Annotated in this window: 47 protein-coding genes (2 of these 47 only partly in view); 22 read left to right on the forward strand and 25 right to left on the reverse strand. The window is 43.1% G+C overall.

The features are described 5' to 3' along the window. A protein-coding gene (gene hemC, locus ACL6C3_RS31110) for a hydroxymethylbilane synthase (RefSeq protein WP_413164065.1) crosses the window boundary here: on the reverse strand, positions 1–193 show its start. 773 nt of this gene lie to the left of the window's left edge; only the first 193 of its 966 coding nucleotides appear in the window; its start codon is at positions 191–193; its stop codon lies off the left edge, out of view. Positions 194–713: 520 nt separating this feature from the next. On the opposite strand from hemC, the gene ACL6C3_RS31115 reads away from it, so the two are divergent. Then, complete coding sequence (locus ACL6C3_RS31115) at positions 714–992, forward strand: hypothetical protein (protein WP_413164067.1); 279 nt, start codon at positions 714–716, stop codon at positions 990–992. Positions 993–1,119: 127 nt separating this feature from the next. On the opposite strand, the gene ACL6C3_RS31120 is transcribed toward ACL6C3_RS31115, so the two are convergent. The 4 genes from ACL6C3_RS31120 to ACL6C3_RS31135 form a co-directional block, all read right to left on the reverse strand. Further along, positions 1,120–5,181 carry a choice-of-anchor D domain-containing protein gene (locus ACL6C3_RS31120; protein WP_413164069.1) on the reverse strand — a complete coding sequence of 1,354 codons (4,062 nt, stop codon included), beginning with the start codon at positions 5,179–5,181 and terminating at the stop codon, positions 1,120–1,122. Positions 5,182–5,354: 173 nt separating this feature from the next. Next, positions 5,355–11,138 (reverse strand): choice-of-anchor D domain-containing protein, encoded by a 5,784-nt coding sequence (locus ACL6C3_RS31125; RefSeq protein WP_413164070.1) that lies wholly within the window; start codon positions 11,136–11,138, stop codon positions 5,355–5,357. A gap of 575 nt (positions 11,139–11,713) precedes the next feature. Continuing rightward, complete coding sequence (locus ACL6C3_RS31130; RefSeq protein WP_413164072.1) at positions 11,714–13,108, reverse strand: ankyrin repeat domain-containing protein; 1,395 nt, start codon at positions 13,106–13,108, stop codon at positions 11,714–11,716. 1 nt (position 13,109) lies between these two features. Next, positions 13,110–13,709, reverse strand: a complete 600-nt coding sequence (locus ACL6C3_RS31135) for an RRXRR domain-containing protein (RefSeq protein ID WP_413164073.1) — start codon at positions 13,707–13,709, stop codon at positions 13,110–13,112. Between the two features lie 449 nt (positions 13,710–14,158). Here ACL6C3_RS31135 and ACL6C3_RS31140 point away from each other — a divergent pair, with 449 nt between their 5' ends. Then, positions 14,159–14,629, forward strand: coding sequence for a DUF4079 domain-containing protein (locus tag ACL6C3_RS31140; RefSeq protein ID WP_413164074.1), 471 nt, complete (start codon positions 14,159–14,161; stop codon positions 14,627–14,629). 125 nt (positions 14,630–14,754) lie between these two features. On the opposite strand, the gene ACL6C3_RS31145 is transcribed toward ACL6C3_RS31140, so the two are convergent. Then, positions 14,755–15,495, reverse strand: coding sequence for a DUF1997 domain-containing protein (locus tag ACL6C3_RS31145; protein WP_413164076.1), 741 nt, complete (start codon positions 15,493–15,495; stop codon positions 14,755–14,757). Between the two features lie 136 nt (positions 15,496–15,631). Here ACL6C3_RS31145 and ACL6C3_RS31150 point away from each other — a divergent pair, with 136 nt between their 5' ends. Both ACL6C3_RS31150 and ACL6C3_RS31155 read left to right on the forward strand, forming a co-directional pair. After that, the gene (locus ACL6C3_RS31150) at positions 15,632–16,291 is read left to right on the forward strand and encodes an SDR family oxidoreductase (protein ID WP_413168452.1); all 660 of its coding nucleotides are present in this window, start codon (positions 15,632–15,634) and stop codon (positions 16,289–16,291) included. 6 nt (positions 16,292–16,297) lie between these two features. Beyond that, on the forward strand, positions 16,298–17,164 hold the full coding sequence (locus ACL6C3_RS31155; protein WP_413164077.1) for a glycoside hydrolase: 867 nt from the start codon (positions 16,298–16,300) through the stop codon (positions 17,162–17,164). A 10-nt stretch (positions 17,165–17,174) separates the two neighbouring features. Here ACL6C3_RS31155 and nfi read toward each other — a convergent pair whose 3' ends face one another. Continuing rightward, complete coding sequence (nfi, locus tag ACL6C3_RS31160; RefSeq protein WP_413164079.1) at positions 17,175–17,855, reverse strand: deoxyribonuclease V; 681 nt, start codon at positions 17,853–17,855, stop codon at positions 17,175–17,177. Positions 17,856–18,299: 444 nt separating this feature from the next. On the opposite strand from nfi, the gene ACL6C3_RS31165 reads away from it, so the two are divergent. The 4 genes from ACL6C3_RS31165 (at position 18,300) to mtnB (ending at position 21,687) form a co-directional block, all read left to right on the forward strand. Beyond that, positions 18,300–19,208, forward strand: a complete 909-nt coding sequence (locus tag ACL6C3_RS31165) for a FecR domain-containing protein (protein ID WP_413164081.1) — start codon at positions 18,300–18,302, stop codon at positions 19,206–19,208. A 44-nt stretch (positions 19,209–19,252) separates the two neighbouring features. Next, positions 19,253–19,819 carry a 1,2-dihydroxy-3-keto-5-methylthiopentene dioxygenase gene (locus tag ACL6C3_RS31170; RefSeq protein ID WP_413164083.1) on the forward strand — a complete coding sequence of 189 codons (567 nt, stop codon included), beginning with the start codon at positions 19,253–19,255 and terminating at the stop codon, positions 19,817–19,819. Between the two features lie 64 nt (positions 19,820–19,883). Further along, positions 19,884–21,050, forward strand: coding sequence for a 2,3-diketo-5-methylthiopentyl-1-phosphate enolase (locus ACL6C3_RS31175; protein WP_413164085.1), 1,167 nt, complete (start codon positions 19,884–19,886; stop codon positions 21,048–21,050). Positions 21,051–21,063: 13 nt separating this feature from the next. After that, positions 21,064–21,687, forward strand: a complete 624-nt coding sequence (gene mtnB / locus ACL6C3_RS31180; RefSeq protein WP_413164087.1) for a methylthioribulose 1-phosphate dehydratase — start codon at positions 21,064–21,066, stop codon at positions 21,685–21,687. A 339-nt stretch (positions 21,688–22,026) separates the two neighbouring features. Here mtnB and ACL6C3_RS31185 read toward each other — a convergent pair whose 3' ends face one another. Both ACL6C3_RS31185 and ppsA read right to left on the reverse strand, forming a co-directional pair. Further along, positions 22,027–22,590: a transposase gene (locus ACL6C3_RS31185; protein ID WP_413164089.1), complete on the reverse strand. Its 564-nt coding sequence runs from the start codon at positions 22,588–22,590 to the stop codon at positions 22,027–22,029. 90 nt (positions 22,591–22,680) lie between these two features. Beyond that, on the reverse strand, positions 22,681–25,230 hold the full coding sequence (gene ppsA / locus ACL6C3_RS31190; protein WP_413164091.1) for a phosphoenolpyruvate synthase: 2,550 nt from the start codon (positions 25,228–25,230) through the stop codon (positions 22,681–22,683). A gap of 394 nt (positions 25,231–25,624) precedes the next feature. Here ppsA and ACL6C3_RS31195 point away from each other — a divergent pair, with 394 nt between their 5' ends. Further along, positions 25,625–26,038, forward strand: a complete 414-nt coding sequence (locus ACL6C3_RS31195; RefSeq protein ID WP_413164093.1) for a winged helix-turn-helix transcriptional regulator — start codon at positions 25,625–25,627, stop codon at positions 26,036–26,038. 48 nt (positions 26,039–26,086) lie between these two features. Here ACL6C3_RS31195 and ACL6C3_RS31200 read toward each other — a convergent pair whose 3' ends face one another. The 4 genes from ACL6C3_RS31200 to ACL6C3_RS31215 form a co-directional block, all read right to left on the reverse strand. Continuing rightward, positions 26,087–26,833 carry a glutathione S-transferase family protein gene (locus tag ACL6C3_RS31200; RefSeq protein WP_413164095.1) on the reverse strand — a complete coding sequence of 249 codons (747 nt, stop codon included), beginning with the start codon at positions 26,831–26,833 and terminating at the stop codon, positions 26,087–26,089. Positions 26,834–27,018: 185 nt separating this feature from the next. Continuing rightward, on the reverse strand, positions 27,019–28,014 hold the full coding sequence (locus ACL6C3_RS31205; RefSeq protein WP_413164097.1) for an endonuclease/exonuclease/phosphatase family protein: 996 nt from the start codon (positions 28,012–28,014) through the stop codon (positions 27,019–27,021). Positions 28,015–28,042: 28 nt separating this feature from the next. Further along, on the reverse strand, positions 28,043–28,948 hold the full coding sequence (locus tag ACL6C3_RS31210; RefSeq protein ID WP_413164099.1) for a carbohydrate ABC transporter permease: 906 nt from the start codon (positions 28,946–28,948) through the stop codon (positions 28,043–28,045). 218 nt (positions 28,949–29,166) lie between these two features. Beyond that, complete coding sequence (locus ACL6C3_RS31215; RefSeq protein WP_413164101.1) at positions 29,167–30,645, reverse strand: CIA30 family protein; 1,479 nt, start codon at positions 30,643–30,645, stop codon at positions 29,167–29,169. A 419-nt stretch (positions 30,646–31,064) separates the two neighbouring features. Here ACL6C3_RS31215 and ACL6C3_RS31220 point away from each other — a divergent pair, with 419 nt between their 5' ends. Beyond that, positions 31,065–31,460: a hypothetical protein gene (locus ACL6C3_RS31220; protein ID WP_413164103.1), complete on the forward strand. Its 396-nt coding sequence runs from the start codon at positions 31,065–31,067 to the stop codon at positions 31,458–31,460. Between the two features lie 72 nt (positions 31,461–31,532). Here ACL6C3_RS31220 and ACL6C3_RS31225 read toward each other — a convergent pair whose 3' ends face one another. Continuing rightward, on the reverse strand, positions 31,533–31,889 hold the full coding sequence (locus ACL6C3_RS31225; RefSeq protein WP_413164105.1) for a DMT family protein: 357 nt from the start codon (positions 31,887–31,889) through the stop codon (positions 31,533–31,535). 276 nt (positions 31,890–32,165) lie between these two features. On the opposite strand from ACL6C3_RS31225, the gene ACL6C3_RS31230 reads away from it, so the two are divergent. Continuing rightward, a complete protein-coding gene (locus tag ACL6C3_RS31230; protein WP_413164107.1) occupies positions 32,166–32,951 on the forward strand; it encodes a 2-phosphosulfolactate phosphatase family protein in 786 nt (261 codons plus the stop codon). Positions 32,952–33,038: 87 nt separating this feature from the next. Continuing rightward, a complete protein-coding gene (locus ACL6C3_RS31235; protein WP_413164109.1) occupies positions 33,039–33,968 on the forward strand; it encodes a RusA family crossover junction endodeoxyribonuclease in 930 nt (309 codons plus the stop codon). 12 nt (positions 33,969–33,980) lie between these two features. On the opposite strand, the gene ACL6C3_RS31240 is transcribed toward ACL6C3_RS31235, so the two are convergent. Beyond that, positions 33,981–34,706 (reverse strand): alpha/beta fold hydrolase, encoded by a 726-nt coding sequence (locus tag ACL6C3_RS31240; protein ID WP_413164111.1) that lies wholly within the window; start codon positions 34,704–34,706, stop codon positions 33,981–33,983. A gap of 228 nt (positions 34,707–34,934) precedes the next feature. Between ACL6C3_RS31240 and ACL6C3_RS31245 the strand changes: the two genes are divergently transcribed. Further along, positions 34,935–35,852, forward strand: a complete 918-nt coding sequence (locus ACL6C3_RS31245) for a calcium-binding protein (protein WP_413164113.1) — start codon at positions 34,935–34,937, stop codon at positions 35,850–35,852. Positions 35,853–36,113: 261 nt separating this feature from the next. Continuing rightward, positions 36,114–37,028 (forward strand): DMT family transporter, encoded by a 915-nt coding sequence (locus ACL6C3_RS31250; protein WP_413164114.1) that lies wholly within the window; start codon positions 36,114–36,116, stop codon positions 37,026–37,028. Positions 37,029–37,030: 2 nt separating this feature from the next. On the opposite strand, the gene ACL6C3_RS31255 is transcribed toward ACL6C3_RS31250, so the two are convergent. Together ACL6C3_RS31255 and ACL6C3_RS31260 are read right to left on the reverse strand one after the other, a co-directional pair. Next, a complete protein-coding gene (locus ACL6C3_RS31255; RefSeq protein WP_413164116.1) occupies positions 37,031–37,549 on the reverse strand; it encodes a hypothetical protein in 519 nt (172 codons plus the stop codon). Positions 37,550–38,203: 654 nt separating this feature from the next. Continuing rightward, positions 38,204–39,655, reverse strand: coding sequence for a calcium-binding protein (locus ACL6C3_RS31260; RefSeq protein WP_413164118.1), 1,452 nt, complete (start codon positions 39,653–39,655; stop codon positions 38,204–38,206). Between the two features lie 520 nt (positions 39,656–40,175). On the opposite strand from ACL6C3_RS31260, the gene ACL6C3_RS31265 reads away from it, so the two are divergent. Then, positions 40,176–40,643, forward strand: a complete 468-nt coding sequence (locus ACL6C3_RS31265) for a hypothetical protein (RefSeq protein ID WP_413164120.1) — start codon at positions 40,176–40,178, stop codon at positions 40,641–40,643. Here the strand turns inward: ACL6C3_RS31265 and ACL6C3_RS31270 are convergent. Continuing rightward, positions 40,640–41,368, reverse strand: coding sequence for a DUF4340 domain-containing protein (locus ACL6C3_RS31270; protein WP_413164122.1), 729 nt, complete (start codon positions 41,366–41,368; stop codon positions 40,640–40,642). The genes ACL6C3_RS31265 and ACL6C3_RS31270 overlap by 4 nt on opposite strands. A 414-nt stretch (positions 41,369–41,782) precedes the next feature. Between ACL6C3_RS31270 and ACL6C3_RS31275 the strand changes: the two genes are divergently transcribed. Continuing rightward, entirely contained in the window at positions 41,783–43,084 is a 1,302-nt protein-coding gene (locus ACL6C3_RS31275) for a diguanylate cyclase domain-containing protein (RefSeq protein WP_413164124.1), read from the forward strand. A 205-nt stretch (positions 43,085–43,289) separates the two neighbouring features. On the opposite strand, the gene ACL6C3_RS31280 is transcribed toward ACL6C3_RS31275, so the two are convergent. The 4 genes from ACL6C3_RS31280 to ACL6C3_RS31295 form a co-directional block, all read right to left on the reverse strand. After that, a complete protein-coding gene (locus ACL6C3_RS31280) occupies positions 43,290–45,092 on the reverse strand; it encodes a GldG family protein (protein WP_413164126.1) in 1,803 nt (600 codons plus the stop codon). Between the two features lie 2 nt (positions 45,093–45,094). Continuing rightward, on the reverse strand, positions 45,095–45,895 hold the full coding sequence (locus ACL6C3_RS31285) for an ABC transporter permease (protein ID WP_413164127.1): 801 nt from the start codon (positions 45,893–45,895) through the stop codon (positions 45,095–45,097). A 9-nt stretch (positions 45,896–45,904) separates the two neighbouring features. After that, positions 45,905–46,999, reverse strand: a complete 1,095-nt coding sequence (locus ACL6C3_RS31290; protein ID WP_413164129.1) for an ABC transporter ATP-binding protein — start codon at positions 46,997–46,999, stop codon at positions 45,905–45,907. Positions 47,000–47,398: 399 nt separating this feature from the next. Continuing rightward, positions 47,399–48,451: an S-layer homology domain-containing protein gene (locus ACL6C3_RS31295; RefSeq protein WP_413164131.1), complete on the reverse strand. Its 1,053-nt coding sequence runs from the start codon at positions 48,449–48,451 to the stop codon at positions 47,399–47,401. A 296-nt stretch (positions 48,452–48,747) separates the two neighbouring features. On the opposite strand from ACL6C3_RS31295, the gene ACL6C3_RS31300 reads away from it, so the two are divergent. The 6 genes from ACL6C3_RS31300 (at position 48,748) to ACL6C3_RS31325 (ending at position 55,415) form a co-directional block, all read left to right on the forward strand. Then, positions 48,748–49,920 (forward strand): hypothetical protein, encoded by a 1,173-nt coding sequence (locus tag ACL6C3_RS31300; protein WP_413164133.1) that lies wholly within the window; start codon positions 48,748–48,750, stop codon positions 49,918–49,920. 34 nt (positions 49,921–49,954) lie between these two features. Beyond that, positions 49,955–50,965, forward strand: coding sequence for a hypothetical protein (locus tag ACL6C3_RS31305; RefSeq protein ID WP_413164135.1), 1,011 nt, complete (start codon positions 49,955–49,957; stop codon positions 50,963–50,965). A gap of 399 nt (positions 50,966–51,364) precedes the next feature. Beyond that, on the forward strand, positions 51,365–53,728 hold the full coding sequence (locus tag ACL6C3_RS31310; RefSeq protein ID WP_413164137.1) for a DUF1565 domain-containing protein: 2,364 nt from the start codon (positions 51,365–51,367) through the stop codon (positions 53,726–53,728). Positions 53,729–54,195: 467 nt separating this feature from the next. Continuing rightward, positions 54,196–54,531: a photosystem II reaction center protein Psb28 gene (gene psb28, locus ACL6C3_RS31315; protein WP_413164139.1), complete on the forward strand. Its 336-nt coding sequence runs from the start codon at positions 54,196–54,198 to the stop codon at positions 54,529–54,531. A 108-nt stretch (positions 54,532–54,639) separates the two neighbouring features. Further along, positions 54,640–55,146 carry a MogA/MoaB family molybdenum cofactor biosynthesis protein gene (locus tag ACL6C3_RS31320; protein WP_413164141.1) on the forward strand — a complete coding sequence of 169 codons (507 nt, stop codon included), beginning with the start codon at positions 54,640–54,642 and terminating at the stop codon, positions 55,144–55,146. A gap of 29 nt (positions 55,147–55,175) precedes the next feature. Then, positions 55,176–55,415 (forward strand): DUF6737 family protein, encoded by a 240-nt coding sequence (locus ACL6C3_RS31325; RefSeq protein ID WP_413164143.1) that lies wholly within the window; start codon positions 55,176–55,178, stop codon positions 55,413–55,415. Here ACL6C3_RS31325 and clpS read toward each other — a convergent pair. The 3 genes from clpS to ACL6C3_RS31340 all read right to left on the reverse strand — a co-directional run. Further along, positions 55,412–55,705 (reverse strand): ATP-dependent Clp protease adapter ClpS, encoded by a 294-nt coding sequence (gene clpS, locus ACL6C3_RS31330; RefSeq protein WP_413164145.1) that lies wholly within the window; start codon positions 55,703–55,705, stop codon positions 55,412–55,414. The genes ACL6C3_RS31325 and clpS overlap by 4 nt on opposite strands. Before the next feature lie 574 nt (positions 55,706–56,279). Continuing rightward, the gene (locus ACL6C3_RS31335) at positions 56,280–57,347 is read right to left on the reverse strand and encodes a tocopherol cyclase family protein (protein ID WP_413164147.1); all 1,068 of its coding nucleotides are present in this window, start codon (positions 57,345–57,347) and stop codon (positions 56,280–56,282) included. 68 nt (positions 57,348–57,415) lie between these two features. Further along, positions 57,416–57,671, reverse strand: the 3' portion of a protein-coding gene (locus ACL6C3_RS31340) for a type II toxin-antitoxin system RelE/ParE family toxin (protein ID WP_413164149.1). Its footprint extends 41 nt past the window's final position; 256 of the gene's 297 nt are visible here — the last part of the coding sequence; the start codon falls outside the window, past its right edge — the gene reads right to left on this strand; it ends in the stop codon at positions 57,416–57,418.

Raw genomic sequence — 57,671 nt, forward strand, 5'->3', positions numbered from 1 at the left:
CTTTATCCCCAATTTTAGCAAGAGCCACATCCAGGATTTTATCACCCTGGGTTGACATGGTATGCACTTCAAATTCGATATCCGGGAAGTGCTTTTTGAGTTCGGCTTGCACCCAATAGGTTTGGACGAGTGCGAGTTGACTTTTGCGTGAACCGATCCGAACGGTTCGACTGGGGGCAGATACGGTTGTCATGCTGTGTGCGATCGCTTGTTATCGTTGGTTTTTTGTCCATTCTTTAGCGTACCGCAACGGGGGACATCGGTTGGTGTTTGCCAAAAATTTAGTAACTATCCTTAACACTCCCAGGCGTTGACGGGGAATTTTTGAAAAATGATCATGGCTTTAACGTTTGAGCCAGTATACCATAGTCGATTTTTTGGTTAACTAGCCCTTGAAAATTTTAGCTCTGAGCTTATCTAAGCAGCGTAAATGTCAAAAATGACTCGACTTAAAATAGATTTGATTAATGTTACAAAAATCTAAAACGCCATAATTACAAGGGTTTGAAACAAATAAAAACCTATGAGTAATTGAAACTAAAAATTTTATTGAAACTTCAAGTTTTTACAAAAAAAGAGTTGACATCTATTCTAATCTTTATGTTATGATTCAAAAAAATAAGACCTCTACATCCCACTTAAATGGTATTAGCAGTACCACAAGAGGGAGTTGGAAGAGGTCGTCTTACAAATATTTATTTTTTTCTAATGCTATGAGCATATCAAATTTTGCTGGAAATGTCGAGCATTCGGAGTTGTTTGCTTTGGTTCCGTTGGTGTTAATTCCAATGAGCGTTGATGAACTGAAGCAGTTTTTGTGTAAATTTGGTCAACTTGTTCTCATTTCTAGTGAGGAATTTAAAGAATTGAAAGAACAGATTCAACATTTGGAAATGCTGAACCGAACTAAAGATGAGAGGATTCAAGAATTAGAATGTTTACAAAATCCTTATTCAAACGATGGGGATGCAAATTGTAACTTTGACTTCTAAAAAACAGAACTAATTTATTTTTAGGTTGGTGTCGAGTTTAGTTAACCCAACATTTTGAGAGAATTGTTCGGTTTCTCTTCGTTCAAGCCAACCTACTGTTTGAAGTTATTGAACCGAGTTTAATCGATTACAAAGTTACAAAATCATCTGCACTGATAACAGCAGCATCAACCCCGTTTAACGTGGCAATTAATTCGTTGGTGTCGGCGATACGAATAACAGTTGAATTTGTATCTTGAGCGATCGCCAACTGTTCAAAAGTTAATTCTTGGGCTAATAATAGTTTATCAGTTCCGTTCTCAAAGTCAAGTAAAAGATCGCTTCCAGAACCAATGACAAAAGTATCGCTTCCGCTTTCACCAACGAGGGTATCATTTCCCAAATCACCACTAATAAAATCGTTACCCTCTCCACCGACTAACGTATCATTAGCCTGACCTCCATAGATTGTATCATCACCCGCATCTCCTAAAATCAAATCCTCACCCAAATTTCCTAAAAGTAAATCTTCACCCTCTCCTCCGCAAAGACTATCATTATTTTGTCCGCCAAAAATGGTATCATTTCCCGAGTTTCCAAATAATTCATCATTTCCTTGATTTCCAAATATATTATCATTGTCATCACCCCCGCTAACGACATCATTTCCGATATCACCAAACAGCCAATCTTCTCCCAAGTTTCCCCAAAGATAATCATTTTCTTGACCGCCATAAATACTATCATTTCCCGAACTTCCGATGAGAGAATCTGAATCTAAATTCCCCCAAATCATATCATTTCCTTCTTGACCCCAAACCGCATCGTTATTTTTCCCGCCATAAATACTATCATTTCCCAAACCTGTATCGATGTGGTCATTTCCTTCATTTCCAAAAGTTAAATCATCGCTATCTTGACCATAAATATTGTCATCTCCCCCCAGTCCAAACAGGGTGTTATTGTTGGAATTTCCAAGAATTTCGTCATTTTCAACTGTTCCTAAAGTTGGTTCAGTCTCAGAAGTATTGATAGTTTGAATAACGGAGTTTGGGTTAGGTGTAATTTCTGGAATGGTTCGACATTCCCAGTCAATAAAAATGTCGTCAGGTGTTGGTTGAGGTTCGGGTGTTGGTTGAGGTTCGGGTGTTGGTTGAGGTTCGGGTGTCGGTTGAGGTTCGGGTGTGGGTGTGGGAGTCGGTTGAGGTGTTGGTTGAGGTTCGGGTTCAGGTGTCGGTTGAGGTTCGGGTGTTGGTTGAGGTGTGGGAACCGGTTCAGAGTTAACTACACCAGAAATTGAGAAGTTAAACGGGTTTTCATCCGTGTCGTTAGTTATAAAAGAAAGTTCTCCGTTAAAAGTATTCGCGACAGTTGTATCGAGTTGAACTTCAAAAGTTCCTTGAGAACCCGCAGCGATAACGGTTGGGAAAGTTCCCGCTAAAGTTAACCCGGTTGGAAGTGTTAAGTCGGAAACGGTTAAGTCAGCAGTTCCGTTATTTTCGATAGTAAATATTTTGCTAACATCGGTTCCAACGGTAGAAGTTCCGAAGTCAAAAGTTCCGGTATTGTCAGCAATATTAGTCGTATTTTGAATAACGGATATTTCGGGAACCGGGTTGGTTGTCACTTCACCCGAAACCGCAAAGTTAAACGGGTTTTCATCCGTGTCGTTCGTTATAAAAGAAAGTTCTCCGGTTAAAGTATTCGCGACAGTTGTATCGAGTTTAACTTCAAAGGTTCCTTGAGAACCCGCAGCAATAACGGTTGGGAAAGTTCCCGCTAAAGTTAACCCCGTTGGAAGTGTTAAGTCGGAAACGGTTAAGTCAGCAGTTCCGGTATTTTCGATAGTGAAAATTTTGCTAACAGAAGTTCCAACCGTTGTAGTTCCGAAGTCAAAAGTTCCGGTATTGTCAGCAATATTAGTCGTATTTTGAATAACACTAATTTCGGGAACCGGGACGGGAGAAACTACCGCAGAAATTGAGAAGTTAAACGGGTTTTCATCGCTATCGTTAGTTATAAAAGAGAGTTCTCCCGTTAAAGTATTCGCGACAGTTGTATCGAGTTGAACTTCAAAGGTTCCTTGAGAACCCGCAGTGATAACGGTTGGGAAAGTTCCCCCTAAAGTTAACCCCGTCGGAAGTGTTAAGTCGGAAACGGTTAAGTCAGCAGTTCCGTTATTTTCGATAGTAAATATTTTGCTAACATCGGTTCCAACCGTAGAAGTTCCGAAGTCAAAAGTTCCGGTATTGTCAGCAATATTAGTCGCATTTTGAATAACTTCTATTTCGGGAACCGGTTCGGTTGTCACTTCACCCGAAACCGCAAAGTTAAACGGGTTTTCATCGCTATCGTTACTTACAAAAGAAAGTTCTCCTGTGAAATTATTAGCAGTAGTTGTATCGAGTTTAACTTCAAAGGTTCCTTGAGAACCCGCAGCAATAACGGTTGGGAAAGTTCCCCCTAAAGTTAACCCCGTCGGAAGTGTTAAGTCGGAAACGGTTAAGTCAGCAGTTCCGTTATTTTCGATAGTGAAACTTTCGATAACTTCGGTTCCAACGGTAGAAGTTCCGAAGTCAAAAGTTCCGGTATTGTCAGCAATATTAGTCGTATTTTGAATAACTTCTATTTCGGGTAATGTTACAGCAGCAAGTTGATATTCATAGGAACCACTATCTACTTTAGCAACGCCATTTTCATCCCCGTCTATTGGACGAGTTTTACCCACTTGGTCAGCAATTAGAGTCACAGAGACTCCAGCATCTATCGCCGGACTTCCAACCTTTAAAGGGTGAACTAAAACGCCATTAATATTCTGCAAGCTTCCCAATAAGGGGTCAGTTAAAGTCACATTCGGGGTAATTTTAATATCATTCGGGTTTAGTTCATTGGATTGAAAATTACCGCCATCATCGCTAAATTGAAAGCCAGTATGATGATTAATATTCCAATTGTTTCCGCCATTGTTAGCAACATTGTAAGCAACAATCGTATTTTTTAGCCTCGTTTGAGAACCGCCACCCCAAAATCCTCCGCCTTGAAAACCCGCGTAATTATTAGCAATGGTTGTGTTAATAATATTGGTCTGGTTTGTACCATTACTTAAAGCAATTGCACCCCCTAAACCGCTATTTCCATCTTCCGATTCGGCTCGATTTCCCGAAAATGTGCTATTTGTAATTGTAGTTGGAGATTGTTCGCCAATCCATAAACCTCCCCCTTGACTTAAAGCGCGATTTCCGGTAAAAGTAGTATTAGAAAGAGTAAGTTCGCCGTTACCATGTCTTAAGCCACCCCCCAAACCTTCTCCTTTCAAATTTTCGAGAATTGTGTTGTTTTGAATGGTACTATTTTCAACAATAACTTTATCCGGTGGATAAACAAATAAAAATAGTCCTCCCCCTTGTCCAGCACCTTGATTTCCGTCAAATAAACTGTTATTAATTTGAATGATTCCGCCTTGAGAACCGGGTGAAAAATTAGGCCCTGAAGCATTCGCACCATCGGTATAAATTGCACCACCTGCACCATAATAACCACCCAAACCATCAGAAACCGTTCCACCTGGGATTGAGGAATTATTAATAAATCGGGAATTTTCAACGGTAAGGTTTCCTAACAGGTGATTAATTGCACCGCCATTAATTCCTTTATTATTGGTAAATTCGCTATCGAGTACGGTGAGAGAACCTGCGCTTTGAGTCGCAATAGCACCGCCACCCCGTTCGCTTTTTCCGAGCGTACCATCATTGTTATCAAACTTACTATTAATAATAGTTGTGCTACTCTTAAACCCAGTTAAAATTCCTCCCGCAAATTGAGCAACATTATTTCGGAGTTCGCTATTTTCTAAGGTTAATGTGGTTTCACTCGCCATGCGAATTCCTCCACCCGCACCATCTTGTCCTGTTCCTTGTGCTTTTCCGTCCGCAATAATTAGGTTTTTTAAGCTAACCTTCGGCGCCTGAAAGTTGGCGTCAATTTGAATATCAAAAACGCGATTAGTTTGATTTCCACTAATGATTAAATCCGGTGCATTTTGACCATCAATAGTGAGATTTTTATCGATTTCAAGTTGACCGCTAGTTAGGGTAATTGTTTGACCTGCAAGACTTGCATCAAATTGAATAATATCTCCGGGTTGTGCAGTTTCTATTGCATTTCTGAGAGAACCCAAGCCATTATCATTGGTATTGGTAACAGTAATCATTTTCCGACCTCTCTCTAGCTTCTATTTTATTTTTCTAGTGATTTCAAGTATTTTCCGGAGATGAAATTCATCAATTTTTATTGATTAAATTCCTATAAATTCGTTTTTCAAAAGTTTTAAGTAGATACACCGTTGGATGAAATATTTTGATGAATTCTAGAAGACTTTCAGAATTATAAGCCAAATTGAACAAAATCACTGGAACTGATTTGAGTGGGTAAAATTCCGGTTAATGTTGCTAACTCCTCTCCGGTACTTTCAAGAGTAATAACAGTGGAGTTTTCTATGAAATTTAGACTCAGTTGGTCGAAGGTTAAATCACCTGCGAGTGCAATTTTATCTTGACCGACAACAAAATCAGCAATGGTATCCTTTCCGGTAGTTGAACTTATTAAAAATGTATCTTCTCCTTCACCCCCAATTAACAAATCGTTCCCCAAATCACCACTAATTAAATCTCGACCATTTCCCCCAATTAACGTATCATTTTCTTGACCTCCATATAAACTATCATTTCCATCAGAACCCCGAATTAAATCCGCACCCAAATTTCCAAAAATTAAATCTTGATCGTTGCCTCCACAGATGCTATCATTATCTTTACCAGCAAAAATGGTATCATTTCCCGAGTTTCCAAATAATTCATCATTTCCTTGATTTCCAAACAAATTATCATTTCCATCACCCCCGCTAACGACATCATTTCCGATATCACCAAACAGCCAATCTTCTCCTTTTCCTCCCCAAAGATAATCGTTTTCTTGACCGCCATAAATACTATCATTTCCCGAACTTCCGATGAGAGAATCTGAATCTAAATTCCCCCAAATCATATCATTTCCTTCTTGACCCCAAACCGCATCGTTATTTTTCCCGCCATAAATACTATCATTTCCCAAACCTGTATCGATGTGGTCGTTTCCTTCATTTCCAAAAGTTAAATCATCGCTATCTTGACCATAAATATTGTCATCTCCCCCCAGTCCAAACAGGGTGTTATTGTTGGAATTTCCAAGAATTTCGTCATTTTCAACTGTTCCTAAAGTTGGTTCAGTCTCAGAAGTATTGATAGTTTGAATAACGGAGTTTGGGTTAGGTGTAATTTCTGGAATGGTTCGACATTCCCAGTCAATAAAAATGTCGTCAGGTGTTGGTTGAGGTTCGGGTGTCGGTTGAGGTTCGGGTGTGGGTGTGGGTGTGGGAGTCGGTTGAGGTTCGGGTGTGGGTGTGGGAGTCGGTTGAGGTTCGGGTGTGGGTGTGGGTGTGGGAGTCGGTTGAGGTGTTGGTTGAGGTTCGGGTGTTGGTTGAGGTTCGGGTGTTGGTTGAGGTTCGGGTGTTGGTTCGGGTGTTGGTTCGGGTGTCGGTTCAGGTGTGGGTTCGGGTGTTGGTTGAGGTTCGGGTGTTGGTTGAGGTTCGGGTGTTGGTTGAGGTTCGGGTGTTGGTTGAGGTGTGGGAGTCGGTTCGGGTTCTGAGTTAACTACACCAGAAATTGAGAAATTAAACGGGTTTTCATCGCTATCGTTAGTTATAAAAGAAAGTTCTCCGTTGAAAGTATTCGCGACAGTTGTATCGAGTTGAACTTCAAAAGTTCCTTGAGAACCCGCAGTGATAACGGTTGGGAAAGTTCCCACTAAAGTTAACCCCGTCGGAAGTGTTAAGTCGGAAACGGTTAAGTCAGCAGTTCCGCTATTTTCAATAGTAAATATTTTGCTAACAGAAGTTCCAACGGTAGAAGTTCCGAAGTCAAAAGAACTGTTGTCTATTATATTAGTCGTGTTATCGAAAACACTAATTTCGGGAACCGGGACGGGAGAAACTACCGCAGAAATTGAGAAGTTAAACGGGTTTTCATCCGTGTCGTTGGTTACAAAAGAAAGTTCTCCGTTGAAACTATTTGCGATAGTTGTATTGAGTTGAACTTCAAAGGTTCCTTGAGAACCCGCAGCGATAACGGTTGGGAAAGTTCCCGCTAAAGTTAACCCCGTTGGAAGTTGTAAGTTAGAAAGCGTTAAGTCAGCAGTTCCGGTATTTTCGATAGTGAAACTTTCGATAACTTCGGTTCCAACGGTAGAAGTTCCGAAGTCAAAAGTTCCGGTATTGTCAGCAATATTAGTCGTATTTTGAATAACTTCTATTTCGGGAACCGGGTTGGTTGTCACTTCACCCGAAACCGCAAAGTTAAACGGGTTTTCATCCGTGTCGTTCGTTATAAAAGAAAGTTCTCCGGTTAAAGTATTCGCGACAGTTGTATCGAGTTTAACTTCAAAGGTTCCTTGAGAACCCGCAGTGATAACGGTTGGGAAAGTTCCCACTAAAGTTAACCCCGTTGGAAGTGTTAAGTCGGAAACGGTTAAGTCAGCAGTTCCGCTATTTTCAATAGTAAATATTTTGCTAACATCGGTTCCAACCGTAGAAGTTCCGAAGTCAAACGAGGTGTTATCTATTATATTAGTCGCATTTTGAACAACGGATATTTCGGGAACCGGTTCGGTTGTCACTTCACCCGAAACCGCAAAGTTAAACGGGTTTTCATCGCTATCGTTACTTACAAAATAAAGTTCTCCCGTTAAAGTCTTCGCAGCAGTTGTATCGAGTTGAACTTCAAAAGTTCCTTGAGAACCCGCAGCGATAACGGTTGGGAAAGTTCCCCCTAAAGTTAACCCCGTTGGAAGTTGTAAGTTAGAAAGAGTTAAGTCAGCAGTTCCGGTATTTTCGATAGTGAAACTTTCGATAACTTCGGTTCCAACCGTAGAAGTTCCGAAGTCAAAAGTTCCGGTATTGTCAGCAATATTAGTCGCATTTTGAATAACTTCTATTTCGGGAACCGGGACGGGAGAAACTACCGCATAAATTGAGAAGTTAAACGGGTTTTCATCCGTGTCGTTCGTTACAAAAGAAAGTTCTCCTGTGAAATTATTAGCAGTAGTTGTATTGAGTTGAACTTCAAAGGTTCCTTGAGAACCCGCAGTGATAACGGTTGGGAAAGTTCCCACTAAAGTTAACCCCGTTGGAAGTGTTAAGTCGGAAACGGTTAAGTCAGCAGTTCCGCTATTTTCAATAGTAAATATTTTGCTAACATCGGTTCCAACCGTTGTAGTTCCGAAGTCAAAAGTTCCGGTATTGTCAGCAATATTAGTCGTATTTTGAATAACACTAATTTCGGGAACCGGGACGGGAGAAACTACCGCAGAAATTGAGAAGTTAAACGGGTTTTCATCGGTGTCGTTGGTTACAAAAGAAAGTTCTCCGTTAAAAGTATTCGCGACAGTTGTATTGAGTTGAACTTCAAAGGTTCCTTGAGAACCCGCAGCGATAACGGTTGGGAAAGTTCCCCCTAAAGTTAACCCGGTTGTAAGTGTTAAGTCGGAAACGGTTAAGTCAGCAGTTCCGGTATTTTCGATAGTAAATATTTTGCTAACATCGGTTCCAACCGTTGTAGTTCCGAAGTCAAAAGTTCCGGTATTGTCAGCAATATTAGTCGTATTTTGAATAACACTAATTTCGGGAACCGGGACGGGAGAAACTACCGCAGAAATTGAGAAGTTAAACGGGTTTTCATCGGTGTCGTTGGTTACAAAAGAAAGTTCTCCGTTAAAAGTATTCGCGACAGTTGTATTGAGTTGAACTTCAAAGGTTCCTTGAGAACCCGCAGCGATAACGGTTGGGAAAGTTCCCCCTAAAGTTAACCCCGTTGGAAGTTGTAAGTCGGAAACGTTTAAGTCAGCAGTTCCGTTATTTTCGATAGTAAATATTTTGCTAACAGAAGTTCCAACCGTTGTAGTTCCGAAGTCAAAAGAACTGTTGTCTATTATATTAGTCGTATTTTGAATAACGGATATTTCGGGAGTGGGAAATAGATATTCATAAGACCCAATATCAACAGTTGCTATACCGTTATTATCCCCATCTAACGGACGAGTTTGTCCGAGTTGGTCTGTTGTCGATGCAGTTGTATTTGTTCCTGCATCTATCGCCGGACTTCCTGTTAACAAAGGATGAACCCACATTCCATTAATTTCTTGCAATGCACCTAATTTTGGGTCGGCAACTAGAATGTTTGGTGTAACAAATTCCGATTTTGGATGGGTCGTTAAACCCGGAAATTGTAAGTTATTTCCCCCGTCAATTAATTGACGGTTGCTATGATGAGTAAAATCATTTCCGTTAGCAAAATTATCGACAAAAATAGTATTACTAACGGTGATTGGAATCAAATTATCCGGGTCCCAACTAAAAATTCCCCCGCCTATTGTTTGAGAGGTATTGTTCGCAATGGTCGTATTGGTAATATTAGTAGGCGACTGAATAGTTATTGCACCCCCATAAGCGTCTCCCGCGAGATTTTCCGCTTTGTTTCCAGAAAACGTGCTATTAATAATGTTAGATTGAGTTGATTTAGCATCTACCCAAACACCACCTCCGCTAAAACCTAAGTTATTATCAAATGTGGTATTTTTAATCGTAGCTAAAGCAACATTACCCGTTCTCAGTCCACCCCCATTAGCGACTCCTTGACTATCTGCGATAACTGTATTTTGAGAAAAACGGCTATTTTCAATCAAAATTTCGTCATTATCATAACCAAATAAAAATGCACCGCCACCGTTACCCGCCGCAATATTTCCCCGAAAATAACTATTTTGAATTAAAGCCGTACCACCTGTTTGAGTTCCGTCGGGATAGGTGACTTTTAAACCATCAGTATAGATACCCCCGCCATAACCCATTGTGTGAGGACCAATAGGGCCTCCCGCTGTAGTATCATTATTAATAAATTGAGAATTTTTGACGGTTAACCAACTGGCTAAACTGTTAATTCCAGCACCATTTATTCCTTTATTGTTCTCAAAAATACTGTCTTCTACGGTAAATTCTACATCTCGAACATGAATACCTCCCCCTCCCTGTTCACTCTTAGTTAGAGTTCCATCGTTATTGGTAAAACGACTATTTATAACAACGGCTTTGCTAAAGTGATAAACGGTTAACGCGCCCCCTTCTCCGGCTTTATTATTGTCAAAATCAACGTTTTCAATGATAAGATTGGTGCGGATATCCGCAAAAACTCCGCCGCCTTTATCGCCAAAGGTTTCATTGGAATTATTTGCATAACCGTCAACAATTGTTAGGTTTTTTAGGGTAAATGTGGTATCTCGAAGCTGATAAAAAACCCGAGAGGTATTGTTTCCACTTACCGTTAAACCGGGAGCGTTCCCCCCATCGATGATTAGGTTTTTATTGATGACCAATTCACCGCCAGTTAACGTAATTTTTTGATTGGCTAAACTCGGGTCAAATTGAATAATATCTCCGGGTTGAGCGAGAGAAATTGCTTCCCTTAATGAACCCGTTCCGCTATCATTAATATTGCTAACGGTGAGAACTGTTGCTAAAATTCCCTGATAAGCGGTTAGAATATCAGAGTTAATCGGTAAAAGTGCATGAATTTCTCCGGTTTGATAGTTTAAATTCCAGTTTCCGCCTTGCTTGGAATTTCCAACAATATCTGTTGAAGCCGCAATATTAACCCCAATAATTTGACTGAGGTGTTGTACAAAAACTGAACCAATACCCGCCGCAACTTGACAGCCGTAGAGTAAAATATTGGCATCTTTAGACAGATAAACTTTCCAATCTTTTAACTGATTTTGATAGAGAGTTACGGTTTCGAGTTTCAGTTCGATATTACCGAGTAACAAACAACCGGGATGACCGTGAGATAAAATATGTACGGCATCAATTTCGGTTTTATACTGGCGTTTATAGGTTTTTAAGGCTTCTGTAATTTGTTCAATACCATCTTTTTCAGAGTCAATAACAATAACAGTTGTATTGGGATTGACTCCGTTAACTAAATCGTGATAAGATTCTAAAGTTGCATCGATAAAAACCAGCGTTCCCGGGTGAAAATTGTCGCTAAAATCGGCAACTTTATCAACACAAAATGTAGAGAACATTGTTGATACTCCAAGAGGGTTTGTATTGGTAGATACGTCCCCGGAGTTATCAGTTCAGGCTAATTTTTTAGCCAATTTTTATAGTAATCTTATTCGAGAAAAAACCGTATAAACACGGCAAACTATAAGGCGATCAAAATCTTTTTGATACCTGCGAGTTTGTAGCCAAACGCGAATATTTATTGGGATTTGAAATCAACAAATCTAGAAAAAATTGCCATCATTGAAAAGTCTCCAAGAGTCAAATTGAAGGTAGATACACCCTTGGAAACTACTCATTTTAAGATTTCACCCTTAATCACTCTCGGCAGTCATCAATAAATAAATAGGTTGACACTTTCACCCAGCCACCATCGGAAAGTGCCAATCCTATACGACTCAATGATCTACCACAGGAGTGCTTCATAAACACCTAAAAAGGGTTTAGGTTGCCTTTTTGAGTCCTAATCTATTAATAACCTAGCTCCCGGTGAAATGCCCTCGGGAGATTTACGGATTTCCTCTGTTTATTTGACACCTCAACTTCTGTAAAAATCCGCATACTATACCAAAATTCATCCTTAAACCCACAAAACTTAGTCTTTAGCCAAGGCATTTCTAAGCTGTTTGGCGATTGCTTTATACCCCTGAAATTCTGCTAACATCAAAGCCGTACATCCGCCTTGATTTTTCAAATTCACCTCGGCGCCCGCCTCAATTAAAGCCCCTACCGCCTTCAAATGCCCCCGGTGAGCCGCCCACATCAACGCCGTCGCCCCCACCTCATCAAGCTGATTAACCAGCGCTCCCGAGGCGACTAACTCCCGCAAAACCTCAGTATATCCCCGTTCTGCGGCTTTCATCAGCGCCGTTTTTCCCCCATCAACCGCAACATTAACATCCGCTCCCCCCTTTAATAACATCTTCACCGTATCAAGATCGTTGTGCAGCGTCGCCAGGGTTAAAGCCGTTTCCCCGAAAATTTCAGCCGTCAGCAGAGAGGAGAGGTTTTCGGGGGAAAGCCGTTGTAAAAGAGAAGCACAAATAGAGCGATAACCCTGCAATAAAGCCACCATCACCGGCGTATCCCCCAAGTTGTTGGCAACATTAACATCGGCCCCCCGACTGAGGAGAAGTTCAACCATCGCCTGATGTCCTTCCACAACCGCCAGGTGTAAAGCGGTTTCGCCATCGTTATCGGTAGCCGCGATGTCGGCCCCCCCATCAAGAAGACCGGAGGCGATCGCCAAATTTCCACAAGCCGCAGCCGCCATCAAAGCGGTGAAACCCTCATCTGTGGTGGCGTTGACATCGGCGCCGAGTTGAATTAAAGTATTGATAATCTCGGGATAATTTAAGTCTACCGCTTGCATTAAAGGCGTTTCACCTTCAGCATTCGGAAAGTTGAGATCCATCCTCGCTTCGGCGATCGCTTGAATCAGTTTAAGATTGCGCTGTTGGATGGCTTCGGTTAACAAACCCGAAACAAATTCTTGAGTCCCGACTCCGTTTTCGAGGAGAATTTTAATACTCTCCCAATGGCTACCCGACAACGCCAGAGAAAAAGCGGTTTGTTGTTCGTGGTCCGGCTGATGAACATCAGCCCCCGCACCTAACAGCAACCGGATGACGTCCGCATTTCCCTTTAAACAAGCCACCATCAGCGCTGTAGTCCCGTTGGGGTTGGTCGCATTGACATTCGCCCCATGTGCTAACAATAACTCGATTGTCTCCAGTTGACCGTGAGCAACCGCCAACATTAACGCCGTTAAACCGTAGCGTTTGCTGGTGTAATTAACAGATGCTCCTTTTTCTAATAAAATTTGTACGATGTCGGTGTAACCCTGACGAGCCGCCAGCATCAGAACCGTAACCCCATCTTGATCTTTAACATTGGCGTTAACCCCTTTGGCGAGTAGGGCGCGAGTATGAATCAGGTTTCCCGTCTTAACGGCTCGAATTAATGTACTGTCTTGTGTTGTAGAACCCATCTTAAACCTCCGAGGTACTGCGACCATAGCCTATGGCTTGGTCGTATGGGGGATAGGAGGGTAGTTGAGCGGGGGTCAATCCCCCCGAAACGACCAAGCCCGTGTTGCGTTTGATGATTCGGCATTTAGAATTAGCAAATCGACCCAATCTAGACCAATTAGCATCACTTAAAGACAGTTTTTTACCTGTATAACCTGAACAGTAACCTGTCACTTTTTTTTCCTTCCCGTTCGATTTTGTTGTGTACTCAATCAAATCTCCTTTTCGGGCTTTAAATGGTGTAGTCGAACCCCCGTAACGCTCCCGAACTCCCCCCTTTGCTGGTATGGCATCATGCAATCGGCGGCGGGTAATCCTCGGTTTAGAAATCACCTTGAAAATTGCCGGGGTTATTTGAACACTTCCCTTCCAGATGTATCCTCGGGTTTTAGCCGTACCCGAATATCGTTTACCCAAATCGCAACCAACCACTACATCTTGAGTTTGAAAATCTGAAGGTTCAATCAATAATTGAACGCCCCAAATTCCCAAATCATTCCAGAAGGGCTTGGCTTTTCCGTCTCTCACCCACCGTCTGGCCCGCGATGGAATTGTTGGCATCAACGGTATGCCTGACGGTGAAATTACTGGGACTCTTTGATTTTCTTTTTGCATTGGTATAACCCTTGAAAATCCAAGTAATGGTCACTTCCCTGATTCGGTATCGCGTGTCTTTGCTTTAACCAACCCTCTGAGATTCCAGAGGCTACAGATAATCCGAGCTTGTGAAGCACTCGGAAGTGTTAAACGCTACCGAACTCGTGAGGTATTGAAGCGTTACCTTCTCGGGCTATCTCCCAGAATCTAAGACCTTAGCTTGCGCTTGTCTTAGAGCTTCAAGAATGTCTCTCATCCTACTCGGTAAAGACCGACTGCACAAATACCCTCCCCAAAAGGAGGGTGACGCAATTTAATATACAGTTATCAGTCAACAGTGACCAGTTATCAGTAAACTGTAAAAGCTGTTATGCTAAGTTTTATGAAGTTTCTGAACCGAACCGGAGAACACTATGGAGTTGCCGATACCCGAGTCTGTTAAACCTTGGCTCAACTTTTTCCATCCCGTTTTAATGTTTATTTTGCTGGCTCTTACCGTTTATGCGCTGTATCTCGGGATTCAAATTCGCCGGACTCGCAGCGCCGAAGGAGAGGTCAAAAAAGAATTAATCAAAGGTAAATTTAATCTCAAACACCATCAAGTCGGGTCTGCGCTACTGGCATTTATGGTGTTGGGGACGATCGGAGGAATGGCCGTTACCTATATCAACAACAATAAATTATTTGTCGGCCCGCACCTGCTGGCGGGGCTGGGAATGACGGGTATGATTGCCGTTTCCGCCTCTTTAACGCCCTGGATGCAAAAAGGATTTGATTGGGCCAGATACACTCACATTGCTCTCAATGTCACCTTGCTGGCTTTATTTACCTGGCAAGCCCTAACCGGGGTTGAAATTCTCCAGCGGATTATCAGCAAAATGTAAATTTTATCCGGAAACTGCGGATCATCTTGAGCAAAAGGCAAAGGGAGAAGGAAAAATTAAAGAACAATTTGCGATCGCTAGAACCTTCTACCTTTGGCCTGCTTGCGTGAGACGCCCGCCGAGTCTCAACTCATGTCTTTTTTGCGCTTTCGGTGAGTCAGAAAAGGAAGATTCTCCGTTGTATGAAAATCCATTTGAGTTTTGTAACTTAACCGTCGGGAAACCTGCTTAACGATTTGGGCCAGAAGGCGATCGCCCGTTTTTTGAATCAAAGACTCAGACATCGCGAGAATAAACTTGGGAAACTTCACCCCAACATACAAGTCTAACGTCCATTGCGCCCCGGTAATGTAAGCCGGACGTTGCTGGGGTTTGATCCCGTGTTCTCGACAAAATTGATCAATCGGTAATTCAACTAATTTCATCGTGGCTTGAAAATCAATTTCATATCCCGGAGGAGTGTAGCCCGGAACCGGAACGCTGCGAATGCGATAAACTCCCTGTTCGTCAGGCGGAAGTAGTTCTAACCCAATTCGAGCCTCAACCTGATAGCCAAAGGAGCCAAAACGACCAATTAACAAGTCATAAGCATTCTCTCCAATGGGCTGAGTTTGCATGGGTTCTGCACAGCGACAAAACCAGCCGCTATGGTTGCTGAGATATTCGGCAACCCGGTCTAGATCCGCATACATTTCCATACAGTCCTCAAAACGGGTGTAGAACCAAGTCGGTTCAACCTGCTCTAATCCCGCTCTATCCGTTGATTCGGCTTGAGGAAAATTCAAAGCGTCATTCAAAAAGTCCTCAGAAATTGTTGCCGATTGTAGGTTAACCGAATTTTGGTGCATCATGGGATCTCCTGCCATGTGATCTGCCTAACTCCAGAATGCCTCTTATTAACGTCTGATGGCTACAATGAAAATACTGATCTTTTGAAATTGACCGTGATACAGTTTAACTTCTATACTCAGCATATTCATCTACCGAACAGGATAACGAATGATGAAAGCATTTGTAGCGGGTGCAACCGGCCAAACGGGTCGCCGAATTGTTAAACAACTGATCGAACACAATATTCCCGTGCGAGCCTTAGTTCGCGATCAACAAAAGGGACGACAGACTCTTCCAAGCGAGGCCGAATTGGTTACTGGAGACGTTCTCGACCCCCAAAGTTTAAAAACCGCGATCGCCGACAGTACGGTGTTATTATGCGCCACTGGAGCCAGTCCCAGCTTCGATCCGACCGGGCCGTATAAAATAGACTACGAAGGTACGAAAAATCTCGTAGATGTGGCAAAACAGCAGGGTATAGAACATTTTGTTTTGGTTTCTTCGCTGTGCGTTTCCCAGTTTTTTCATCCCCTCAATCTGTTCTGGTTGATTCTGGTTTGGAAAAAGCAAGCAGAAGACTACATCCGTCAAAGTGGTTTAACTTACACCATTGTTCGTCCGGGAGGTCTCAAAAACGAAGACAATCAAGATGCGATTGTGATGAAGTCGGCCGATACCCTGTTTGATGGCAGTATTCCCCGCACCAAAGTGGCTGAAGTTTGCGTCGAAGCATTGTCTATTCCGAGCGCCCGTAATAAAATTGTCGAGGTCATTGCCAAGCCGGAAGGAACCCAACCTTCTTTTGAGCAGTTGTTCGCCAGTGTGGTTTGAAGCTTGATGCGTCGAACAAGAAGAACGAAAAACCGAGTTCAACCGCTGAATTTACAGTCGGGAACTCCTATCTACCCTCAAGATTTGTCTTCCTCATCCCAAAAGATGGCCGCCCTCCCTTTCAGAGAGCGCCGTCAACGACGGACCGGAGGCCGAGGCCGTTTTCTCCAACGCCTGATTTTGATCGGTTTGGTGTTAACCGGAATTGTCGCCTACTGGCCGGAAATGAAGTCGGATGAAAATACCGAGAATCAGCTTGATATTGTTCTCGAAGAAATTAATCGAGATATCGATCGCCGTTGGCCGCCTCTGATCATGGAAGGGGGCGATCCCTACGTGCGGGCTTTGATGCGAACCATCTCCGCCAGCGAGTCGAATTCTTCTAAGCCCTATCATGTCCTCTATGGCGGGCGTCATATTACCGATTTGAGCCATCATCCCGATCGCTGTGTGACGATTGTTGTTGGCCCGAATAAGGGGCGCTGTACGACGGCCGCAGGTCGCTATCAACTCCTCACCGAAACTTGGGAACGAATTGCTTATCGCTATCATCCCGAAGAACCCGATCAATCTTGGTTTCGTCAATCTTACAATTTTGACGCTCAATATCAAGATATTGTCGTTTACCGTTGGTTAATTGATGTGGAATTTTGGGAGATGGATATCGCTCAAACTTTACGAGACGGTCAACTCAGTGAGGTTTTACGTTCGCTTTCCGATACTTGGACGAGTTTGGGTTATGGGATTGAAGATAATGTGATGACTCCTTATTTACCTAAAATTTATGAGGAGATTTTACAGCGAGAATTGGATGCGGTTAATGCTCCCCCTGAGTCAAATCCCTATTCTTCTTCGTCTTCAAAATTAGATTAATTTTTCGGGGTTAAGTTGATGGGTTATCGTTGGATTTTGAAGCTAAATAATCCGCCCAACGGGTGGTTTCGGGTAAACGGTATTTGGGCGTACACTGCAATACATAATTAATAGCAGTTTCTAAGCTAATTCGATGACCCGGAGACACGTATAATGGTTTGACATTGGTTCGCGATCGCAATACCGCCCCGATGACTTCTCCCCGATCTATTAGAGGTTTCCAGCTTCCCTTTTCTGCGGGTAATTCTTGATGGGTTCCGATCAATCTTGATTTCGCCGCCCCAATGGTGGGAAGATTAATTAATACTCCCAAGTGACAGGCTAAACCAAAGCGTTTCGGATGGGCAATTCCTTGACCATCGCAGATGATTAAATTCGGGGTTATGGTTAGTTTTTCTAAGGCATCTAAAATCACCGGAACTTCCCGAAACGATAAAAAACCGGGAATATAAGGAAAGGTGGTTGGACGCTGAGTAATGGCTTGTTCTTGCAGTTGTAAATCGGGAAAACTCAACACCGCCACCGCCGCCTGAGAAATGGTATAATTGTCTAAAAATCCGACATCAACTCCGGCGACATATTGAATCGATTCGAGTTTATCGGTGGTTACAACTAGAGATTTTAATTGTTCTTGAATGGGGATAGCTGCTTCTGCGGTTTCCGGCCAAAAATCGGGGTTTTGAATCTTCATTTTTTCATTCTCAAGTGTTTTTTAAACTCAGATCAATTTTGACAAGGTAGGGGGCGGGTTCCGAATCAATTTATGTCTTCCGACAGATAACTTATATAAACCCGCCCCGCTAATTTAGAGGCGGGTTCAGCCCAGATAATATCTGTTTTCCCACAAAGGATTAAAAACCAGGTTTTTCAGAGAAACCTGGTTTTTGCTGTGAGAACAAACAATCTAACAAAACCCGCCCCAACTTATGTTAACATCAGACAGCAATCTAACAAGCTAGACGGTTGCACGATTATTTCGATTTTACTACTACTTTTTACGATGCTATATTGAGGAGACCAGCTATATTTAGGCAGCAAGCAATAGCGCCCCTACAGGGGCAAAAATTTAGTTGATGCAACAGGACTCATTTAAGATTGCTATACTATTTAAAAAGCATGGTGTTGAGGATTAAGGATGAATAAATTATCTCACAAAAAACTGAGAATGTTAACTGGTGGAATGTTGGCGTTGTGTATTCCTTTGTTTGGGTTAGATAACGCTTTTGCCAATCCGATCATAGAAACCGTTCAGCGCTTAGAAACTCGCGGATTAACGATAGAAGAAATTAACGGAGAATCGGTTACTGTCAACGGAGAAGCCGCCCAAGTCGGAGATATTTTAAGAGTTGGCGACCAAATTAGCACGGGTAAAGATACCATTGTTAATTTGCGAATTGATAGTTATATTGGTTTGGTTGAAGTTGCCGAAAATACAACCGTTGAAGTCAAAAACCTTGCGGGTGAAGCGGGAATTAATCCCAATCAAATCAGCGTTTTATCGGTGACAGCAGGACAAGTGAGATTATCAATTTCTCGGTTTGTCAGTGCGCCCTTTAGGAGCGAAACAATTCCGCAAAATCAACGCCTAAATTCCGTCACAAATTCTCCGTTTAGAATCGAAACACCGGCGACAATTATCGGAGTCAGGGGAACCACATTTGGGGTCAATGTTTCCCCGGATGGAAAAACAGCAATTCACACTATTCAAGGAACAGTCGGAGTGGTGAACGCAGGCGAAGAAGTCAGCCTAGAAAAAGGTCAAGTTGCTATCGTTAACCCCGCCGAAAAACCAACACCCGTCGCCAATATTCGGCCCCTATCTCAACTGCAAGTTAGAAGTTTAACCAGATTGGGTTTAGAAACGGTACAGTTGCGGGGAACGGTCGATCCGATGGATTTGGTGTATATTAATGATCAACCGATAGAGACCGATGCTGAGGGCAATTTTGACTTTATCGGACGTTTACCCGTGAGTCGGCGTTTGCAGGTGACAGTTAGGGGACCATCGGTAAGAGAACGATTTTATGTCATTGCCGTTCCTTAGTGCTAAATTATTATTTATGTGTTTTGTAAGGGAAGATAGAAACGATGGCAATTTTACAATTAGAAGACGGAACAACTTACACCGAACTTGAGGAGATTTCTCGCCGCTTAGAACCGTTGAATGTGCGGTTAAATTATTGGCCGGTTAGACAACACCCGGAATTCCAAGCCCTGTTAAATAAACCCGCTTTAAATGATGGGGAAAAAGAACAGGTGCTTCTGGAATTAGAGCATTATTTTGAACAGTTAAAAGAAACCGATGGTTATCAATCTCGGGATTTAATTGTGTTACATCCTGATATTCCCAATCTCGATTCATTAATGGCAAAATTTGAAACTTGTCACACCCACGCCGATGATGAAGTCCGCTACATTATTGACGGCGAAGGGGTGTTTGGGTTTGTTTGTCCCGACGGTTCTCAGATGGAATTAACCATTCAATCCGAAGAATATATTAATGTTCCAGCCGGAAGCGAACATTGGTTTCATTTAACCGATAAAAAACGCATTAAAGCCGTGCGTTACTTTATCACCACAGAGGGTTGGGTTCCCGAATATACGGAAACAAAAATTCGCATAAAATCTCAAACTAATTCGTTAGTTATGGGTTAAAATAAAATCCCCCAATCTGTTAGAGAACGGGGGGAAATCAGTTCATTTGGTGCTAAAATAAAGAATGACCATAGAAGTAGATTATCGTTTTCCGCCTGGTGTTGATGCCGAACGTCAAGGGAAGGTTATTGCTATCGGACAAACGGCCGGAACTTGGGATGCAAGGTTCAGTCACCGAGAGGAAATTATGCGATCGCATTTGGGGGAAGTGATCGAGATTAAAACCGAGGAAAAGGGGGAGAGTATTGCAACGGTTCGCTTTCCTGAAATTAACGTTGAAAATGATATTTCCAGCCTGCTAACGATGATTTTTGGCAAGTATTCAATGGCGGGGGTTGGTAAGGTTGTTGGCTTGCGTTTGGATGAAAATTATGGCAAGTTTCCCCGGTTTGGAATCGGGGGAATTAGAAAACTTTTAAAGGTGTATAACCGCCCTTTAATTATGGCAATTTATAAGCCGGCTTTGGGGTTGTCTGCAACCGATCATGCTAATATTTTAGAACAGGTTGCTTTGGCGGGGTTGGATATTATTAAAGATGATGAAATTATGGCTGATTTGGAGGTCGCCCCGACGTTAAAACGGTTAGAAGCTTGTTATCCGATTTTGGAACGGGTTAAACAAGAAACCGGGCGAACGGTTTTGTATGCGGTGAATGTCACGGGTTCGGCCACAGAATTAATAAAAAAAGCTAAAATTTTAGTTGAAAATGGCGCAAATGCTCTATTATTAAATGTGCTAACTTATGGGTTTTCGGTGTTGGAAGCGTTGGCAGCAGATTCGGATATTAATGTGCCGATTTTTGCACATCCGGCGTTTGCGGGGGCGATGTGTGCTTCACCGGATACGGGGTTGGCTTATTCGGTGGTTTTAGGAACATTAATGGCGCATGGCGGGGCGGATGCGGTGCTTTATCCGGCACACTATGGAAGTTTACCGTTTGATGCGGTAGAAGAAGGTAAAATTAGGGATATTTTGCGATCGCGAAATGTGTTTCCGGTGCCGTCTGCGGGGATTCATCCGGGTATTGTTCCCCAGGCTTTAAAAGATTATGGAAATGATGTTATTTTAAATGCGGGAACCGGAATTATGGATCATCCAGAGAATCCGGGGGCGGGTGTAAAAGCGTTTTTTGAAGCGTTAGAACGGTGTGAAAATCAAGAATCTTTTGAATTAGAAAAAGTGCCGGCCGGCGCGTTGCGTCAAGCCTTGGAAAAATGGGGAACTAAATAAGGGAAAAACAGAGATGAATAGCGATCCACGTCAAGATTTAATCACCGCTTCTCGCCAATTTTATCAACTGGGTTGGATGGCGGGAACTGCCGGAAATTTGTCTGCTAGAGTCGATGATGGCAGTTTTTGGATTACCGCAAGTGGCAAACAAAAAGGCAAGTTAACCGGATCTGATTTTGTGCGCGTTTCTCTGCAAGGAGAAGTGATAGAAAACCCCAATTTAGGCAACCGTCCATCGGCGGAAACGAGTATTCATCAAGCCGTTTATTCGCTGTTTCCCGATGCAAAAGCTTGTTATCACGTTCACTCTGTAGAAGCGAAACTGGTGACGAATTTTACCGAAGGCGATCACTTGAATTTACCGCCCATTGAAATGTTAAAAGGGTTGGGAGTTTGGGAGGAACATCCGAAAGTGGTGATGCCCGTATTTAAGAATCATTTAGATGTGTCTAAAATAGCAAAAGAAATTAGCGATCGCTTTCAACAATCAAAACCCGATGTTCCGGCGTTATTGATTAAAAATCATGGGGTTACGGTTTGGGCAAATTCGGCCTTTGATGCGGAAAATTATATTGAATTAACAGAATATATTTTCCGTTATATTGTGGCGGCGCGTCAAGTCGGAGTTCACCATTAATCTCAATTGAATCCTTCTCAACACAACTTGATAAACCCGGTTTCTCAAGGGAAAATATAGGTTTTTAGGTCTGGGAAGTTAGCATAAACCGGGTTTTTAACTGCGGTGCAAGATCTGAGTTTCAGCCTAAAATAAACTGCTTTAGCCCTGAAACCTGACTAAAGCAGCGCAACTATCTCAATGGAATTCAATGCTACTCAGCCACTTGTCAAAGATTGAACAATTGAGCGTGAGCAGTCTACATAGTAGCATTAAGTTTCAAATCTGGCTATTTCTTTAGACAAATTTTCTAAAAACCCGGTTTCTCCAAAAACCCGGTTTCTCAAAGAAACCGGGTTTTTATTCTAAAGTTAAGTGTTGAATCAAAGATTGTTCAATTTCTGATTCAACAAAAAGACGGTAGGAATTCGGAGTCGTAAATTGTGAGAGAATGATTTGAGGATGAGGTAAAGAACCGTCTCTTAAGCCAATAGATTCAAGATAACTAGAAAACTCCCAAGCTTCTGGCTTGTTGACTAATTTAGCTGCTACAGGGTTTAAATGAATGTATCTAGATAAATGCAATAAATACTCGTTTTTATCTACATGAACAGCTTGAAAACGTCCTTGAAATAGTGAACCCAATCGATTATAGCGTTTGTTAATAGCTTTCGTATAAGATAAAGAGAACTTTTGCATGATCTCTGAGAGATTATTGGTTTTGAGATACACTAATAAATGATAATGGTTAGGCATTAAACAATAGGCAACTATTTCTATGAAGTCTGGATTCAAAAAATTACGAATTTGCCGCAAGAAGAATAAGTAGTTTTCTCGTTCAAAAAAGATTAACTGTCTGTTATTACCTCGATTATAAAGATGATAATAGTTACCTTGATAAAATTGAACAGAACGGGATGGCATTAGATTGAGTTCAAAAATTTTATTTTATTATATCTTAAAACTCTTGCAAAAACCCGGTTTCTCAAAGAAACCGGGTTTTTCATCTAATTTCTATCTCGCTTTAGACACCTCCATAATATCGTCTAAAATTGTTCCCGATTCTTCCATTTTTCCGATATCGAGAATCGTCTTAATTACCGAGTCGGGATTCAAACTCATCGAATCAATTCCCAACTCAACCAAGAAACGGGCAAATTCGGGATAATCACTCGGCGCCTGACCACAAATTCCAATCTTGCGGTCATATTTTTTCGCCGCTTTAATCGCAATTGTTACCATCCGACGCACCGCTTCATTTCGTTCGTCAAAAATATGGGCAACTAACGCCGAATCTCGGTCTAATCCTAACGTTAATTGGGTTAAATCATTAGAACCAATCGAGAACCCATCAAACACTTGGGCGAATTCATCGGCAAAAATAACGTTACTGGGTAACTCGCACATCACATAAACTTGCAAGCCATTTTCACCCCGTTTTAAGCCGTTTTTCTCCATCTCCGCCAACACTTTTCGACCCTCATCGGGAGTCCGACAGAAAGGAATCATCGGCACCACATTTGTCAATCCCATTTCATCTCGAACCCGCTTCAAAGCCTGACATTCGAGTGCGTAAGCGTCGCGATATTTCGTATCATAATATCGGGACGCACCCCGCCAACCAATCATCGGGTTTTCTTCCTTCGGTTCAAACTGACGACCGCCCAACAAATTGGCGTATTCGTTACTCTTGAAGTCCGACATCCGCACAATCACGGGATTGGGATAAAATGCAGCCGCAATCATGCCGATACCGTGTGCCAATTTATCAACAAAGAAATCGGGTTTGTGGTCGTAAATCTTCGTGAGTTCGGCAATGTCTCGTTTGGTTAATTCATCTTCCAATTCATCGTAATGAATCAACGCTAACGGGTGGGCTTTAATGTGGTTAGCGATAATAAATTCTAACCGGGCTAAACCAACACCATCGCAAGGAATAGATGCCAACCCAAAGGCTTCTTCCGGGTTGCCAACATTCATTAAAATCTTGGTTTTTGTTTTCGGTAAATTGTCGAGAACCGTTTCTTCAATTTCAAACGGAACTAATCCTTGATAAACCCGACCTTCTTCGCCTTCGGCCGAACAAACGGTAATATTTTCGCCGGTTTTTACCACTTCTGTTGCATCGCCACAGCCCACAATTGCGGGGATTCCCATTTCTCGCGCAATAATTGCAGCGTGACAAGTTCGCCCGCCTTGGTTAGTTACAATTGCGCTCGCTTTTTTCATAATCGGTTCCCAGTCGGGGTCGGTTTTATTCGTAACTAAAACTTCGCCGGCTTGGAATTCATCGATGCGATGAACGTCTAAAATTACCCGCGCTTTTCCTTGTCCAATCATTTCGCCAACGGCGCGACCCCGAGAGAGAATTTCGCTTGTTCCTTTGAGTTTATAACTCTTTAAAACGCTGGCTGATTTTTGAGATTGTACCGTTTCTGGACGGGCTTGAACGATGAATAATTCCCCCGTTAAACCGTCTTTTGCCCATTCAATATCCATCGGGGTATAACTTCCCCGCACTTGAGAATAGTGATTTTCAATGGTGCAAGCCCAGTCCGCTAGTTTGAGAATTTCATCGTCATTTAAGCAGTATTTTTCCCGTTCGGAAATTGGAACGGAGACGTTTTTGGTGAGTTTTGAACCGCCAATATCGTACACCATTTTCATTTCTTTGGTGCCGAGTCGTTTTTCTAAAATTGGGCGGAATCCCTGCTTTAATGTGGGTTTAAAAACGAAGTATTCATCGGGGTTAACTGCCCCTTGAACCACGTTTTCACCCAACCCGTAAGCAGCCGTTACTAGGGCGGCATTTTTAAAGCCGGTTTCCGTATCAATGGAGAACATTACCCCGGAAGTTGCTAAGTCGGAACGCACCATTTTTTGAACGCCAACGGACAGGGCAACGGTAAAATGATCGAAGTTTTTGATGGTACGATAAGAGATAGCTCGGTCGGTAAAAATTGAGGCGAAACATTTGTGGCAGGATTCTAAAACCGCTTCTTCTCCATAAACGTTTAGGTAGGTTTCTTGTTGGCCGGCAAAGCTGGCGTCGGGTAAATCTTCTGCGGTTGCACTCGAACGCACAGCAACGTCTACATCGGTACTATAACGTTTACATTCTTCTTTGTATTCGCCGCTAAATTCGTCGCAAAATTCACTAGAATCGGTTAAATTGTTGTAACGTTCGCAGAGTTTTCGATAGGCTTTAATGATAGCGTCTTCGAGTTCGGGAGGGAAGGGTGTATCGAGTATTAATGAGCGGGCTTGTTTGCCTCGTTTGCGTAAGTTTTTAACATCTTCTACGTCTAAATCTGCAAATAATTCGCGTAGTTTTGTTTCCAGTCCGGCGGATTCTACAAAGTAGCGGTAAGCATAGGCGGTTGTGGCGAAACCGGTGGGAACGTTCACACCTTTGGGGGTGAGTTGTTGAATCATTTCTCCCAAGGATGCGTTTTTACCGCCAACTAAGGGAATATCTGAAATTCCAACTTCTTCAAACCACAAAACAAATGCTTTTTCTTTGGCGGTGTCGGTAGATGGGGTTAATGCTGTTGTCGCAACCATATTAAAGTCCTCCAAACTTTAGAAATAGTCTGGTGTGAGTTAAATTTATTTGTCGAATTTGAGCGGTTTGCCGTTGAGAATGCCAAGGCTATTAATGACATTCTGATTGACCGAGATGGCTTCATATATCTACATATTTTCTCTATCCCGAGCCAGCTTCACTCAATTTAATTCTCTTGATTCTACTGTTTGCCTTCTCTTTCCTTTAATTTAGAGGTTTGATTCTCCTCTATTCATAGAGTATTACTTTTGATGCCGTTTTCAACATAGAGACCTATTTTTCCCTTAGTTACCAAAAGTAAAGAAATAGCGTTAATTCGACGGTTGGAGGTATTATTAAAAAAGGTTAATCCTGAGAATTGACCCCTTTAATAAACGTTACTAATTTTTGCAAATGAATATTAACAAATCTTGCAGCAATAACCCCAACTACCGCCAACAACAATTCGAGCAGAACTGTCCGATTGAGTATACAATGGCACTGATCGGGAGTAAGTGGTCGATCGCTATTTTGCGAGAACTTTTGAAGGGCGATCGGCGTACCCACGAACTGGCTGAGGCGTTACCGGGGATCAGTTCAAAAACCTTAACTTTGCGCTTGAGAACCCTCGAAAAACATGGTATAATTCGACGCAAGGTCTATCCTGAGATTCCGCCTCACGTCGAATATTCGCTCACGGAAAAAGGGCGGGAACTGCAACCGGCGATCGCCATTCTCAAACAAGTTGGACAGCGTTTGCTTTCCCAAGAAGAAGCGTTTCGCCCGTTGAAAGTCAATTCAGAAGTTACACAGCGAAAAGAAGCCTAAAACCTTAAAAGATAGTTAAGGAAATCCAAGCGATCGCCAATTTAAGATTCAATTAGCAATACCCACTTTTTTAAAATAATCTGAGCCTAAAAAGCGGGAATAAACTTCTTTAATTTTCTCGGGTTCCATTTGGGTTTCCTGATAGCTATCGAGGCTTGACATCGCATCCAGCCAACGGTTGAGATGGTTTAAATTCAAACTTTTGATATTGAACCCTTTCCAAGTTTCCAGTACCACCAACATCCGTTCAAAAAAGGGAATAAAAGCAATATCAACTAAACTGACAGTTTCGCCTAAAAAATAGGTTCCCTGCGACTCCGCCAAGGTGTCATCCAGAAAGCGTAATTCCGTTTCTAGAGCGTTGCGTAATTCTTCATCTTTGGCGGTACTTTCTTGGCTGTCTGTCGGTTTGTGCGACAAATAGGTATAAGCAAGTTTGACAAATTTGGCATCACAACGGCTAATTAAAATTCTGGCTTTTGCTTTTAATACCGGATTTTCAGGTAACAGCTTGTTTTGAGCATTTCCAAACACTTCGGATAGATATTCATTAATCACCAAAGATTCATAAATAATGATATCATTCTGTTTGATAACGGGAACTGCACCGTTTGGGTTCATGGCGATAAACCAGTCGGTTTTGTTGTCTTTTCCGAGTTCAATATGTTCGTAGGAAAAGGGAATATTTAGCTGTCGTAAAGTTATCCAACTGCGTTGGGCGTAGGGACAATAAGGGTTAGCGTAGAATTGAATGGGTTGAGAAGATTGGGAATTGGTTAAGTTTTCTGCTGACATGATTTTAAGTTTTTTCGACTTTTTACAATTTTAACATTTTACTTACACCCAAAAACCGGGAAACCCGTAGGGGCGGGTTTTGAATACATTTATATTTCCCAATTTCAACCTATATAAACCCGTCCCTCTTACCTACCAAAAACCCGGTTTCTTTGAGAAACCGGGTTTTTTATTAGGGTTTTTATTTAACAGATTCTAAATTGCATCATTACGGGTAAATGATCCGAAGATTGAACATCTGTAATCACTTGACAATTTATCCCTTTAATTCGATTTGAATTGTAGAAAATATAATCAATAGTTTGACGGGGTTTATCGGAAGGATAAGTCGCATTTTCGGGATAATTTAGCGTTTCTAAAGGAAAAGCAGACTTAATTCCGGGCGTATTGAGAAATAGATTAATAGTCGGTTCTAAATTAGTTTTTGAGGGCGGTTCGCTGTTAAAATCACCCAGTAAAATCACCGGATAGTTTTGAGAAAAACTGAGAAAGAGTTCCAAGACAAATTGAGATTGTTTTAAACGAGTTTTTTGATTGATATCTTCCAAATGAACGTTAATTAAAATCAGTATTTGGTTGGCGATTTTAACGCGAGTAACTTGGGCGAGTCTATCCAAATAAAACGGCTTTTCATAAAAAGGTTTACTCGCCACTTTTTCTAATACAATCCGTTCGTTGAGTTCAATCGGATATCGACTCAAAACCGCCTGTCCTGACAACAGTTTACCAAAATGTGTAGAAACGGGAAAAAGAGGAAAAGGAACATAATTCTTATCCCAATTAATCGCCGTTGCTTGTACGGGAAACTGTAACGCATTTGCTAACGCTTGAACTTGATTAACATCATAAGACCGTTTAGAAGCAAAATCAATTTCTTGCAACGCAATAAAATCAGCATTCTGGGGTTTTAAAGCGGAAATTGCCAGTTCTAAATTTTTATCAAATAACGCTTTTCCTCGTTCCACCGCTTGGTTATTGGTCAAACCCGAAAGATAACCAATATTATAAGTAATGACTGTATAAGTCTCTTGGAAATGCCGTTGATGGGGCCAATCAGAAGTTAAAATTTCCGCATATTTAGTTTGGGGATAACTCGGTGAACTTGCCCACAAGTAGAACGAAAAAAAACTGATAGAAAAACCCGAAAATATTAACAGCAACAGCGTCATTAAATCGACCATTGTTGTGAAGGGTAATTCATGGAAATGGTTATAAAGTTGGAGTATCACTAGAGGTAAATTGAGTAAAAACTAATCGTAAAATAGATAATCCGAGAACAATTAAAAACAAAATCAACCCAATCGTACAGGCGTAACCAATTTCTAAATTTTGAAACGCTTGTTCGTAAAGATAATAAACAATAGTTTTGGAACTGTTAAGCGGACCTCCCTGAGTCATAATATAAACTTCTTCAAACACTTTCGTGGCTGAAATTGCCGAAATAACCGCCACCAAAACAATATAAGGACGCATCAACGGGAGTGTAATATCCCAATGTTTTCGCCAACCATCAGACCCCTCTAAACTTGCTGCTTCATATAATTCTGCGGGAATAGATTGTAATCCTGCCAAGTAAATAACCATATAATAACCCAACCCTTTCCAAATTGTTACCCCCATCACACTAAATAAGGCTAAATTGGGACTCGTTAACCAGGGAATTGTCGGTAATTTTGAATCCGGGAGAACAAAAGATAAACTATATTGTAGAAGTTGATTGAGTAAACCGGTTTCTGAATACAACCATTTCCAAGCCAATCCCGCCACAACCATTGAAATAACAACCGGAACATAATAAGCGGTTCTAAACCAATGAATTCCCCGGATTTTTTGATTGACTAAAATCGCCAAACCCAACGGTAAAATTGCTAAAATCGGGACGACAACAAGAATATAAAGTAAGGTGTTTTGTAGCGTTTTCCAAAATACCTCGTCCGCCCACAACCGTTGAAAGTTTTTTAACCCTATCCATTGCGGGGGTTGCAGTAAATCGTAACTGAAGAAACTTAGATAAAAGGCTTGTATTGCCGGCCAAAATACGGTTAAGCCCAAAATTATGAGGGCGGGAAGTAAAAATAAATAGGGCGTGAATTTGGGGTTGATTTGCAGTTTCATCAATCTTTTTTAAAAGGACAATATTCATTTTATCTTGTAAAGGCGGGTTCAAACAGTCACCAGTCACCAGTGATGTAGGTTTCTAACAAATAACGTTAATAAACCCCCCCATCCCCCACTCAAAAACCCGGTTTCTTTGAGAAACCGGGTTTTTGGCTTGTACCTCACACGAACGCACACGGTTATAATAAATCGGGTTGAACCCGCCCCTACGGGATTTAATTTTGATTGTCGGGTTTTATACTAGAAAATAAACCCATCCAATCCCCCGGTTTCTGACCATTTTGTTCGGCTTTCACCTCAAACGTAACATTACAAACTTGCGATGAATTTAACGCTTGAATACAAAGTTCGGCGATATCATCTCGACTCACTTGACCTTTAATTGTATCCCCTTGATCGAATTTTAACGCCTTACCTCCCGCTTCTTCTGTTAACGCACAAGGGCGAATAATCATGTAAGGAATTCCGCTGGAACGAATCACATCTTCCCCTTTCAATTTCCAGGTTAAAATTCCCCCCAACTGTTCATTCATACGCACGGCTGGCGGTTCTTCTTCTAGGTTTAATCCCGGTTTTCCGGGGCGAGTCACTCCGGCCGAACTAATCTGAATAAACCGAGGATATTTTTTGCCGCCATAGGCTTTAACCGTTTCGATTTGAAGTTGGAAACTTCCGGGGGAAAATTTGGGATTGAGTTCTTTATCGTATTCAAATTTACTCAACATCAGTTGAATCGAACAAACCGAACTGGGGTCAAATTTTTCGCCATCTTTAACGGTTTTTGCCCGAAAGACCGGAATTAATTGATCGAAGGGAATCCGAATGGTTGTTGGGATATTATAAACCGTATCAAACGAGTAACAGTAAGCAATACTATCCCATTTTGGATCGTTCCGCAAAATGAATTTATAGCGCTTTCCATCCCCTTTTACTCGCAACTCAATTCCTTCATAACCCGATAAATTCATAGGCGGATCAAAATTGCGGGTTCGGACTGAAGCAAACCCCCCAGAATTCTCCGTTGAAACATTTCCGGTAAATAAAGCTGAATCCCCAATTAAACGAATGGAACTTTCACTCACACCCCCCATAACCACATCATCTAAAGCGCCCCAAGTTTCTTTTAAATCTTCCGTTGGTTTGCTAAAATCAAAGAGGAGTTTTTCTCCGCTATTTTTCAGATAGGGAAGTGCCGCATTGATTAAATTTTGCATTCCTTCATACTCAACTTTTTCGGGAACATCTACCACTTCCGGCATATAAAATTTCACCCCTTGGTAGTATTTTTCTCGGGTTGGCGTATCTCCTTCTACGGGTTGAACTTTTGTTCCCGTACAACAAATAATTGCTTTCACATCTTGCATGACTTGGGGTGTTAATGTCTCGGGAATGGTAATATCAGCTTCGATCATTTCTACCCCATTTCCCAGGATTTTTTTACCCCGTTTTGCATCTCTGACCAACGCACGAACTTTCATTCCCCGTTGCTGTAACCGCTTCACCACCCGTTTTCCGACGCCTCCGGTTGCACCCGCAACTAACACGACTTCAGTCTTCGGTTGCGGTTTGTTTTTCTTGTTACCGAATAGTTCTTGAATCCAGCTTATATTACCCACAAAGGGAACGACACCAAAGTAACCCAAGGTTTTTAAAAACCGTCCAGCATCCCAGTTTGCTTTCTTTTGTTCGGACATTCGCATTTCCTACCTATTTTGTCAAGTCTACCTGCTTCTATATTAAGATACGTTACGATCGCACGGCATCGACAGACCGGGTAGACTGGGTAAAAATGCTCTGTCTGCGAACCTTCGCCCCTATCTATCCTAAAGCTGAATAAAATCGGTAAACCCCACAGATTCTAAGTATTTGTGCTACGGTAAATCGGTGTAGCTCTAACAGGAGTCCTATGGAAACAATAGATTGGGAAAATGTAATTATTGGCGGCTTGGCGATTGTAATTTTTATTGGGGGAATGTTTATGATGTTCACCAATATTTGGACGAGCGGTTTGAACAAAGATAAATAAACCCTGGTGTTCACTTCATTTAGTCGGAACTCAATCTCAAACATCTGTAAATTACATCTGTAAACTCTTTCAGCGAGATCCACAAATATGCTAGATTTGAATACAATTGCAGAGTTTTCCCGTGCGAATTGTGGGACAATTTGTGCGTTTTTGGTTCCGGCTAACGTGCTGGCAACATTGCAAACCCTCGTTTTTACGGGAATGAAATCTTCCCCCGTGAAATTGCGTTTAATGGTGGGGTTTGCTTGCTTTTATTCTATCTTGATGCTGCTCCACGTTTACAGTTGGTTTAGTATCGGAATTGTGATGATGCCCACCTATATTTTACTCGGTTTGGGCGGCCTGTGTTTGGCAACAAATCTTTGGGCGATATTCCATCGAAACAGTTTGTTAAATCTGATTGAACTTGTCACCGCTACGGCGATCAATTTGGGCAAACGTTGGACTCAAAAAACCTTTGCCGCCAAATCTTTTAACGGTTAAAAAAACCAAGTCAACAACCCAGACCGAGAGTAAATTGCTGCTGAAAAAGTGGCATTATTTTTTTGAACAAAATTAGTGAGGATTTCCCGAAGAAGAATGATCGCTAAAAATCAAATAAGCCGCAGCAGCCAACAGCATCCCCGCCAAAATATAATTTCGCGTCACCGGAACTTTCATATACCAAACACTAAATCCCGCAAACACTACCATCGCAATAATTTCTTGCATGACCTTCAACTGAGGTAAACTAAAATATAGGGAACCCAAACGATTACCCGGCACCTGAAAACAATATTCAAAAAAAGCAATCGACCAACTACCAACAATCACCATCCAAAGGGGAGCCGCTTGCAGATTTTTCAGGTGTCCGTACCAGGCAAAGGTCATAAAAACATTAGAAATTAACAGCAAAATTACGGGTTTATACATGGAAAAAACCAAGAAAAAGTTCAAACCGAAAAAAAATTGGCTGTTTGAATTATAATCTAAATAGGACTGAGATTTTAACCGCCCTCACGGTTTGGACTAGAACCCCTGATAACCGCCTTGATTTTTCCAGAGCCAATCTTTTCTTTTCAAGGCAATTGAGATTGTAACCGCAATTTTCAGAAATTCGGGCAAACAGTCCCCCAAAAAGTTTTATGATTTCAGTCGATAATTCGTGTAAAATAGAGAGTCGCCAAGCTACTTACAACCGTCTTAACTGTGAAGCTGTTTGTATATCACACTCCCGAACTTACCCCCACGCAAATGCCAGACTGTGCGATAGTCGTGGATGTTTTGCGGGCAACAACCACTATCGCCACTGCACTCAACGCCGGGGCCGAGGCGGTGCAAGTTTTTAGCGACATTCAAGAATTAATGCAAGTTAGCGAAAAATGGCCGGCTGACAAGCGGGTACGGGTTGGGGAACGAGGAGGGAATAAAGTTGAAGGCTGCGACTTGGGAAACTCTCCCCTCAACTGCACCTCCGATGTGGTCGGGGGGAAACGCTTATTTATGACCACAACCAACGGAACACGGGCTTTACAGCGGGTTCAAAGCGCCCCTGTGGTGATTACTTCGGCTTTGGTAAACCGACAGGCTGTCGTCGAATATTTAATCACTAAAAAACCGGAAACCGTTTGGATTATTGGTTCGGGTTGGGAAGGAAGTTACTCTCTAGAAGATACCGTTTGTGCGGGTGCAATTGCCGAGAGTTTTGTCACAGAAATGGGTTATCCTCTCGATGATGTCGCCGGAAATGATGAAGTTTATGGGGCAATTTCATTGTATTTGCAGTGGCAATCCCAACTCTATCAATTGATGAATTCTGCCAGTCACGGCAAGCGTTTAGTTGGATTGAAATGTTATGATGACTTGAAATATTGCGCTCAAACCGATATCCTAGACATCCTGCCCATTCAAACTGAACCGGGTGTTTTGGTCAAGTCGAATATCGAAACTCAAAGCTTGCAATACTGGATGGAAGATTCAACCGCAAAAAATTAATTATAATAACCAAAACTTGTTGAAAAATATCCCCTGTATTTTTAGACGGGGGATAACTCCATTCCTTTGTTCTCTTTCAAATCTTGTGTGAACAGCCCACTAAACGTGATCTCGGATTCTATTTTTACACTTTCCAAAGGCGAAGATCAACTCGATCAATTCGCCAGTCGCATTTACCAAGAACATCAACGCTGTGTTCAATCTCCCAAAACTTCACTCATTCACGCCTGTAATGCCGGAGTTTGGTTGCTGAAAGCTCAACCGTTGATTTCAACTCAAACCTGGGAAAATTGGTTAAAAACCCGGTGCAACCTCACCTTACAAACCGCTCAAATGTATATGCGGATGGCGGGAAAATATCCTCAAATTCAAGAGAATATTGAACCCAATATAGAACGTTCAATATTACCCGAAAACTCAGAAAATACCCCTCATTCTCCCCGTCTGCTTGCCGAATCTAAAGCCGAATATAAAGTCATTCCCGAGACAACTCCATCCCCCGCTAAATCTACCCCTTCCCCCCAACAAAATAAACCCCAACCCGCCCCCGTTTCTCCTTCAGAAGAATCGGTTTTAGACTCAATTATTGATGTCGATTTTACACCCATTTCCGCCCATTCTCAACCCAATTATACATCTGATTTTCTGCGATTTTGTATTCCCGGTTCTGTCGTTCCCAAAGCACGACCTCGGGTAACTGCCAACGGAACTTATATGCCCAATCGTTATCGAGAATGGCGAAATCGAGCCGAAATCGAACTTTACCGTCAAATGTCTCAGTTTCGTTCAACCCATAAATTTCCCCTGCAAAAAGCCGCCGTTTCCCTGCGTTTTTTTGGGAATCACCGCACGAATTCTGATTTAGATAATATGGCGGGCGCCTGTTTGGATGCGTTAACTTTAAACGGGGCGGGGGTGTTAATTGATGACCGTTTGAGTTGTCTTCCCCGCTTAACCGTTGAATATGTTTCCGGAACAGAAGAAACGGGGGTTTGGATAGAAATTCAGCCCCTTTAGTTTCTATCGATTTTAACCCTTAGAAATTGCCTTTTTCGGGTGAACCAAACCTTCCAACCATTTGGAGACTTGCTCCGCTTTACTTAAAATGATGAAATGTCCCCCCGGTTCGCTCCAAAAGTCACACTTGAGAAAACGAACCGGAAAAATGCGATCGTTCAGCCCGTGAATATGATATAATTTATCTGGAATTATCTCATTTTTCCAGGTGACAACTTTATCAATTGCCCACTTGATAAAACCCGCATCCGTATCTCGCAAAATTGCCCGCAGTAACCGACGTTCATCGATTGTTTCTAAACTAAATAACCAAAACAATATCCAATACACCGCCCAAAGCAAGCTTTTAAACGGAAAAATTCGATGAATGGGAAACCCCCTAAAAAATTTAAAATAAGGCGGAATTTCCGATTGATTGGTTGTGCTAGAAATGAGAATTACTTTTTCAACTTCAATCTGTTTGGCAATTTCAACCGCCACAATTCCCCCAAAGGAAAGACCCACTAAAATCGGATGTTCGGATTTAATTTGAGCCGTTAAACGTTTGGCATAACTTTCGAGAGACTCTCCCTTTTCCGGTTCCAACCAATCAATATAAACGGGCTGATATCCTTCAAGTTGCAATTGTTTGAAGACCCGTTTGTCCGCACCCAAACCGCTAATAAAATAGATATCTTTTAAGGTTTTTTGAAATTGTTCGACTTGTTCTTTTTGCTGTAATTCGGTCGATTTTACCATCCTTATTGTAATTTAAAACAACAGTATATTTACATCTTGGCACAGTTGTTGTCAAAATCATCTATCGAAAGTTTAGACATAAAAAAATCTCATAAATCTCAGTTGATCGCATCCTCCCCCAGTGTTATACTGATAGCCGTCAAGGGAAATTTTAACATTTGTTGACGCTGCAATCACCATTTGTTCGAGATTCCCGTCCATACCAATATTTACCCAAAGGATGTGTATATGTCCATCGCAGAAGTTCCCCGTCCGACTGGTGATTTGATTTTACCCGACGGAAGTGTTATCAACTTTGATGGTTTTGAGGAGTTTGAAACGATCTTAGAAGTTCGAGGGTCTGAGGATGCTTTGGGAACGGACGCCTCTGACTTTTTATTAAGTGTTGATGATTTACCAAAAACTATTTTTGGTTTGGGGGGAGATGACTTTATTCTCGTCACGACAGGGGGTTCAGATCTTCTCTATGGAAATCAAGGAAATGATAACCTCAATGCAGGAATTGGTAACGATTCTTTGTTTGGGGGTGAGGGAGAAGATGGCTTAGACGGGAATCTAGGAGATGATATTTTATTTGGAAATCTTGATAATGATGGTCTTTCTGGGGGCGAAGGAAGTGATACACTTTATGGCGGTCGCGGAGATGATAATTTAACTGGAGATCAAACGAGTATTTTTGGAAATGATTTCCTCTCCGGTGATTTGGGAAGTGATAATCTTAGTGGAAATCAGGGAAATGATACTCTAATTGGTGGAGAGGGTTACGATCTTCTCGATACGGGAAGCGATCAAGATTTAATTGTTTTGAGTACCAATACAACCGATTTTGATAAGATTATCTCTTTTCAAGATGGTGCCGATATTATTGGTTTGAGTGACGGTTTAACGTTTAGTGATTTATCCATTACTCTTGCGGGTAATCGGGCGACTCAGTTGGCGACAGAATTCGTTGCGGGAGGAGGTTCAAGTCAAATTCAAGGTACAGTAGATGGACAAGTTGATATAACCGTTGTTCCCACCGATATCTTGATTTCTGTTGCGAGTACGGGTGAAATATTAGCTGTTGTTGGTAGTTTGGCTGCCGGTACTCTCACGCCGGTTTTAGATATTTCTCAAATTACCAGCGACGATTTTGTGACCCTGTAATATTATCTCCGATTCATCGATAATTATCATGTAGGGGCGGGTTCTATACTCTCTCTGAAATCCACAACTAAAGTTCAATAAACCCGCCCCATCTCCAGAACAGCTTTGAGTTTAGCAAGTCAAAAAGGTAAGCCTCAAAAACCCGGTAACTCTTGCGAAATCGGGTTTTTATAGATTGATGAATCCGCCAAAAAATTATAACAAATTTGCTCGAAAGCTGTTATCATGCGTTGATTGTGTTTAGAGCGATGAGCATTTGAAATGATGCAGCTTTCTATTTTAACAAACTTTCGGGGTGAATTTGCAGCATTACTCGCCGCCTTTTTTTGGTCGCTGTCTTCGGTGGTTTACAGTCAAGCCGGAGAGAAAATACCCGCCATTGGATTAAACTTAATAAAAGGCATCCTGGCGATCGCGATGTTGGTCTTAACGCTGGTATTGCGGGGCAGTTTATTTCCCGATATTGAATTGACAATTATCGGATTATTGCTGCTCAGTGGTATCATTGGAATAGCGATCGGAGACAGCGCCTATTTTACCACGTTGAAATGTTTGGGGCCGAGACGAGCCTTATTAATGGAAACCTTAGCCCCGCCCCTGACCGCAATTTTAGCCTTTATTTTCCTACAAGAACGGCTTCCCCTTTCCGCTTGGTGTGGGATTATTTTAACCGTTTTAGGCGTGGCTTGGGTGGTCACAGAACGGGTCGGAGATGGCGTCGTCGGTTCAACCCATTTGCGACGGGGATTATTATTTGGGTTGCTCGCAGAAATCTGTCAAGCCGTGGGAATTATCTTATCTCACCTCGCCCTCACCCAAACCGAAATTAGCCCGTTATGGAGTACATTATTGCGGTTATCCGGTGGAACTGTTATCTTAATCTTGTGGCTGTTTGTGCAACGTCAAAATGTAAAATTGTTGTTGACACCTTTACAGTCTAGACGCACATTTTTAGTCATCGGACTGGCAACCTTTTTAGGCACATACTTGGGAATTTGGTTGCAACAAACCGCCTTAAAATTTACCGCAGCCGGTATTGCTCAAGCCCTCAGTTCCACCAGTCCCCTGTTTGTATTACCCATTGCGGCGAGTCTCGGAGATCGGGTCAGTCTGAGAGCCATTTTAGGCGCGATCGTGGCGATCGCAGGTGTGGTATTATTGTTTCAAGGAACCTGAAACTAGGAGTCACAAACCTCAAACTGAGCCAACTCTCGCGGTAAACGAGACGCATAAGGAACAGCCGCACCTTTGGGGGCTAAAATACCCAAACCGTAGACACATCCATCCTCGGTGGTACAGTCTGCCATTCGCAAGCTTAACTCATAGTCATCCGTGTAGGGCGGTTCAAAGGTTAGCACCGATAAAGTATCTTCTTCGGCGCCGAGTTCCTCCCCCGACAAGTTGGCGATCCGCAGTTGAACATCACTGCAATTTTCATCGCAGTAACCGACAAACAGATACTCCACCGATGGATCGAGTTTAACCGTTAGAGGCGCACTAATTCTAGGAGGCCCTTTGCGAACAACCGGCCAGAAGATCAACTCATAACCGTCTCTCCCCGCTTCGTTTACCACCTCATTGAGTCTGCAAACGACGGTTCTTTCTTGTTCAGAGAGTTCTCGGGCGAAAGCTGTTCCGAACAACATCGTACCGAGTAACAACGTCATTCCCTGCCAAATCAAATGTTTGCGTTTCATCTTCGATCCTCTGGAAAAGGAGAGTTGTTAGCAATTTTACAATCTGAATTGGAGGATACCATATTCAGTCACCACCTCACCAGTCACCACCTCACCAGTTTTTACAGTTTTCAGTTTTCAGGTGTCGGGTTTGAGGAGACCGTTTTTTTTGTGATATGACATCCGACTAATCAATCATCATTCTGTAGGGGCGGGTTCTACAATATCTTTGATAACCACGCACAAATTTAGATAAACCCGCCCTTAACCACCTCACCACCTCACCAGTTATTAGGGGACAGGTGTCAGGTTTCAGGTGTTGAGTTTGAGGGGACAGTTTTTTTTGTGATATGACATCCGACTAATCAATCATCATTCTGTAGGGGCGGGTTCTACAATATCTTTGATGACTACGCAGAAATTTAGATAAACCCGCCCCTAAACCGACACCAGACACGGGGGTAGGTTTATATAATTTATCTGTGGGAGGTTATAAATCAATTCAGAACCCGCCCCTAAACCGACACCAGACACGGGGGTAGGTTTATATAATTTATCTGTGGGAGGTTATAAATCAATTCGGAACCCGCCCCTACATCGACTTCGTTTTTTGAGAAAAAAAGGTGAGCATTGCCCACCTAATATAAAGTTATGATGATTTAGAAACACTGAACACTAGACATATTGGAAGTAATCTGCCGATGTAGTGGTAATTCCGACATCTGCAACCACACCAATTAATTCGTCAGTTTCGCCATAAATACCATCGGCGTTGGTATCGAGGTAAATACCCGTTCCGCTACCGGCTTCAACGGAAGTTTCATTGAGAACATATCGACTGGCATCTCCGTTTAATTGGATGCGGTCAAATTCGGTGTTAAAATCTGCAATCAGGGCGAAGTCGTTGAAGCCTGCGGTTGCATCATCCCCATCGTTGTAGTAAGCTGTTTCAGCGTTACCGAGAATAAAGTCGTCGCTTCCATCGCCACCCGAGAGGGTGTTAATCACTGCAATAGCCGGACTACTGGGTAAATCACCAATCAGAATATCATCGCCCGCACCCCCAATCAGGATATCATCCCCTTCGCCACCGATGAGAGTATCGTTACCGCTACCCCCGAGGAGTTCGTCATCTCCGGCGCCGCCTTCTGCGAAAATAGGCGTTGAACTGTTAGTTGCGTTTAAGGTATCGTTTCCTTCACCGCCATTGAACCGAACGGTTTGAACATCAGTTCCGGTCAGGTCATTAACCTCAAAGCTATCATCCCCACCGCCACCGTTAACGTTAAATTCTTCCGAGTCATCCACATCTAAGGTAAACGGACCCAAATTAATTCGGTCAAACTGGGCGCGTTCTCCGTTAGCATTGAGAGTGAACTGATCGCCTTGTTGAACCGAACCATTGACTTCAACCGTATCAATTCCTTCTCCGCCTTCCATCAAGTCGCTACCATCACCATTATTCCAAATCAGACGGTCATCACCCGTACCCCCAAACATTTGGTCATCGCCTCGGTTTCCGACAACCACATCGTTTCCATCATCACCGTTGAGGGTATCAACTGCGGAACTTCCTAACAGTTGGTCATCTCCGGCGCCGCCTTCTGCGAAAATAGGCGTTGAACTGTTAGTTGCGTTTAACGTATCATTTCCTTCACCGCCATTGAACCGAACAGTTTGAACGTCAGTACCGGTCAGGTCGTTAACCTCAAAACTATCATCCCCACCGCCACCGTTAACGCTAAATTCTTCCGAGTCATCCACATCTAAGGTAAACGGACCCAAATTAATTCGGTCAAATTGGGCGCGTTCTCCGTTAGCATTGAGAGTGAACTGATCGCCTTGTTCAATAGAACCGTTAACTTCAACCGTATCAATTCCTTCTCCGCCTTCCATCAAGTCGCTACCATCACCATTATTCCACACCATGCGATCGTTATCCTGACCTCCAAACATGAAGTCATCACCGCGATCGCCAACTAATAAATCATCGCCTTGATTACCGAGTAAAACGTCAGTATTATCTCCACCTTTTAGGGTATCATCTCCTTCAAAACCGATGAGAAGATCGATACTGTTACCGCCTTCGAGAAAATCGTTTCCTTGATCTCCCACTAAAATACCCATAACTAATTACTCCTTTGATAGAATGTGAATCTCGTTTGTTTTGGGGTGTTTTATCCCCGTTCATTCACCAATCTAAGGGAGGATTTTGGGTTTGTCATTGCAGGAAATCTCAGGAGTTCTTTTGTAGAATTCCTCGCAAAATTTAAGATAATTTCTATGAAATATCAGGAGGCTTGTCTCGATTTTGTTGAACTGAATAGACTGCAAGACCTCTACTCGGGGGTGTTCAGAAAAAAATCAGCCGGTTCAGAAGATCTCAGGAAATGTCAGATGAGTTATAAATGATGAATCTTCCCAAAGCGCAGATTTATAACGTTTTTGTGTAAGGTACAAGCGAAAAACCCGGTTTTTTTACTCTAAAAACCGCTATAGGTCGGAACCCACCCCTACACCGACTCCCGACTCCCGACTCCCGACTCCCGACTTTTGCCTCAGTTTACAGTTTTTTTTATGAGTTTCAGGAATTGAACTTTCCCGAGTTGTGGTTATAGAGAGGTCACCACTAATCGGGGGCATAAATATGAACTTAAAACTAAACAATAATAGCATTTTTGCAACTCTGGCAACAACTATCTTAAGTCTGATTGTTGTTCCTGAGATGGCTTTAGCTAATCCTGTAAAAACCCCTCTACTTCAACGAGAAACTTCTGAAGTCAATTTCCGGGGTCAAACCCCCTCGCCGACTGAAGCGGGGGCGGAATATATTGTATATATGCAGGACAAAAATAACCAAGTTCGGGGTTTGGTTTATATCCAAAATTCCGATGCTGGCGCTTGTTTTCAAGGCAATTATCAGTCCGCATCTCGTCAAATTGAAAACCTCACCTATGCTTATCCCGTTTTGGGAGAAGAAGGGGTACAGGGTTGGGAAATGAATGTTTCTAATCAGGCTTTGGATGTGGAAGACTATTCTCATTCTTTTACTGCAAATCAAATTAGTGAAGGCGCACAAGATTGGTTTAATCAATGTGTGGAATTGTTTAATTAAGGTTGATTTTCCGATTCTTCTGGGGTATTTTCCGCTTCGGGTTGATTTTGACTCTCGGGTTGAGAATTGTCGGTTTTGGGTAGGATTTCTGAGGGCTGAGGAGAGGTTTCGGGTGAGGTGGGTTCCGGTTCTTCCGGGGGTAGTTTCCACTCGTCTAAGGGGCGATTAATTGCCGAACTAATGCCTTCGGGAACAACTAAGATTGAGAGTGTTTCTTCCGTTTGGGGTGTGTTTGTTTGGGCATAAATTGAGCGTCCGGTAAAGTCTTTAGTCCCCAAAATAAGTTTATAAACTTCTTCGTTTTTGAGTTTAACTTCGACGGTTTGTTGAGGTTTTTCTAATCCATATTCTGCTAATTCTTTCTGAGAAATTGTTAGGCGGCGCAGGCCCAGACTGGGGTCTTGGGGGATACTTTGGTCGGTTACTAACTGATTTAATAAAAAGTCTACCGTTGCTTGGTTGGCTAAGGTTTGAACGGGTTGAATGAGTTTCCAGGGCGACTGTTGGGGGTTTTCGGTTTCGGAAATGCGTTCAACAATTATGGTTTCTTCCGGTGTGGTAACGGTGACTGATTTGACATCATCTCGCGAGAAAGAAAATATTTGGGTTTCTCTGGCTTGAATTTTTTGCTGTTGAGAACTTCGTTGGGCTTCAAAAACGTAAACATATCCGGCTAAACCGAGGGCAACAAGCATTAAAATCAGAGTAGAACGCTGAAATTTCATGGAGTTTCAGAAAAGTTTAAATCAGAGGATAATTAAACCGCGAGTCGAATTCTCGGACTCTTCAAAAATTTATAGTAATACAAATAAATTTTGGTATATTTTACCGTATCTAACCTTAAATGGAATTGACATCAGTGACAATTGAGCTAGAATCATCGAGGGAAAGTTGCTAATTTTCATAGAGGATTAAGCCCCGAATCACATTTCTATTTAAGAGGTTATAACAATTTGTCAACCAAGGGAAGACAAATTCTCTAAATATTCCCGGGTGCGTTTACACTCCTTTCTCAAAGAGCAATACCATTTTTTTTTGATGCAATGCTCAACCCTCAGCTTAGGATTGATTTAATACGAATTCTTGTCCTTTCCCTACTGTACACCAGTGCCGCTAAGTTTGGGCAGATTTTTTCACTGGTGGGGGGGACTGTCACCCTCGTCTGGCTTCCTGCGGGTATTGGGTTAGCCGCTTTATTAATTTACGGTTATCGTTTGTGGCCGGGTATTTTTTGCGGTGTGGTTTTGGCTAATTTATCTTTTTCCTTACCTGTTTTCACAATACTCGGTATGGCGACGGGTTCATCTTTGGGGGGAGTTGCGGGGGCTTATTTGCTGCGAAAGCGACATTTTCACCCCGAACTTAATCGCATTAAAGACGCTTTAAACCTAATTATACACGGAGCGGGTTTTTCTCCGATTATCAGTTCACTCATTGATGTTCCCAGTTTGTGGTTAGCAGGAGTAACACCAAAAGGAGAATTGGCTTCATTTTGGTTACAGTTTATTATGGGAGATGCGATGGGAGTATTGGTAATGACTCCGGTTTGTATTACCTGGGCTTCCCTGCGTAACCGCAAGTTATCTTTGCAGCGCCAAAGTGAAGGGATTATTTTATTTTCTTCTCTGACTTTGGTTTGTGGAATTGTATTTAACGGTTGGTTTTTGTCTGCGGGGACTGTTTTACCGGCTTTTCTGGTTTATCCGTTTTTGGTTTGGGCGCCGTTGCGGTTTGGGACTCGCGGCGCTTCTACTGCTATTTTTATTATTTCTGGACTGGCTTTATTTGGGGTAGCTCATCAGGTCGGCCCTTTTGTCACCCATTCCACCTTTCATACTTTAATTTTACTTTGGTTATTTGTCAACGTTGCTGCTATCGTTAGTTTGGTCTTAGCCGCTTCTATTTCTGAACTAACCACCGCCAAACATTATCTCGAACAACTGGCTTTACACGACTCCCTCACCGGACTGGATAACCGTCTATTATTAATGGAAAAATTAGCCGAAAATTTGGCACAAGTTCATCGCTATGATGCTCAAAGTGTTATTCTATATTTGGATCTCGATGGCTTTAAACCCGTTAACGATAGCTTCGGACATGAAGTCGGAGATGGGGTTTTGATAGAAGTTGCCAAACGTCTTAAATCTTGTGTGCGAGATGTCGATACTGTCGCCCGACTCGGAGGAGATGAGTTTGTCGTATTGTTGCATAATCTCAGCAATACCTATACTATTGAGACGGTTGCCGATAGAATTGTGGAAACCATTAACATTCCCATGCACTTATTTGGAAAAACGATTAACGTCGGAGTCAGTATGGGAATTGCCATGATTCCCCAAGATGGCGATTATCCTCACCAACTGTTAAAAAATGCAGATATTGCCATGTATCGCGCCAAACAACGGGGTAAAAATCAATATCAATTTTATTCGAGGCAATAGTTTTACACTCACCACCGAACCCGTCACCACCGAACCCGTTTTGTAGGGGCGGGTTCTGAAAAAACCTCTATTTCCCCTCCATTATCTATGTAAACCCGCCCCGATACCCGACACCCAACACATCAGACCGGGGCGAGTTTATCAATGTTATTTTCTAGAACATGATAAATTTCTACTGAACCCGCCCCTACAAAGCTGACTTCCCCTATCTCCTCCGCCACCACAAAATTGCTGCGGTGACAAAGCCAAAAAGAGGTAAAATAACTAGAGCAACCCAACTTATCGACCTTCCCAATACCGGAGTCATCGCAATGCGACGGTTTGTAGCCGGTTTGGGACGGATAGATAGGGTGGCTTGGTCGGGTTTGCTCAACCAACTGACCGTGTTGATGAACACATCCCCATTGAGTTGCTGTTCAAACCAACCGTTGGTGGCAAATTGAGAATTTCCCAAGACCACTAATCTCGCTTCTTCTGTTGTTGCTTCTGAAGTTTCTGCTGTTGCTTCTGGGCTATCTTCGGTTGGGGGTAAGTTTTCAGAAGTTGTCGCTTCTTCTGGGTTATCAGAAGTTGCTGCTTCTGTTGTTTCTGCTGTTGCTTCTGGGCTATCCTCGGTTACGGCAGGGTTTTCAGAAGTTGTCGCTTCTTCTGGGTTGTCAGAAGTTACTGCTTCTGTTGTTTCTTCTTCTGCGGCCGGTTCAGAAACCGTTTGAGACGCCGCGACTTCTACAGATTTGGTCAACGCTACACCCAATGATAGCGGCCCTTTGCGATCGCTATCGGGATTAAACTCCAACTCCCGACTGGCCAAATTTGTTTCAGCCCAACTTTCCGCTTCAGTCCAGATGAGAGGACTTTCCGTTATCCCTTCTACGTTACGAGTTTCCACCGGACGGGCTAAAGGATAAAAAGAAATCCCATTATTAAACTGTTCGGTAATCGGATGTTCCCCATATTCGCGTACAATCGGAACGGTAGGCCCGAGTCCGACTAACCGACCGCTTCCCGTCGCATCAATAGCGAGGCGATCATCAATTTTAATTCCCCATTTTTCCAATAACTCATTTAACCCCGGATCAGTTTTCGGGTCAATCATTAACAACAAACTTCCGCCTTCTTCCAAATACGCATCCAACGCTTCCACCTCCCCTTCAAACAGCGGACGTTGGGGACCGGCTACAACAATAACATCCGCATCATCCGGAATAGTAGACTGTTGAGTTAAAGTCAAAGGTTCGCTAACAAAATTCTTATCGTTTAAAGCATTAACCGCATTTTCCAAACCGCCTTGTCCTTCAGTTAACGGACGTTCGCCGTGACCTTGCAAAAAATAAACTTTAGGAGTCCGGTTAGTAAGAAGCTGTTCAATACCGTTAGTCAGTTGGGCTTCCGTCAACACTTCCAACCCTTCTTTTGGCAAAGACTGGCGTTGGTTTCCCGACTGCAAATAAACCTCACCAAACTCACTCACCCCATATTCTTGGGCGACTCCCGGTTGAACTTGCGGATCGATAAATTCGTAGCTAAACTGTTGGGGAGCAATGCGACGATAGCGATCTAAAAGTTCTTTAGTTTGCGGGTTGCTCGTCCGTTCAAACACCAAAACTTTAACGGGCTGTTCTAAATTCGTCAATACAGTTTCCGTTTGCGGGGCGAGGGTAAATTGTTGATTTTCAGTTAAGTCGAGACGAACCGCATGGCGGACCGCCAAAAAATTAATTAACCCGACAATTACAAATACAGAAACCGTCGCCACCAAAGCATTAGTACCGGCTTGAGTTGAACGGCGACTCCAATAGGGATGTTTGAGACTATCGCCCTGACGAAAATAGACCCGAAACAGAAACCACAACCCCATAATTACCGTTCCGGCAATAATTAAACCCAGCGGTATCGGTTCCCACGTTCCGGAAACAAACCCCGCCGATAAGCCCATAATCATTAAAAACGGGCCGAGCCAAAACGTGTACTTTAACAACTTCCAACCGAGTGGTGTTTTCTGTTTCATATTTAATAACGCTGGAAGCGCAAGGCGTCAATGGACTGAGCGGTGAGAAATATCCCCAAAATAATATAACTGCTAAATAAAATAATACTACTGCTATCCAAAACCCCTCGAATCAAATTGGTGTAGTTGGAAATTAGCGATAAATGAGCCAGGGCACTGCCAAAGTTCCCCCCCACAGTATTCCCGATCAGATCCATCACCCACAAAAATAAGACTAAAGCAAAAGTCAAAATCGCCGATAAAAGCGTACTGTCGGTTAAAGAAGAAATAAACATTCCCAACGATAGCACTCCGGCCGCCAGCAATATTAATCCGGCATGGGCGGTTAGAAAAATAGCGGGAGACATCGGCGGTTGAGCAGCACTTAAGGCGGCGGCTTCCAATGCCATTAACGGTAAAATCATGGTGGCGTAGAATGTCAAAACCCCCAATAATTTTCCGGTGGCGACCACCCAGTTGGTAATCGGAGAGGTTGCCAACAGTTCTAAGGTTCCCCGTTTGCGTTCTTCGGCGTAGAGTCCCATCGACAGCATTGGGAGAACAAATAAAGACATCGAACCCATCAGCCGCAAAAAGACCTGTAAAAATTCATAGGGTAAGTCGATGGGCGGGTCGGTAATGCCGTACTGATCGCGAAGGGCGACTTGTTGAATTAACCCGTCAGGACCTAATAATACGGCGACGAAGAAATATCCGGTCAATACCCAAAAGACTCCGGCGATCGCATAAGCCAGAGGAGAGGCAAAGTAACTTTGGAGTTCTTTGCGATAAATGGCGATCAGGTTGCTCAGGGTAACAAGCATAATCGTTGCTTAAGGGGTTGAGTCGGGTTCATCGTCTTGTTGATTATTGTCTATGGTATCGGGTTTTTCGTCTAGGGGTTGGCTGTCTTCTGGTGAAGGTTGAACTTCTGGGGTTGCCGAATCATTTTCGCCTATATTTTCGGGTTCTACCGTTTCTTCGGGAGTTGTTTGTTGAGTTGTCAGTTGGAGGAATACATCTTCTAGGCTAGCGCGAGTTCGGCGCATTTCGTAGAGGTTGAACCCGCAAGACACGCAAGCGGCAACTATTTCCGGCCCCGGTTCGGTGTTGGGTTCGCAGAAAATTTGCAGTTGGGTGCGGTTTTCTTGCGGTTCAAGAAGATATTGTAGCGATCGCACGCCGGGTATTTGTTCAAATACGGTTAATTTTTCCGGGTCTACGGCGCTGTCGAGTTCGAGTTGATATCCCGATCCGGCCGTCAGTTCTTCCATCAGGGTTTCTGGGCTTCCCGTTGCCACCACCTGACCCCGGTTGATAATTGTCACCCGGTTACAGGTCATGCTGACTTCCGGCAAAATATGGGTCGATAAAACAATGGTATGGTCTCCCGCCAGACTTTTAATTAGGTTGCGGACTTCGATAATTTGCCTCGGATCTAACCCAACAGTAGGTTCGTCGAGTACGATAACGGGGGGATCGTGTACCAACGCTTGAGCAATTCCCACCCGCTGACGGTAGCCTTTGGAGAGTTTGCGAATTAGGGATTTTCGCCGCTCCCACAGTCCGCATTTTTTGAGGGCGGTTTCGACGTTGGCTTTGCGATCGCCTGCCGCAACTCGTTTGATGCGGGCGACAAAATACAAAAAGCTTTCGACGGTCATTTCCGGATACAAGGGCGGGTTTTCCGGCAGATAACCAATCCGTTGGCGAACGGCTATCGATTGTTCGTGTACGTCGTAACCCGCAACTTTGGCGGTGCCGCTGGTGGCGGGGAGGTAGCCGGAGAGGATTCGCAGTGTCGTGGTTTTTCCGGCTCCGTTCGGCCCCAAGAATCCTAAGATTTCTCCCGGTTCGACGGAAAAGGAGACGTCCTGAAGGGCGGGGGTTGAACCGTAAATCTTACACAAATTTTCGACTTCGATCATGGGCGATGGGTTGAACGGCTTTGATGCGATTAGTAATGAATAGTATCTCAGGTTGGGGTTTTCTCCAATTATATGAGTTTAAGTAATTGAAAACCCCGTTTTAGTTCAAAAATTTAAAATTTTCTGTCGTTACAAAAATTAATGTTTAAAAATTATCGCAAATTATTTTCATTTATTTGACGAGTTGACAGGGGTTTCAGACTCCGGTACAATTTTGATAATCCAAGGGGATGTTCTAAGCTGTTCGCATTTTACCCCCTTCTAAGTCCGATTATTTCGTTTCTCTCCCCCCTTGACAAACCCTCAAACCACTTTTTTCGACGAACGAGTTTTGTAACCAAATCGTTACATAAAATTGGGTCAATTTGACAAAAACCATAACTTCTGCATTATCCCCCTCTATTCTAGAGTTATCGGAGAAACCGATAAGCGACAACAGCGTTCAAGTCGCTGAGAAATCGCCAAAATCCATCCCCCACCCCAAGCATCCATCACCCCTTCGCTCAAAGCCGGACGCAGGGGCAAATGTCCGGGGGGAGCGGAGATTAAATCAAATAGGGGTTGAGGTTGATTCCATCCAACTTGTTGTTCAAAACGGAGAGAATCGTCATAATTTTTGCCTGATAAACTGCGCCAAATTTCAGCTTGTGTGCTGAAGCCAAAGCGTCCTTGAGAAAATTTTAGCCACAAGAAATCAACGGTTTGAATATCCAAACAGGGTAAACTTTGGGTGTCGGATGCGGTTAAATAGCCCCGCTGTTTTTGTCCGGCCAAATCGAGCATAAAGTTAGAGGTTAATTGATTAGCTGATTGCCAATTTTGATTAATTAACGCCGTTTGCAAGGGGGTATAATTAACCCGTCGTTCGGAAAGTAATTGTAGTTCAACGATATATTGGGTTGGAACTCCATCCAAATATAAAGCCTGACACAATAAAGCCGCAGCTTCTCCTCGGGTAAGATTGCGGTTGGGATTGAGGGTTTTGGGATTGGGATAATTAACGATTAAACCGGTTAAAGTGGCTTGGGCGATTAGGGGTTTTGCGGGGTTAGGAATTTCATCGGTATCGAGAAAAGATGAGTTTAAAATACAGGGGGGTGCGTAGGGTTTTTCTGGGATTAACGCCGAGGTTAAAATTAAAATAGCCTGTAATTTGGTGACGGGTTGATCGGGTTGAAATGTGTTGTCGGGATAACCGCGAAACAAGCCTTTTTGAACGGCGGTTTGAATCGAAGAATAAGCCCAGTGTTGGGGAGAAAGGTCGGAAAAATTAAGGGTTTTTCGGGTTAAGGGGAGATTGGGAAACGCCTTGACCGTTAACGCCGCAAATTCGGCGCGAGTTAACTCCCGATCCGGATAAACGCGACCGTCCGGGTAGCCTTGAATAATGGATTTTTCCGCTAATTTTAGAATGCAGGATGCACTCCAGTGATTTTGAAGATCTGAAAACATCAGAAGTTGAGTGAGTTTAAGGATGTGAAAAAATAAGGAAATCCCACAGTCAAGTATAACGGAAAACAAGGGATTCTACTCAAAAAAACTGAAATACAATCCCTGTGCTTTATTGCTTGCTTGAGTGTCAACCCTATCCTCGACTCGTCGGGTTTGTCTATAAAATCAGTAATTCTACGGAAAATAGTCTAAATTTGAATTCCGAGTAAGCTGTTTAATTTCGGTAATTCCCCGCTAGCTATCTAAGTTTTTTCCGGTTAATGTAGAGATTAGACTTTCTCACCGTCTCTCGGATAATGAAAGATAAAATTAATGCAATTCTCAACGGACTTATTCCCAGTCTCACCCAAAATATTTCTACTGCCGCTCAAACGGTACAAGATGGAGTTTCTACGCTGCTCACACCGGGAGCGGGTTTGATTAATAAAAGCAACGGTGAAATCAGTCAAAATCCCCAAGCCTTTGGGTTTGCGTTTGAACATTTACAGGCAATTGGTTTTAATCTTAATGCCGCACTCAACAATTCTGAAATTCGGGCTTATCAAATTCCCGCCGATGGAACCACAAAATATAGCCCGGATATTTATATTGACAAAGTTGGAGAAGTCATCGCACAAATACAAGCCAAAGCCGGTACCGAGAACTATGTAGCAAAGCAAGCCAACTCCGGTCATTATCAAGGTAAAATTCTCACCAACTTAGAAAATCAAGGGGTGAATAACACCACAATTGTTATCGAGGTTGATGGGATTAAAAGTTTTCCCGTCAGTCAAGATTTTGCCGCTTGGGTGGCTGAAAATCCCTATTTAGCCGCTGAAATCATGGAAACGGCGGCATCGGTTGGAGAAATTGGCGGTGCAGGTCTTGAAGGTGCGGCAATTAATGCGGCGATTAATATTTTACTTCAGTCTATTAAAGCTTTAGGCGCTTATTGTCGGGGAGAACAAGAACTCGCCGCTTCAGAACTCGATAAAATTTTATCCGTTACTATTGATGGTTTAAAAACGGGTTTGATGCGGGGCGTTGCGATTAAAGTTTTGCAAAAACTAATGAGGGGGAATGCTTTTGCAGCGTTAGGTTTTACAGTGAGTACAGAGGTTTTTCCGGTTTTAATTGAGGTTTTACAGGATAAAATTACTCTAGAAGATGCGATTAATAAAGTCGGTTTACGGGTCTTGACATCGGGTTTAATTACCACTGCGGTTATTCTGTTTCCTCCGGTTGGCACGGCATTATTGAGTTTATCTATTTTGCAAGCAATTTGGCAGGAAATCGATTCCAAATGGCAGAAATTTATCATAACAACCGCTCAAACAACTGTTAACGCAACTTACAAAGGAGTGGAAGCCGGAGTTCAACATATTCGTCAAAATCCTTGGGATTTGTTAGGAAGTTCGGCAGCATCTTCGGCAGCATCTTCGGCGGAAATGCAAGCGTTACAAGATGAGTTAGATATGCTTTTAGACTAACAAAAATTCAAGTTTAATTTAAAAAAGGATAACGATGAATAATTTTAAACTCGGACAAATCGTCAAACAAAATTACGGGGCGATCGCTCACTACGCGATTGTGATTGCAGAAAATCGCACGGTGGGTTGGGTGAATAATTCCACCTTAGAGGTAAAACCGATAGAAGCAGAAGGTTGGAGTACGGTAAAAGTTAGAGGAGAAACCTTTGATTTTGACCGAATTAAACAGAATATAAAATCCTTCAAAATCGCCTTAGAAGCGGGAAATATTCGTTCCTATCATCCCACAGAATTTAACTGCGAACATTGGGCGACTTTAATGGTCACAGGAAAGGCTTATTCTACCCAGTCGGGAACGGTGAAATTTGCCACTCCGACTATTGTTGGAGGTGTGATGATTGGGATTGGAAGTTCAGCCGGAACAGTGGTAACAGTTGCCTCAACTTTGGGCGTTGCTGCCTCTACCGGAACGGCGATCGGTTCTTTAAGCGGTGCCGCAGCCACAAACGCGGCTTTAGCCTGGTTGGGTGGGGGAACGCTGGCATCCGGTGGCGGTGGAATAGCAGCGGGGACGGCAATTGTTTCTGCCGTGTCTACCGGGGGAGCGGTAATTGCGATCGCGGGCGTGGGAATTATTGGTAAACAGATTTGGGATAATCTTAGTGAAGAACAGCGTCAAGAAATTGTCGAAAAAATAAATAATTCCACACCCGATGAAATTAAAGTTGCCTACGGAGTAACAGTCGAAAAAGCAATAGAAATGTTTAATATTACTTCGGGTTGGTTGGGAGAAAGAACATCTTGGGTTGCTGAAGCGGTGGATGCGGCGACTCCCAAACCGATAAAAATGGCTTTTAATCAGATGATTACAGCCGGTCAAAATAGCAGTAAAGCTGTTGGAGAACAAGTGAATCAACAGGTTAATTCTGTTGTCAATGCAACTCATAAATGGGGAGAAGAGGTAAAATCGGAAGTCAGCAAAAACTTTGAAAAGACGGCAAATACAATCAGTTCAATGTTTCCGGGGTTGCCGAAAAAAAGCTAAAACAAAATTGCGATCGCACTCAATAATAATAACTTCAAACGAATTGGTTTTAATGCCACTCTCCGCTTCCCTTTAACCATTCCTTTCTCCTATGATACGGGCTTGATTAATACGTGCTATCCGGTGGGGCGGGTTTCCCTGAATCTGGGAGGAGTAGCAAAGATTTTGTAGAACCCGCCCCTACAGAATGATTATTGGTTAGTTGGATATGGTATAAGTTATAGCGGTTTTGAATTTTTAGAGGCACAGTTGGATTAAAAACCCGGTTTTTGGGATGTACCCGATCGCAAGGGCTATAAATAAATTCAAGAGAATCCTGATTTTCTCCAGAACACCCTTTAGCAGAGGTGTAACAGAATCATAGAATCAGCGCAGACGGTTTGGTAGTCACAGATAACGATGACAACAATATATGTCAACCCAGCATTGGGAGAAGATCGGGGTGAGGGCAGTCAATCAGCGCCTTTGAAAACCTTGACAGAAGCCTTATCTCAAGCAACATCCGGTACAAGGATACAGCTTGAGGTAGGAACGTACAACGCCGCCACCGGGGAGATATTTCCCTTAAAAATTCCCTCAGGGGTAATGGTTGTGGGAAATGAGTCCGGAAAAGGTAGCGGTATTTTAATTGAGGGAAGCGGTGACTATTTGAGTGCGAGTGCAACTCCTCAACGAATCACTTTGTTGTTAGAAAATCAAGCTGAACTGCGAGGTGTTACCCTAACAAACAGCGAGATTTCAAGTACGGGGATTTGGTTGGAATCGGTAACGGCAACGATTGCCAATTGTACTTTAATTCACAATAAAGGCAAGGGAATTTATGCCACAGGTTCGGGTTCTCCGCAGATTTTCAATAATCTGTTCATTGATAACGAAGGCTATGGCATTTTTATCGAAAATACCGTAACCGGAGAAGTTCAAGGAAATCTCTTTCAAAACACCGGATACGGTCTTGTCATCCAAGATAATGCCGCCCCCCAAATCAGCGATAATGCGATATTTGAAAACCGATCTGGGGTGTTAATCTCGGGCGATGCCAAACCGATTTTGCGCCGCAATACGATAGAACGCAATAGCAGTGATGGCATGGTCATCGCTGAAAATGCCGCTCCCTATTTGGGAAGTTCTCAAGATCCGGGGAGAAATACCTTCGGAAAAAATGGCGGATTTGATGTACAAAATACTAGCCGAGTTGCGATCGCTTCTTTTGGCAATCATGTCAATGGCAATCGCATTCAAGGTAATTTCAATGTTGTTGCTCAGAATTTTACCACAGCTTCAGTTATGACTCTTTACGTTAATTCAACGACAGGAAAGGATTCTAACACCGGTACTCAGTCGAGTCCGTTTAAAACCATTACCAAAGCCCTCTCTCAAGCCCAAGCGGGAACGGTTGTGCAGGTTGCGCCGGGAACTTATACCTCCGCCAACGGCGAAAGTTTCCCCTTATTTATTCGGTCCGGGGTGAAGCTGGTTGGAAATGAAGCCGGAAAGGGAAGTAATACTCAAATTACCGGAAGCGGTCGGTTTACCAGTCCGACGGCTGCCGCTCAAAATATGACCGTTTGGATGGAAAATAATTCGGCGCTGCACGGATTTAGTGTTACGAATGAGGAAATTCGGGGAACCGCCGTTTGGATTGAATCGGTTTATTGTACAGTGAGTAAGTGTACCTTTGCTAAATCCAAGCGGGAAGGGGTCTATATTACCGGAACGGCGATTCCTGAAATTTTGGATAGCGTGTTTAGCGAAAATGGGGGGAATGGTATTGCTTTGGCCGGAAATGCCAAAGGGGAAATTCGCGGTAATAAGTTTCAAGATACCGGATATGCGATCGCCGTGCAAGCTCAAGCGGCGCCGTTAATTGTGGATAATCAAATTACCGGAAATCGCACGGGAATAGTTCTTTCGGGAAGTTCTAAACCGGTGTTGCGGAAAAATTTAGTCGAAAAGAACCTGCAAGATGGGTTAACGGTGATTGCCGATGCCAATCCGGATTTAGGAAATGATCAAGATCCGGGTGGGAACGTTTTCCGCGATAATGGGAAGTACGATGTTCAAAATGCGGGTAAGTTTAAGCTGATCTCGATCGGAAATCAAATTAACCCGACTCGCACGAAGGGAGAGATTGAGTATGCAATTGGTCCGACTCCGACTCCGACTCCGACTCCGACTCCGACTCCGACTCCTGGTGACTTAAAGGATATTAAGGGACACTGGGCGGAAGCGTTTATTAAAGGGTTGGTGAACTTAAATATTATTAGCGGCTATCCCGATGGTACTTTCCGACCCGATAATAGTTTAACTCGCGCCGAACACGCGGCTTTATTGGCCAAGGCGTTTGATTTAACAGCCATTCGTCAGGGGACCGCTTTTAAGGATGTTGCCTCTGATTTTTGGGCGAAAGCGGTGATTGAGAAAGCCAACCGTGCGGGATTTTTAGCTGGTTTCCCCGATGGTACGTTTCGTCCGAATCAAAATTTAACCCGCGCCCAAGCTATTGTATCATTGGTGAACGGGTTGAAGTTGACCGGCGGAACCTCTAACTCTCTGCTGGCTTACAGCGATCGCGCCCAAATTCCCAGCTATGCAACCGATGCGGTGGCGACTGCAACCGAAAAGCGAATGGTTGTCAATTATCCCCGTCGCGATTTATTATCTCCTCAACGGGATATTACTCGCGGAGAAGTGGCGGCGATTTTCTATCAAACGTTAGTCGCTCAAGGCCGCGTCCAGAGAATTGATTCGCCTTATATTGTCTAAGGTTGGCTTAAGTTCTAGAAATTTATCTTCAATTTCTGAGGGCGTCTAGTTTTAGATGCCCTCGGCGTTTTATCTTAACGTCCCCAGAAGACCCTCAATTTTATTGACGGGAGAATGACGACATAGTAACCTTAGGTAAGGGTTGTTGACGCAAGGGAGACACCGGAAACAGTCTTACACTCCGTAATCCCTAAATCTCGTCCGTCACTGGAATAAACGCAAGCCATACGGATTGAGCGTAAAGAAATCAAATAGGGTAGGGCATACCCGAATTCACGCTTGGGGAGTAGTTCCGTCAAGAGGCTGGCTTGAAAAAGTGTAGTCGGACTAGACATGAAACTGTAAGACCAAAACTAACACTGTTAGTGGAGGCAAGATTCAGCCCAAGAATCCCTCGCGTCCGGCGATGGGAGTGTCAAGATAGACTGTGGGAATTTAACAATTGTTTAAAATCTGTTGGTGAAATTATGGCTACAATTCAATTTGCACGGGGAGTTGATGAAGAGAAAATTCCAGATGTTCGCTTAACTCGTTCTCGCGATAAATCTCAGGGAACGGCGACTTTTTATTTTGACAATCCCGATGCCCTCTCCAAAGAGTTTTCTGACGAAATCACGGGAATGTATTTAATTGATGAAGAAGGGGAATTGTTAACCCGCGAGGTGAAGGCGAAGTTTGTTAATGGTAAACCGGAAGCGATAGAAGCGGTTTATTTGATGAAGTCGGAGGAAGAATGGGAGCGGTTTATGCGGTTTATGAACCGTTACGCCCAAGCCAATGGGTTAGAATTTAGCAAGTCCTGATGGGCTGTTGGGGAAGTCGGGAATGGTGTTTCTATCCCCTTCTGACTTCCATCACCTCACGGGTGTCTTTCCGGTAATTTGTGCGAAAATCAACGGGGAAAATTGAAGATGGCATCCCTTCCTCATCCCGATCCTTCCGATGTTATAATCAATTGTGGAATTATTACGGTTAGCGATACTCGCACGCACCAAACCGATAAAAGCGGTCGGTTGATTCAAACGTTACTCGAACAAGCGGGATATCAAATTAAACAGTATTTGATTCTCCCCGATGAACCCGGAGATATTCAAGCCGAAGTTCAACGGTTGTGTCAACTTCCCGATGTGGATGCTTTAATTCTCAATGGCGGGACCGGAATTGCACCCCGAGATACGACTTACGATGCCATCGAAGGGATGCTTGAGAAAACTTTGCCGGGATTTGGTGAAATTTTTCGCAGTTTGAGTTATGCTGATATCGGATCGCGGGCGATCGCTTCTCGGGCTGTGGCGGGTGTTTGTCACCGAACGTTGGTGTTTTCGCTTCCGGGTTCCAGCAATGCGGTCAAATTGGCAATGGAAAAGCTAATTCTCCCCGAATTGACTCATCTGGTTACTCTGTTAAAATCGGGTTAATTCTCACGGTTTGATAGAAAATTTAGTTTATGGAAACGGACGACCCAAAAACAATTAATCCCTGGAATTATAAGCCCTGGTGGTGTCAACCCTGGTCGATTTTGTTAACGGGAACTTCTATCATCCTCGGAAGTGGGTTGCTGTTTCAAACCTGGTGGTTAACCGCAATTGTCGCCCTTCCGATTTTAGTTTGGATGGGATACTTTCTGCTCGTTTGGCCGAAATTAATCGTCGAAAGCGGTATCCTCGACTCCGACTCCAAACGTTAAGCCTTTTCTAACGGCGCCATCGTTAGCCCTTCTCGGGTTAATTGCGTGTGATAAAGTTCGGCCTGTTCTAGCGGACCCACCCAAACCGTCGCCTGTCCTTCGTAGTGAACTTGATTGGTTAAATCCCAAGCCAGATCGGGATTCATTCCCGGAATATACTTCATCAAACAACTGGCAACGTGCTGAAAGGTGTTAACATCGTCGTTCAGAACAATCACCTTATAGTTAGGATAAGGTTGACGGGTAACTTGACTGGAACGACTGGGCGCAACAGTAGGAGAAGAAGTCATGGGTCAGTTACCAGAACAAGGGTTTAACAACTGTACAGTTACAACTTAAATTCTAGCTCAACCAAATCGTTAAGCCTAGCTACTTAGTCTTAGACTATAGCACAAATCTCGAACTTGGCAAAGGGTTAACCTTCTGGGCTACGGGACTGGCCGGACTCGAACCGGCGACCTAGCGCTTCAGATTGGTGTGAGTTTCCCCACTCTCTGGACTCTCTCTTCACCCTTGGCAAAAGCCTTTAGGTGGTGGCCGTCGAGTCTCTGCACCTTCTCTATCCTAAATTTAAGATAAAGCTTGGCTCAAGATTACCCTATCCTAACATGAACTTAGGCTTCCTTGAGTTTGACCACATTCACGCCCGGAGTTTCCTCTCGGGATGCCCGATCTTTTCAGGAGGCGCTTGCTCTATCCATCTGAGCCACAGCCCCAATTTGGTTATCTTTCCCCATGTTAACAAAAGATACCGCAGTTTTCATCCGTTCAAGTGGGGAAGAGTCGGGGATTTAGCAATTTATACCGTTTTTAGACGGCTTTGTTTATTATTTGCTTATTACTATCCGACGACTTAGCTTGTCGTTAATTCACCCAAATTTCTTTCCAAGGACTGCCCCCAACTTCCAAACCGCAGAGATGACTTTCTGCCCGTAAAATAATTTCATTTCCCCGCTTCAATTCTAACATAATTTCACCCCGCATGGTATCCCGACAAAAGAAAATTAATCCGTCTTGTGTGGGCGCTCGTAAGGGCGTTCCCGGTTGGTCAGTTTTGGCGGATAATGTAACTTGAAATTCTAGATTTTGGGCTTGCATTTGCCAAGTTCCCCAAGGTTCTATTTGCCAATTTACTTGAGAATTCCAGGGAACAAACTCATAAAATTTACCCCGATAATGAATCCCAATCATCGCTACAGATTCCATCCAAGCTAACACGCCCCGCCTTCCTCCGCCTGCGGTTAGTGCCAAATCGGGTTCATTTTCAAAACAGTTACAATTGACCCAAAACCATTTTTGAGGAAACGCACCGCCCCAGTTTTTCTCACTATAAGCGGGCGCATTATTAAACTGATAAATTTTCCCGTTCCACTCTATCCAACCAGTTGCTAACCCGTGCGCCATTAAGATTTGCCAACCCGGTTCAAAAATGGGGAGAAAAGACAACCAACCCGCTGTAGACTGTTGGGGTTGACCAACATTTCCCCATCCATATATCGGCCGGGTTGAATATTCCCAACGACAGGTTTGTTGGGTTCCCGGATCGTGTAAAGTACCCTGATGCCAAGTGGTTGTAACTTGATACCCTTGTCGGATATGATGATTAAAAAGTTCGGGTTCGAGATAAGCGGGGGTTGATGTTAAGTCGGTTTCGCCCCAATGACCCAATTCTAACGCCTGGGGAGACGCCCAAAACCGGTTAACATCGGGAAAGGTGCGACAGAGATACTCATCATCCGGGCCTAAAATTTGCGCCCCCCCGCCACTGTGAAGCTGTCCGCCAATGGGGTCTTCGATAGAGTACATGAATGCAAAGGTTTGACGGTCTTCGCTTAGGGTGACGCGGAAGTACCAGCCTTCAAAAAAACGGCGATCGCTTTGATCCCAGTGATAGCCACTGTGGGGGGTTTGTAGGAAGTTTTGTTCGGACATACTGATGTTGGGAGGCTAACCGATATTAGCTTATCATTTTATGGTTCTTGGGTTAAGTTAGAATGAAGTTAAAGGCGCTTTTGCCAGGTTTTCGGGTTGCGTTTTGTATGAAAGCAAGCGATAATAAGAATGGTATTATTGTTAAAAAAATAAAAGATTCCATAGGGAAATCTGCGAACAAGTATTCGACGAGTTTGCTTGTAAATTTGAGGATAAGCAAATGGATTTTCAGCAATTGAGGAGAAACAGTTATCAACTGCACGAATAAACTCCGAACCCAGTCCTTGACGGCGCTGTTCATACCAACAGTAAGCATCCTCAAGA

Source organism: Capilliphycus salinus ALCB114379 (assembly GCF_047276495.1).
Classification (GTDB): Bacteria; Cyanobacteriota; Cyanobacteriia; order Cyanobacteriales; family Microcoleaceae; genus Capilliphycus; species Capilliphycus salinus.

Bases quoted from the DNA above. Each gene is read 5' to 3' on its own strand.
- ACL6C3_RS31280 (WP_413164126.1), bottom strand. From the start codon at position 45,092: ATGAAACAGAAAACACCACTCGGTTGGAAGTTGTTAAAGTACACGTTT.
- ACL6C3_RS31155 (WP_413164077.1), top strand. From the start codon at position 16,298: ATGCGTCGAACAAGAAGAACGAAAAACCGAGTTCAACCGCTGAATTTA.
- ACL6C3_RS31290 (WP_413164129.1), bottom strand. From the start codon at position 46,999: ATGATCGAAGTCGAAAATTTGTGTAAGATTTACGGTTCAACCCCCGCC.
- ACL6C3_RS31225 (WP_413164105.1), bottom strand. From the start codon at position 31,889: ATGTATAAACCCGTAATTTTGCTGTTAATTTCTAATGTTTTTATGACC.
- ACL6C3_RS31140 (WP_413164074.1), top strand. From the start codon at position 14,159: ATGGAGTTGCCGATACCCGAGTCTGTTAAACCTTGGCTCAACTTTTTC.
- ACL6C3_RS31300 (WP_413164133.1), top strand. From the start codon at position 48,748: ATGAAAGATAAAATTAATGCAATTCTCAACGGACTTATTCCCAGTCTC.
- ACL6C3_RS31310 (WP_413164137.1), top strand. From the start codon at position 51,365: ATGACAACAATATATGTCAACCCAGCATTGGGAGAAGATCGGGGTGAG.
- clpS (WP_413164145.1), bottom strand. From the start codon at position 55,705: ATGACTTCTTCTCCTACTGTTGCGCCCAGTCGTTCCAGTCAAGTTACC.
- ACL6C3_RS31170 (WP_413164083.1), top strand. From the start codon at position 19,253: ATGGCAATTTTACAATTAGAAGACGGAACAACTTACACCGAACTTGAG.
- ppsA (WP_413164091.1), bottom strand. From the start codon at position 25,230: ATGGTTGCGACAACAGCATTAACCCCATCTACCGACACCGCCAAAGAA.
- ACL6C3_RS31335 (WP_413164147.1), bottom strand. From the start codon at position 57,347: ATGTCCGAACAAAACTTCCTACAAACCCCCCACAGTGGCTATCACTGG.
- ACL6C3_RS31145 (WP_413164076.1), bottom strand. From the start codon at position 15,495: ATGGCAGGAGATCCCATGATGCACCAAAATTCGGTTAACCTACAATCG.
- ACL6C3_RS31165 (WP_413164081.1), top strand. From the start codon at position 18,300: ATGAATAAATTATCTCACAAAAAACTGAGAATGTTAACTGGTGGAATG.
- psb28 (WP_413164139.1), top strand. From the start codon at position 54,196: ATGGCTACAATTCAATTTGCACGGGGAGTTGATGAAGAGAAAATTCCA.
- ACL6C3_RS31270 (WP_413164122.1), bottom strand. From the start codon at position 41,368: ATGAAATTTCAGCGTTCTACTCTGATTTTAATGCTTGTTGCCCTCGGT.
- ACL6C3_RS31185 (WP_413164089.1), bottom strand. From the start codon at position 22,590: ATGCCATCCCGTTCTGTTCAATTTTATCAAGGTAACTATTATCATCTT.
- ACL6C3_RS31325 (WP_413164143.1), top strand. From the start codon at position 55,176: ATGGAAACGGACGACCCAAAAACAATTAATCCCTGGAATTATAAGCCC.
- ACL6C3_RS31260 (WP_413164118.1), bottom strand. From the start codon at position 39,655: ATGGGTATTTTAGTGGGAGATCAAGGAAACGATTTTCTCGAAGGCGGT.
- ACL6C3_RS31125 (WP_413164070.1), bottom strand. From the start codon at position 11,138: ATGTTCTCTACATTTTGTGTTGATAAAGTTGCCGATTTTAGCGACAAT.
- ACL6C3_RS31195 (WP_413164093.1), top strand. From the start codon at position 25,625: ATGAATATTAACAAATCTTGCAGCAATAACCCCAACTACCGCCAACAA.
- ACL6C3_RS31250 (WP_413164114.1), top strand. From the start codon at position 36,114: ATGATGCAGCTTTCTATTTTAACAAACTTTCGGGGTGAATTTGCAGCA.
- ACL6C3_RS31175 (WP_413164085.1), top strand. From the start codon at position 19,884: ATGACCATAGAAGTAGATTATCGTTTTCCGCCTGGTGTTGATGCCGAA.
- ACL6C3_RS31130 (WP_413164072.1), bottom strand. From the start codon at position 13,108: ATGGGTTCTACAACACAAGACAGTACATTAATTCGAGCCGTTAAGACG.
- ACL6C3_RS31295 (WP_413164131.1), bottom strand. From the start codon at position 48,451: ATGTTTTCAGATCTTCAAAATCACTGGAGTGCATCCTGCATTCTAAAA.
- ACL6C3_RS31320 (WP_413164141.1), top strand. From the start codon at position 54,640: ATGGCATCCCTTCCTCATCCCGATCCTTCCGATGTTATAATCAATTGT.
- ACL6C3_RS31220 (WP_413164103.1), top strand. From the start codon at position 31,065: ATGCTAGATTTGAATACAATTGCAGAGTTTTCCCGTGCGAATTGTGGG.
- ACL6C3_RS31150 (WP_413168452.1), top strand. From the start codon at position 15,632: ATGAAAGCATTTGTAGCGGGTGCAACCGGCCAAACGGGTCGCCGAATT.
- ACL6C3_RS31210 (WP_413164099.1), bottom strand. From the start codon at position 28,948: ATGAAACTGCAAATCAACCCCAAATTCACGCCCTATTTATTTTTACTT.
- ACL6C3_RS31215 (WP_413164101.1), bottom strand. From the start codon at position 30,645: ATGTCCGAACAAAAGAAAGCAAACTGGGATGCTGGACGGTTTTTAAAA.
- ACL6C3_RS31135 (WP_413164073.1), bottom strand. From the start codon at position 13,709: ATGCCAACAATTCCATCGCGGGCCAGACGGTGGGTGAGAGACGGAAAA.
- ACL6C3_RS31285 (WP_413164127.1), bottom strand. From the start codon at position 45,895: ATGCTTGTTACCCTGAGCAACCTGATCGCCATTTATCGCAAAGAACTC.
- ACL6C3_RS31265 (WP_413164120.1), top strand. From the start codon at position 40,176: ATGAACTTAAAACTAAACAATAATAGCATTTTTGCAACTCTGGCAACA.
- ACL6C3_RS31305 (WP_413164135.1), top strand. From the start codon at position 49,955: ATGAATAATTTTAAACTCGGACAAATCGTCAAACAAAATTACGGGGCG.
- ACL6C3_RS31120 (WP_413164069.1), bottom strand. From the start codon at position 5,181: ATGATTACTGTTACCAATACCAATGATAATGGCTTGGGTTCTCTCAGA.
- ACL6C3_RS31240 (WP_413164111.1), bottom strand. From the start codon at position 34,706: ATGGTAAAATCGACCGAATTACAGCAAAAAGAACAAGTCGAACAATTT.
- mtnB (WP_413164087.1), top strand. From the start codon at position 21,064: ATGAATAGCGATCCACGTCAAGATTTAATCACCGCTTCTCGCCAATTT.
- nfi (WP_413164079.1), bottom strand. From the start codon at position 17,855: ATGAAGATTCAAAACCCCGATTTTTGGCCGGAAACCGCAGAAGCAGCT.
- ACL6C3_RS31205 (WP_413164097.1), bottom strand. From the start codon at position 28,014: ATGGTCGATTTAATGACGCTGTTGCTGTTAATATTTTCGGGTTTTTCT.
- ACL6C3_RS31245 (WP_413164113.1), top strand. From the start codon at position 34,935: ATGTCCATCGCAGAAGTTCCCCGTCCGACTGGTGATTTGATTTTACCC.
- ACL6C3_RS31200 (WP_413164095.1), bottom strand. From the start codon at position 26,833: ATGTCAGCAGAAAACTTAACCAATTCCCAATCTTCTCAACCCATTCAA.
- ACL6C3_RS31255 (WP_413164116.1), bottom strand. From the start codon at position 37,549: ATGAAACGCAAACATTTGATTTGGCAGGGAATGACGTTGTTACTCGGT.
- ACL6C3_RS31115 (WP_413164067.1), top strand. From the start codon at position 714: ATGAGCATATCAAATTTTGCTGGAAATGTCGAGCATTCGGAGTTGTTT.